This is a genomic window from Paenibacillus sp. 2RAB27 (genome assembly GCF_052115445.1).
Taxonomy (GTDB): domain Bacteria; phylum Bacillota; class Bacilli; order Paenibacillales; family NBRC-103111; genus Paenibacillus_E.
This window is the reverse complement of sequence record NZ_JBFRGR010000032.1, coordinates 1-57,671: the sequence shown is the minus strand read 5'-3', so window position 1 is coordinate 57,671 and position 57,671 is coordinate 1. Positions and strand designations below refer to the sequence as shown.

Below are 57,671 nucleotides of genomic sequence, written 5' to 3'. Positions count from 1 at the left end.
CGTAGAGCTCGCTGAGGTCTGTGGTTGTTGTGCATGGCATGTGCACAGCGATATACAGGCTCTTCTCCGTGTGATCCAACGTCCACACCTGATCATACATGGCAAAGCAGTAATCAGGGATCGGCAGATCATCTTGTGCTTGTTCTGGCAGTTTCTCAATGGTGCGAATCACATCGTAGCTCCAATAGCCTACGCAGCCACCGACAAATTTGGGCGCACCTTGGACTTTCGGACTACGATAAGATGACATCCACTGCTTGACGATGTCGAGCGGCTTCCCCTTCAGATGTGATACCGTTGAGGCCGTGTGACCTTTGATTTCTGCTTCCAAGCCTGTACCCCGCACAGTCGAAAAGGGATGCAGCCCAAAGTGCGTATAACGTCCGCCTTTTCCACTTTCAAGCACGAAGGAATCGGGCGAAGCTTCTTTCCATGCGTCTTCCCACGAGGCAATCCGATCATCGGCTAAGCCTAATTTGATTACATACGGCAGCATGTTGTAGCTAGAAGACCACTCCTGCCATTGTTCCACTGTAGTTAAAATCATACTTGTGCTCCTTAAAATCCGTTAATTCGTTGTCCATTAGTATACTCCAACCCTATAAAGAAAAAAAGCCCCAGCTGTAATAGCTGAAGGCTCGATCTCTTTGCATGTGTTTGGACCTTATTGCTCTTCGAATTGGTACAAAGGCGTGGAAAGGTAACGCTCACCGTTACTTGGAACGACAGCAACGACACGTTTGCCAGCGCCTAACTCTTTAGCAACCTTCAATGCTGCGAAAATCGCTGCACCGGAGGAGATTCCGCCAAGAATACCTTCTTCTTTGGCAACACGGCGTGAAGTTTCGAACGCATCTTCGTTCTCAACAGCAATAATTTCATCGTACACATTCGTGTTCAAAATATCTGGAACAAAACCTGCGCCGATACCTTGAATTTTATGAGGACCTGGCTTACCGCCGGAAAGAACTGGGGATGCCGCAGGTTCAATTGCGTAAATTTTGATGTTCGGGAAGTTTTCTTTCAAAACGCCACCTGCACCTGTGATTGTACCACCTGTACCGATACCGGAAATGAAAGCATCCAGTTTCCCATCATGTGCGTTGATCGCTTCCACGATTTCAGGTCCTGTCGTTTCACGGTGAACCTTCACATTCGCTTGGTTCTTAAATTGTTGTGGAATGAAGTAGGTAGGATTCTCTGCTTGAAGTTCTTCCGCACGTTTAATTGCACCCTTCATGCCTTCTGCTCCAGGAGTTAGAACGAGCTGTGCACCGTAAGCGCGAAGCAGGTTACGTCGCTCCAATGACATTGTTTCTGGCATAACTAGGATAGCTTTATATCCTTTAGCTGCTGCCACCATGGCAATCCCGATTCCAGTGTTACCACTCGTTGGTTCTACAATTGTGTCACCTGGTTTCAATTTGCCTTCTTGCTCGGCAACTTCGATCATGGAGATGGCAATACGGTCTTTTACACTAGCACCTGGATTTTGGTACTCTAGTTTCACATAAACCTCTGCACTGCCTTCTGGAACAACACGGTTCAAACGAACTAGTGGTGTATCTCCAATCAAATCCGTAATGCTCTGTACTAATCTTGCCATAATATTTCCCCTCCAGATTAAGTTTGCATGATTTCCGAGTTAATTAGTCKGTATTAATTATATTAATCTTAACAATGCACTTACAGGTTGTCAACCCATTTCTCACAATCCCTTATCGGAGTGTTGGATCCAACACACTTACCTGCCATTTACCCCGTAGCTGCGCGACAAACTCTTTCAATGGAGGTGCTTGTTGCAACGCAAGCTCCCTGCGTACACTCTCCCGAATGAACACCAGATCCGGATTCTTTTTGTCCCGCCTACTCTTAAGTAATACGACGGCAAATCCTTGTAAAACAGGGATGGGCTTACTAACTTCGCCAACCTTCAACAGTTTCGCTGCCTCTAGGATCGGAGCCTCCACAAAAGGATCATCCCCTTCAATCCAACCCAAATCACCACCCGTGTTATTGGTGGCATCATCAATGGATCGATCTCTGGCAAGAATCCCAAAGTTCCCGCCTTTGGCTAGTTCCGCAATGACTTTCGTCGCTTGTTCCTTCGTGGATACAATGATCTGCCCAATGTTGTATTCTGTTTCTTGTTTAAACTCATCTGCATGGGTCTTTATGTATGTATCAACCTGAGTATCAGTGATGTGAATGGATGCCGTTGCTAGCTTCTCAAGTAACAACTTATTCGATACATCCTCTTGGATTTCCTGCTCAGACATCCCCAATTGACTTTGCATGGAGTCATAAAATTGCTGTTCACTTTCGTACCCTTGCTGCATCCTTTTCAGCTCACGATTGATTTCCGCACTCTCTACCTGAATCCCCGACTCATTTCCCTCTAAGCGAATTACTTCACGATCCAGCATTTGACTTAGCTGCTCTGGGCCATAATGGCGTGTTAGCGCTAATTCGAGCTCATCCATGGTAATTTCACGATTTCCAATTTTGGCGATAACTCGTGTATGCTTCTTCTCACCCTGCTGTTCTGGCTCCGGTGATTGTCTTGGCTCTGATTGGTTGATGGCATGACTGATCAGCAAGGAGGCGAGCACGAGAATACATATCGCCATCGCGATGATGACTCCCCACAATCGCTTTACATTGCGCATCCTATTTCCCTCTTTTACTTCCATATTGCTGCTTGCATCTGTATTCACTAGCTAAATCAAGCAGATTACCATGATTGCCTATCAATCATCCGTTGTAAATCTTCCCCTTCATACCGGTAAGCTTCATTACAGAAATGACAAACGACTTCGGCAACTCCCTCTTCTTCCAGCATTTCTTGAAGTTCTTTTTTGCCCAGCGAAATCAGTGTAGACTCCACTTTCTCCCGACTGCATTTGCAGCGGAACATGACGTCCATCTCGTCAAGTTTACGGAAAGAGGGGAGTACGGTTTGTAAAATTTCTTCTAAATTCAATCCTCCGCCTAACATGTTCGTGAATGTCGGGATTTGGCCCAACATGGCTTCAATCTCATCAATTTCACTATTCGTTAAACCAGGAAGCAACTGAATCACAAATCCCCCAGAAGCAAGGATCGTATGGTCCGTATTCACCAAAACGCCAAGTGCAACTGCCGAAGGTGTTTGTTCCGACTTAGCAAAATAATACGTGAAATCCTCTGCCAATTCGCCTGAAATTAAAGGAACGCTTCCTTTATAAGGCTCTTTCATGCCTAGATCTTTCGTTATGTATAAAAAACCGTCTGTGCCCACGGCAGCAGCAACATCTAATTTGCCGTTCTCTTTGAGCGGCGGGTCTACCAAAGGATTATCTACGTATCCACGCACTTCACCCTTCGCATTCGCATCAACCACGATTTGCCCGATCGGTCCATCGCCTTTGACTTGCACAATGAGATGTTCCTCTCCCTTGAGCATTGCAGCTATAAGAAGCGCCGCCGCGGCTGTTCTTCCTAAGGCAGCTGTCGCTGTTGGTGTCGTTTGATGCCTTCGACTTAGCTCTTCCGTTAGAAGAGTCGTCTGAACAGCGAACGCACGCACTCGTCCATCTAACGCTGTTCCTCGAATTAAATAATCAGTCATGTCTGTGTCCTTCCTTAAACAACTTAAACATTTTTCTCATAAATCATTTGCAAACCTTGTAAAGTAAGCAATGGGTTGACGACTTGAATCGTCCGAGACTCACTGGAAATAAGCTCTGCCAAACCACCCGTCGCGATAACTGTTGGATTTACATTAAACTCTTGAATGACACGTCCGACGATCCCATCAACCTGGCCAACATACCCATAAATAATTCCCGCCTGCATCGCAGCAACGGTATTCCGACCCACAACACTTTTGGGCTTAACCAGCTCAATGCGGGGCAACTTCGCCGCTTTCTGATACAACGCTTCAGTGGAGATTCCAATGCCTGGCGCAATGGCGCATCCCACTAATTGCCCTGAGGAATCAATGTAATCGTACGTTGTAGCTGTCCCGAAATCGACGATAATACACGGAGCCCCATATAGCTCCAACGCCGCTACCGCATTCACGATGCGATCTGCGCCAACTTCCTTCGGATTGTCTACACGTACATTCAATCCTGTTTTGATCCCTGGTCCTACGATAAACGGCGCCCTTTTCAAGTAGTGTAAGCAGAGGTTTTCCATCGCATTCATCAACGGGGGCACGACAGATGAAATAATGACACCCTCTACTTGCGCAAAGGAAATACCCGAGTGTTGGAACAAACTGTGCAGCTGCATGCCGTACTCATCAACAGTAGCCGACCGATTCGTGCTTACCCGCCAATGATGCAAGAGCGTACGTTCTTGGTAGAGGCCGAGCACAATGTTGGTATTCCCGACATCGATAACGAGAATCATAGTGCCGTCTCCTTCCGCTCATTCAGATCTAATGAAATATCGAGCGCCGCTACCGAGTACGTCAGTCGTCCAACAGAAATCACGTCTACACCCGTTTCTGCCATTGCTTTAATTGTTTGCGGGGTGACCGAACCTGACCCTTCTACTACAATATGCGGCGCTTTGCTTTTAATTATCGAAACTGCTTCTTTCATTTGAACTGGAGCCATATTGTCCAACATGATGATATCCGCATGGGCTTGAAGCGCTTCATGAAGCTGCTCGAAATTCTCAACTTCCACCTCGATCTTCATCGTGTGGGGAATGTTCTGACGAGCTGCTTGAATAGCTTGGGTAATACCACCAGAGCCTTTGATATGATTATCTTTGATCATAACCGCATCATAGAGTCCGAAACGATGATTATAACCACCACCAACGCGTACTGCATATTTCTCAAGCAATCTGTGTCCAGGCGTTGTTTTGCGTGTGTCAACCAGTCTGGTAGGCAAGCCTTCTAAAGCAACCACAAATTCATGCGTCTTCGTGGCGATCCCCGACAATCGTTGCATCAAATTCAGACTTAACCGCTCGCCCAATAAGATACTTCGTGTATTGCCTTCCACTTCAGCTAGTATGGTCCCTTTATTAACAGACGATCCTTCGACCACTTTTGTTTCAAAATGAAGTGAAGCATCGATCACAGCAAAAACCTCCTGTGCGATGCGAAGCCCACAAACGATTCCATCTTCTTTGACGTGGATAATCCCTTTGGATACTTGTTCCAAAGGGATTGTTGTCAGAGTCGTGACATCGCCAGTGCCAATATCTTCTTCAAGCCAAAGGCGAATTTGCTTCCGAACTAATTCCATATTTATTTCTAACATATTAGATCCACTCCTCAATCCTATCTTCCCCGCGTTGGAAAACGATATGCTTCCTCCATACCAAGTCATCCCGATCCGGGAAATCTTCTCGATAGTGACCGCCGCGACTTTCCTCACGGGTTAATGCTGCTGTTGTTGTTAAAAGAGCTACGTTAAGCAAATTAGCAAACTCATACTCTTCGCGTTTGGTCATCAACGAATCAAAGATCGACAATTGTCTCGCCAATTCCTCATAACCCTTCTGCAAGCCTTTGGCAGACCGTTTGAGACCTGCGTAGCGGAGCATGACTTTCTGAAGCTTCAACTTTTTCTCTACAACGGCTTGATTCGCGATCTCCGTCCGAGGGGCTTCGGAAGCCGAACGAATCTGGATATCCCCTTGTAAGGCAGGCAACTCTTGGATACGTTCAATAATTCGACGTCCGAATACAATGGCTTCCGATAACGAGTTGCTCGCTAAACGGTTTGCACCATGTACGCCTGTAGATGAAACTTCACCACATGCGAATAGGCGACGAACTTTGGTTTCTCCGTATAGATCCGTTTTTACGCCACCCATCATATAATGCGCTGCCGGGGCAACCGGGATCCAATCGGTACTCATATCAAGTCCATAATTCAGGCAATATTCATATATCGTCGGAAAACGATGTTTAATCAATTCTTCGGATTCGTGTGTAATGTCAATGTAGACAAAAGTTGATTTACAGTTCTCCATCTCATCAACAATGGCACGTGCAACAACATCCCTTGGCGCTAGCTCCAATTGTGGATGGTAGCGCTCCATGAAGCGCTCTCCTTTGATGTTGCGCAAATAGGCGCCTTCTCCCCGCACCGCTTCGGAGATCAGAAACCGCGGTGCCCCTGGGTAGCATAGCGCTGTTGGGTGGAATTGAATAAATTCCACATCCTGAATTTGTGCGCCCGCGCGGTGGGCAATCGCAATCCCATCACCTGTAGCGATGTCCGGATTGGTTGTGTAACGGAACAGCTGTCCCGCGCCACCGGAGCAAAGGATCGTGGCATTGCCACGCACAAACACACGCTGTCCGTTTGGTTTCTGTACGAGCGCTCCGTAACATTCGCCGTCTTGGGTAATCAGGTCGATCACAAAGTGGTCGTCCCAGATTTCAATATTCGGATCTTGCTTCGTACGCTCCGAAAGAGCTCTGACAATTTCCGCGCCAGTCGCATCGCCATTGGAGTGCAATATTCGACGCTGACTATGCGCTCCTTCCTTCGTCAAAGCAAATTCCCCGTTCTCTAGATCGAACTGGGTTCCCATTCGAATCAAATCTTGAACGCCTTCTGGCCCTTCATGCACAAGAACATCAACAGCTTCTGTCGAACAGAGTCCTGCACCTGCAATCACAGTATCTTGACGGTGATATTCCGGTGAATCTTCATCTGAGATTACAGCAGCAATCCCGCCTTGCGCATAGCGTGTGTTGCTATCCAAGAGAGATTTCTTCGTTATCATGAGCACTTTCTTAGTCTCGCTGGCACGGAGCGCCGCGAATAAACCTGCTATGCCTGCGCCAATAACAATTACATCCGTATGTATATGAGGAATAGTATCTAAATCAACATCTACGAGATATCTAGGAATCATGACGTTTCACCTGTTCTCCACCATTAATACCTCGAAAAGCAACGTCAGTTCGTCCACAATTCGCCTATCGGATCGATACTAGCCTTGCTTTACGAGGGGACCTATTCACCGTACAAGAGAGTAGCGCATGCTACTTAACTTGTAACATGCGCTCTAAGGACAATCTCGCTTTATCTGCTACGTCTTCCGGTACATAAATCTCTGGTTGCATCGTCTCAAGACACTTCACGATTTTCTTCAAGTTGTTCACTTTCATATTAGGGCAAACTAAGTACTTCGTAGCAAAATGAAATTTCTTATTCGGGCTATCTAGACGCAACTGATAACCGGTTCCATCTTCCGTCCCTACGATAAACTCTTGGCAGTCGGACTCTTTGCAGTATTTAATTATCGCCGTCGTGCTGCCTACGAAGTCCCCAAGCTTCACTACTTCTGGACGACACTCAGGATGAACAACGAATTGTGCATTCGGATATTGCGCTCTCATTTCTTCTACATCTTTAACAGTCAGCATATCATGCGTGTTGCAATAGCCTTCCCAGATGATCACTTTTTTGCTTGTGAATTTTGATACATAGTCACCCAAATTTTTATCCGGTACCCAGATAATCTCATCTGAATCGACGGAATTGATGACATTGATCGCATTCGCAGAAGTACAACAAATATCGGTTTCGGACTTCACATCAGCCGAAGTATTAATATAAGCAACGACTTTGGCATTCGGATGCTGGCGTTTAAGGGCACGTAGACCTTCAACATTCACCATATCTGCCATCGGGCAACCAGCCCGTTCGTCTGGAATAATTACGGTTTTATTGGGTGCAAGAATCTTCGCGCTTTCCCCCATGAAATGAACACCACAGAATACGATGACATCCGCATCGGTTTGTGCCGCCTTCTGAGCAAGCAAAAAGGAATCTCCTCGAAAATCCGCTACCTCTTGAACTTCGTCACGCTGATAATAATGTGCAAGAATAATGGCATTCCGTTCTTTCTTCAATTGCAACAGTCGTTCTTTGAGCTCGCGGTTTTGTTCCGCTTTGCGCTCTAATGCTAAGGCTTCCATGGTGCTTCCTCCCCTATCTGGGACGTAAGAATCGTCTCAATCGTCTATCTAAAAGTAGTATGATCTAAAAGCAACAAAATTAGAGATTTACAACTAATTTACACATTCTCACATCGCCTGTCAATGCGCAAATACATTGAAAAAACTCGGAATTCCGTGCACACTGAACGTGTACAACGGATTTCCGAGTTCGCATTGCAACTTACTCTTCTGTTTGATCCGGCTTAATCTCTTTAACTTCTTTGTCTTTGTCAAATTCCAGCTTATTGCTTTCGCTAGCTTGACTTTGACCTTGAATTGTAACCTTAACATCTTCCTCATCCGTGCTAGCGTTAAGCTTGCCTTTTTCCAAGAGTTCGATGATTTCGTCTTTATCCAATGTTTCTTTCTCTAGCAATGTTTTGGCAACAAGGTGGATCTGATCCGCATGCTCCGTAAGAATTGTGCGTGCACGTTCGTAGCACGTACGAATAAAGCTTTGCATTTCTTGATCGATCTCGTAAGCAATCGCATCACTATAATTCTGCTCGTGTCCGATATCGCGGCCCAAGAATACTTGACCTTGGGAGCTGCCGAACTGCATCGGTCCAAGCTTATCGCTCATCCCGTATTCCATAATCATGCGACGAACGATTCCCGTTGCTTTCTGGAAGTCGCTGTATGCCCCTGTGCCAATTTCTCCGATGAACAATTCTTCGGAAACACGACCACCCAAGAGTCCAGTTACTTTATCCAGCAGCTCGTTCTTCGTTTGCATCATGCGATCTTCGCCTTCTTTAGGCAGCATCATCACATATCCGCCAGCGCGTCCGCGAGGTACGATCGTAACCTTGTGAACCATGTCCGCATTCTCCGCATGATAACCGATAATCGCATGACCCGCTTCGTGGTACGCTACGATACGTTTCTCAGCATCAGAGATGATACGGCTTTTCTTCTGTGTACCTACGATAATACGATCAAAGGCTTCTTCAACTTCCGCCATCGAAATATCTTTACGGTTACGACGAGCTGCAATCAAAGCTGCTTCATTCAACAAGTTCTCAAGATCAGCACCCGTAAACCCAGTTGTATAACGTGAAAGTGAATCTAGCTTCACATCTTTAGCAAGCGGTTTGTTACGCGCATGAACTTTCAATACAGCTTCACGGCCTTTGATATCCGGACGATCTACCGTGATTTKACGGTCGAAACGGCCTGGACGCAATAAGGCAGGGTCTAGAATATCAGGGCGGTTCGTTGCTGCTACGATGATAATACCTTCGTTCGCGCCAAATCCGTCCATTTCAACAAGCAATTGGTTGAGTGTTTGCTCACGCTCATCATGTCCGCCGCCTAAACCAGCGCCACGTTGGCGACCAACCGCATCGATTTCATCGATAAAGATAATACAAGGTGAATTCTTCTTCGCATTCTCGAACAAGTCACGAACACGGGATGCGCCGACACCGACGAACATCTCAACAAAGTCAGAACCGGAGATACTGAAGAAAGGAACGCCTGCTTCACCGGCAACAGCACGAGCAAGTAGCGTTTTACCTGTTCCTGGAGGACCATTCAATAGAACACCCTTAGGAATTCTAGCGCCAACTGCTGCGAATTTACGAGGATCCTTAAGGAATTCAACAACCTCGATTAATTCTTGCTTCTCTTCATCCGCACCTGCCACATCTTCAAATGTGACACGTTTCTTCTCCTCATTATACAGGCGCGCACGGCTCTTGCCGAAGTTCATTACTTTACCGCCGCCGCCTTGCGCTTGATTCAATAAGAAGAAGAACAAAATGAAGATAATGACGAATGGAATAATGGACGTAAGAAAGCTAATCCAAACGCTATCGCGTTCCATCGGCCCGTACTCTTCCGAAGGTACGCCGTTCGCTTCAATCATTTGTACAACTAACGGCTCATAAGGAGCATGTGTTTCAAAGCTCTTCTTATCCGCGCCATTAGGCGGGTTAATATACTTACCCTTAATCGAATAGGTATACCCATCGAACTTTAACACTACGGACTCTACATTTTTGTTTACAACTGCTTGTCGGAATTTATCGTAAGTGATTAACTCCTTCTGTTCATTCTGGGTACTGATGAAATGAACGATCCCCACGGTAACCAAAAATATAAGCAAATAAAAGCCGGTATTCCGGATAATTCGATTCATAACGAGCCTCCTCTCAAACGGCACACAATTATTATTTTACCACACTCCGGTAAAGCGCTACAACTTTAGTGCCTTAGTGCGCCTACGGAACATGACACTAGCTCGAGTAGATCTCTGGTTTCAATATGCCGATAAATGGAAGGTTACGATACTTCTCTGCATAATCCAGACCATATCCGACAACGAACTCATCGGGTAGCACATAACCCGCATAATCAGGTTCAAGCTCTACCGTTCTGCGTGCCGGTTTATTAAACAGCGCAACAACCGAGATTGTCTTAGCATTGCGACGTTCTAGCACATCTATCAGATAACTTAGCGTTAACCCACTATCGATAATATCTTCCACGATCAGGATATGACGCCCTTCCACGGGTACATCAAGATCTTTGATAATTTTAACGACTCCCGAGGATTTCGTGGATTGACCGTAGCTGGATACCGCCATAAAATCAAGTTCCAAAGGTACTCTAATTTGCTTTACAAGATCCGCCATAAAAATAAAAGCGCCCTTCAGTACACAAATAACCAATGGATTCTTACCTTCGTAATCAGCGGAAAGCAATTCCCCTAATTCTTTGATCTTGCCTTGAATTTGTTCTTCACTGTAAAGTACTTCTTGAATGTCGCTGTACAAGGATGAACCCCCTAGATTATATTATGAATCCTTATAAATTTACATTCTAGAAGAACGAAATTTACGTATGTTCCTGCAGCACTAGCTTCATATGAAGCACACRTTCTGTGTCTGGTCCGACCAAAGCGTGTTTGGACCTACGAAATCCAGCAATCCAGAGAATTCGTCCGGATGCGTCGACCAGTAGTGGGATGACCTCACGCCGAGTTAGTGGCATTTTGGCATCAATGAACATATCCTTTACCTTTTTGGACCCGTTTAAACCAAGAGGTTCCAATCGGTCTCCCGATCTGCGGCTTCTCAAACAAAGCGGCAATTCTACCTGGTCTACATCCAAAAATACGTCGCCATTATGGTCTGGTGATGAAGCAGCTGTCTCATACGCGCTTAAAGGCATCCATGAGTAGATCAATTTGGCGTTCATGTCCGGCAGGTCCAGCTCATTCGATGCTAACCGGATCTCATAAGCATAAGGCTTAGGATCTGGTGCAAGGGTCTGAAATTGAATAGATCCATATTCTCTCACAATATAAATCTGTTCATCCACTTGGAGGACTTGATTCGTCATCTGATCTTTAATCATTAACTCACGCACGCGCTCAATTCGTGTAAATACCAGCCGTTCCCTTTCCAAACAAAGACAGTTTAATATTAATTTAATCAAACGCCTTTGTAAAGCAACGTGAAGCTCGGCGAAATCACTCCGATTCAAGCGGCAGATGTTCGACTGAAATGTCACGATTCGGCGAAAAACCTTATCCGTTTCTGCATCCAAATAATCATTCTCAGCTTGCATCACATCCGTCAATCGATTGAGTGACTCTGGAAGTTGTTCATTATACTGTTTCAGCATTGGCATAAGATCTAGCCGAATCCGATTGCGGAAATACTTCCGCAGCTCATTGCTGCTGTCCTTACAATAGGTAATTTCGTGCTGAGCGCAATAATTCACAATATCTGATTTGTATATACGTAAAAAAGGACGAATCAGTTCCACTTTTTTTTCGCGCCTTCGTTCCGGCATGCCAACTAGCCCCGATGGACCTGTCCCACGCAAGATTCGCATCAACATCGTTTCAGCTTGGTCATCGGCATGATGGGCCAAAGCGATCCGTTGTGCACCGTACCGCTCAGCGACTCMATGGAGAAATTCATATCTTTTCTCGCGCGCTGCCGCTTGCCCATTTAAGGAAGCCTCCTCTATATAAGCAGGAACATCGATAACACCAATTTCACAAGGAAGGGCCAGCCCTGCCGCAAGCTCCGCAACGAAATCTGCTTCCGCATCCGATTCCACGCCCCTGAATTGATGATTCACATGGGCAACCACGATCGTCCACTGGTGGGTATTTGCAAGACGAAAAAGGACATGCAACAGCGCCACTGAATCAGGTCCCCCTGAAACCGCGACGACGATCACATCCCCTGCATCTGCAAGCTTTTCTTCCTCAATTCGTCGTTCCACTTTGGTAACAAGATCCGTATCCATCTCGCATTCCTTTCGGCCTTTTCTTCCCCTGCGCTACCAATACATATATATCGTTGCTCCACAAATAAAAATAGATGCAGCAAAACATATTTTAAGCCATGGCATTTTCAGCGTCGACTGTGCGACCTTCTTACCTGCAATCAGCTTTTTCCATTCCACAATCGCTTCTTCCGACGTATTAAACTCGCCGCGCAAAGCTTTATTCAGAAAAGGTGCCAACTGAGCAGCAACTGGATTTTCCCGCATTATTGACGTTAATTGATCTAACTCTCGGTTTTGAGGGAGAGTTTTGATAAAGCCAGCGAAGCGTTTGCGGTGATCTAGTGTTTTTAATAGTAAAATAGCAAATGAAAATAGATCGTAACTTTCCTCCGCAACCCGCTCCCCCATATTCCAAAACCCACGATCGTAGACTTCTGTTAATTGTTTAATCGCTCGTCCCTTGGGTGATACGCCCCCGAAATCAATGAGGTCCACATCGCCATAGTTAGAAACAATCATATTCTCGACCTTCAAGTCTCCAAATACATACCCACTCCTGTGGATTTCAGTGAGCTTCCGCAATAGGTTCGTGCCGATCACATATATCCAGTCTTGACTCCGCTTATGTATAAATTCAGAAAGAGTCACTCCCTCAATATATCGCATGACATAGAAGGAGATTCCTTTCCCTTGAACCATCATATCATCTGAATCAATCAAAAAGTTCTTAAAAGAATTCTCTTTCATTGAAATAGCAAGTAAGGAATTGATCTCTGACTGATGGTCAACCGTTTCATATCCAGCTTTAAGCGCAAATCTAGCGTTTCCCCTTCGAACAAGAGCAACAATGCCATTGGAGCCTGCACCTAATAAGCGTTCGACCACATACACGTGGCCATTCCACTTCCCCTTAATTACAGCCCCTGGGCGAAAGGCCTCATCATACCACGTAGTCACTCAGCATCCCTTCCTCAGTCGTCTTTGGTGAGAAAGGCTTCTCTGTCACGAACTGCAACGTTTGCAGCAATGCTGGACCGGTTGGTGTCGTACCCTTCATGTTTATTTTATAGAACATCTTGTCGACATTTGCAAGCTGATTCGTCCAACCATGATCCATTTCTAGTTCCTGATCACTCGATTTGGCAGATGGAAAATGGAATACAGCAAGCTCGCTCACGCCACTTCGGGCTCTTAAACTAAGCAAAAGGTCATGAATCGCTTCACGTACCGCGGCAAGCTTCGGCTTCATACTAGCACTTGCATCTATTAAAAGAGCAACACGTAGCGACGTGGTTTCACTCATATTATCAATAACTTGTACGACTTCAGCTCGCTTCTCTGGTGGCAATTGCTCTAATTGTGAAATCCCCAATATACTTTGCAGTTCMTTGCCCACAGCATGCTGGATGGTTGCATTAACGGTTTTCCGAGTCATCATTTGCACGGTATGCGATAGTTGTTCGGAATTAACAATCCGACTCATGCCACCGCCTGCTGCTGCAATCTCTCGAATCTCTTCTGAGCCAAGCACGCCTAACTCCCCATGATCAATCACACCAATGACATTCACAGCAACACCCTCTGCTTGTGCTTGTGCCGCTGCTATCACGGGACTTACGCCAACATTGGAACAACCATCTGTAATTAATAAAATTTGTTTCATCATAATCTTCTGCCTCCCTGACCGATAAGATTCGCTCTCTAGTAGTTTCATATCCTAGTTTTTCCATTTGTGAGAGTGTCTAATCATCTTGCAGGTAGGGATTACGAAAGGTATTTACTCGATTTTATCCTATAAAGCATATGTTAAGAACCAAATAAGCAGGGGGCATCCCCCTGCTTATTTGTAGCGTTAGTCAATCGCGATTAAGTTAGCGTCTCCTCCGAACTTTCCTTCCTAACATCATACCAAACAGCACGAAAGTTAAGCCAGCAAGCTTGACATAGAGATGGCTAGACTCACCCGTTACCGGCAATGTTGCAGGCTCCATAGTGGGAAGAGCCACCACACCAGGAGCGGAAGGTTTAGGTGACGGCACCGTCGCAGCCGGTGGTGAAGGCTTAGATGACGGCGTAATAGAAGGACTTGGTGTTATACTTGGTGTCGGTGTCGGTGTTGATGATGGTGTCGATGTTGGCGGTGGTGTCGGTGTCGATGTTGGCGGCGATGTTGGTGTTGGTGTCGATGCTGGCGTTTTGCTATTCGTATACGTCACCTTTTTATTCTCTGCCGGTTGTAGTGTAAATGGATGCTCACTTCCATCTAGAGTATACCCACTTGGTGCTGTGGTTTCCTTAATCACATAGTCTCCTGCAAGCAAGCCTCGGAAAAAGGCAATACCTGCTTCATTCGTCGTTTGCGTTTGAATTAAATTCTTCGTTTCACCAGACTTCCGGTAAAGCTCATAGATTGCTCCACTTAGAGGTAACTCTTTGTTAGAAGAATCTACCTTTTTCACTTCTAAGGACCCGCGGACACCATTTCCTGTGCCTGAACCCGAGGATACGCCTACCACAATGTCTGTGACGGTTTCTTTTGTAATCGTTTGTACATTATTTCCGCTGAAACTGACAGCATTGGTGATAGATTCCTGATCGCGGGCCGCTATGACAGATTGATATTCCAACACAAAAGCTGTCGAGATCAGACTCTTGAATTTTAAACGGAACGTCTGATTCCCTGTTGCATCTGTTTGAATATCAACGGTGTAGCCAACTCCCTTTACTAATTCAATGTCCTTGGTTAAATCACCATTGGCAGCTGCCTTCATACTGAACAAATGAAATGAATCCGACAGTAACACTTGATTGCTAGATGGCGTATCGAATATTTCCGCATCGGTTAGCTTCGATTGCCCCTGATTAACGGTAATCTGCCAGTTGATCTTATCACCGTTCTGTGAACCGTTCTTGCTCACGTATTCCCCACCATGAGGGATATTAACAGCTGCTGTAAGATCTTTAGACACTTGGGTTGAGCCATCAAATAGCTTCGCTGTATTCAACACCCGATTGGTTATCAACTGGTTCTCTAAGCTTGTAATAAAATCGATCGTATAAGCCTCTGAAATGGGGTCAAGAAAAGTAATGATAAGTTTTTTCTGAGGCGTAACCTCATAGTGGTACTTTGCAGGATCCACCAAATCACCTAGCGAATGGCCTCCGCTTGGAGCGATGAGCATTTTATGAATAACTAACGAGTTTTCAAGCAGGGTCTGACCAGACTCCAACATATCTTCAATTTTGGCTTCGGAAATGCTTTTGCCATTGTAATTAATCCCTACACTCCAAGTGATTTGTTTATTCACTGCGTTATAAGTACCGCTTTTAAATCCATTTTTCTTCACTTCGTTGTAGGGATTGAACTCCGCTGTCACTGTCTTCGTATGCGCTTGCTCTTGTCTAATCCAGTCGATTGTCGCCTGATTGGTGAATACATTTGCACTGCCCAATGGAAGTGCTAACTCAAGGTTGAACGCAGTATCATAAGTAATTTGTATAGGCTGAGAAATCGGATCGGTAAATGTCAGGGTGAATCCAACATCTGCGCCAATACTGCTATCAAGGGTGTAGTCTGCTGGACTAGTAAGGATAACATTCCCTTTCTTTACGACTAAGGAGTCTGGTATCAACCGTAGTCCCTTACTAGGAAATGTATCTGTTACAACGACGTGATCCATTTCCTGACTGTCACCATTAATGACGATTTGCCATCCCACTATCTTCGATTGATAGTTAACATCACCTCTCGTCTTTACAATACCAACTTGCGTATATGGCTTGGTAGCCGTAGTGCTGCTATTTTCTCCTGTGCTTACCTTATTAGTAAGAATTCCATCCTCATATATGGGACCTGTTGCTTTCGTTTTATAGATGATTTTATACGCAGAAGAGATGTCTTCTAGAAATTGCAATTTAAAGCCTGTTTTCCCCTCTCCCGTAAGTAAGGAAACCGTATATTTATCCGTTGGCACTTCGCCGGCGAGTGTTGGTACACCACTGCTGTTCAATGTCACCTTATATACATGAATTGTTCCTCCCACCAACTGATGAATATTATCAAATAAATCAGTTAGTACGGCCTCAGATTGAGAGATCCCCTCTTCTCCAGCGTTATATAAGATAGCCCATTCCATGGTCTGAGTTATTGGATCATACTTCGTCGCTTCCTTCATCAGCATGTTCCCACGTGATACACTAACTGTTGAAGAAGCTTGAACAGGTTCCTTGTTAGATCCAGAGAAACTGGCTGTATTCGTGAAGGAAGTCTTGAACATATCTGTAATTGGTGTTGAAAATTGAATACGATATGCAGACGTTATTGGACTCTCCGTAAACTGAACACGAAGAACCCCACCCTCGGTACTCACCGCATAGCTGCTACTGTCCAATTTCACCCCTTGTATGACCGTCCCATCGAGTTGCACATTTAATTGATAAACGGCAACCGTCACAGGAACAGCTAATCCCTGGATAATCGGATCCGTAACAACGGCATCCTGAACAGTATCCAACGTCTTGTTCACATCCACTGTCCAATCAATCGACTTCGCATTATAACTTAGAGGAGCACCAGATTTACTAATCGTTGAATCTACGTTAGGCTTGAACTTTATGGTAAATATTTGATCGCCGCTACGTATTGGAATCACAATCGTTTGTTCCGTAGTCCCTGTAATTTGACTCTTATTGAATTGCGTAAGGAAGCTCAACGTTCCCTTCAAATCATCATGACTCTCAATAAACTCGTTAAATGTAATCACCACATGATGACTATCTTTATCGGCATGGAAATTCCCTACTGTTGAACTGTTATCTATGACAAGGGCACCGCTTACATTGTTGAATAACACAAACTCCTGCGGCAGCGTAAAAGTAAATGTATCTCCGTTATGATAGCCATGACCATTTGGCAAAGACCAGGTGTAATCCAGCTTCGCTTGTGCATTCTGGTCATACACATTACCCGTTACAACTTGACCGTTACTATCGTATACCGCTAATGTAACACTATCTAGGATGCTGCCCGATATCTCAGTTGCATTCACCTGGCTTGAAAGGGTAATCCCATAAAGGCATTGCATAAACATCAAGAGCGCAATTAGCATAGCCTTCGTTTGTTTCTTCACCATCTTTGTTTAGACCTCCATTTCAGGTATGTACCTTGTCATAGGCAAGAAAAGTACTCTCAAAAAGGTTATGATACAAATTGTATCATATTGAACAACGAAAAATATAGCATGTATTGAAAATATGTCATTTCCATCCTTTCTATACGTGAACTTCTAACTATTCAACTAATTTCCCTTTCACAATAAGGCGATGCGTCGGGTCCACCATGGGATCACACGTAATTAATGTAATTTCCCGATTGCTATCTTTGCTTTGCAAGACCCACACATCCGTAGGTAGAACATATAACTTTTCCTCTACACGGTAAACGAATTTGCTACTCCCTGTATCTACTTCTATTACATCACCAGGGACAACTTCATCTAAGCGATTAAAATTCTTACCGTACGTCAAATTCCGATGCCCAGCAATCGCATAATTACCTATTGCGCCAGCTTTTCCTGTATTCGCAATACTAGCAACTGCGATTTTCATATTATCCATGGTCGCACCAGATAGAATGGGGAGTTTCAAATCAATTTTATCAATAGTTAGAACCCCTTCCATGTTCTTTAGTTTCGCAGGGGGAGGCTTTGCTGTCGCCGCAACCTTCACAACCGTGTCGCTCACGCTTGTGGGCTTTGCGGATTCAGACACCAATGGCTCGTTGGGCAATACACTTGCATCTGCTGAGGAAGTCACGTCACCCCCAACGGGTGAATTCGAAACTCCTGCGGCAAGTACCTCCTCATTTTCCTCTCCAATTAACTGATCCATTCCTTGCATATTGTCTTGCCATTGCTTCAAAATCTGATGTTGTTGATAACTTTCATATCGATCATTTATCGTGGGATACAGAAACAGACATACACCCAGAAGTATGAGCAATATGGCAAACATCCTCCTGATCATTCAGCTAACCGCCCTTCTCGACTGAAAAACCGCGCCGGCAAATGAGCCGGCACGGCTTATTAGAACCTTTAACTAACTGTTTTCGGACGCTCCATACGTGTAATACCCGGCCAACGGAACGTTGCCCACTCCGGCTGCCGCTTCTCAATACGTGCTACAACAACCGTCATATCATCCTGAATTTCCCCATGATGATGACGGAAAATACGCTCCAATAAGCAATCCGCGAAATCCTGCGGTAACGTCGTATCAATTTCCTGAATCATCCGCTTCATCCATATCTCCTTGTTCACAGCATGGCCCGGGGCATCAAAGATACCATCGGTCATCATGACTAGGATATCTCCTGATTGCAACGGAATGGAGACCAGATCAACATCAATCTCGCTCAAGATGCCTACCGGCAAATTGTTTGCCGAGATCGGGATAACCTCCGTGCCGCGCTTAATAAAGCTTGGTGTAGAGCCGATCTTCATGAATGTCGTATTAGCATTGTACATATCGATCAAGGCCATATCCACCGTGGCGTACATCTCATCCGATGAACGCAGCATCAACACCGAGTTCAGCGACTTGATCGCCAACTTCTCGTCCATGCCCGACTGCAGCAGCTGCTGCAGGATGCTAAGCGCCGTCTCGCTCTCCGCGCGGGCTCGCTCGCCATTCCCCATGCCGTCGCTCAGCGCAACGGCATACTTGCCATTGCCCAGCTCCACCGTGGAGTAGCTGTCGCCCGAGAAGAGATCGCCTCCCTTGGCAGCGCCGGCGACTCCGGTTTCCACCTCGTATTCCTTGGCGGAGCCGAATACGACCGTGCTGTAGCCCTCGCCGCGCGTGTGCATTTCCTCACGCATCACGGCGACATTCTCGCCGATGATTTCGCTCAGAAGCGGCGCGATGATCTTACGACATTCATCGAATCCCTTCGTATATTGATGGATGATTTCGATTTCGATGTTGCCTTCGTCTAAGGAAATCACATCGATGGTATGAATAGATAAGCCCAGCTCCTCTAGGGCATTACGAATTTGCTCTTCTTGGAGGAACAACTCCTGTCCTTCCCTTTTAATTTCCTTCGCTAAGTCTTCCATGACCTGCGAAACTCCTGATAGTTGGTCGGCAACAAGGTGCCGGCTATCGATGATCTGCTTTTTCCAATGCCTGTCATTCTTATATAGACTATATTGCTGCTTCATTACATCTAGCACTTGTTCCGTACGAATGCACACCTTCTTCCACTCAGGCGGAATCTGTTTCTTCGTCATACTCTCCTTCGTCTCGATTTGGCTCATCATATCCGTCATATACGTATAAGTCTGATAGAATTTCTGATCCCAGCACTGGCTCTTCTTCCAACAAGACTCACACGCCTTCTGGGTGACAGCATTCATGAAATGTCCGACATCTTCCTCCTTACGACTCACTTCATCTTCCGTCGTTAGCTGTTTAAAGCTGCGCGCCAACTGGCGGAACACCTCAGAGAACTGCTCTACGCGTCCAGCCGTCACATCCCGCACACGCTTCGCGTAATCCTGCTGCGATTTCAGATTCTCTTGGGTACCAGGCACATACTTAGCAAGCATGAGAATCACGCTGCGCGGCGTAAGCAGGAACAGGGCAACAGCCGCAAGAGATTCCCACGCCGAATTGATCATATCCACACTAGAACCCATATAGAAAGATAGAATAGATGATCCAATCAGCATCCCAAACGCAACCATCAAGCGATTCCCCTCTTTAAGGAGACCTGCAAGCATACCAGAGAAAGCAAGCAAACTCATCTGATAAATCGCATTGCTATTCGCAAGACTCAGGATAAGCCCCGTAACAACACCGACGGATGCCCCGAACGGTGCTCCTCCTACCAACGCAAACAGGAGTATCAAATAACGAGATAGCACATGCTCTATCGTGACAGGACCCACAAGCCAACCAACCGTACCCGTCATGACCGAAGCCAGTAAAATAATTAAACAAATAATCTCCTCATGTTTCAGATGATAGTTCTTGCGGGTAAGTGTAAATACAGGGATCGCTTGAATGAAAATGAGCGTCAGCACCAAACTTAGCAACGCTTCAACGGCAATCATCATCAAGGAGTACCACGTCAAGTTAGAAACAACCAACTCCGCAAAGAGCTGTACGAGGAACGTTGAGCTGAATACGAGGATCGGAGCTAACGAAACGTCAGATCGTTCATATTTCTCAAGTGCCTTCTGGATCCCTAGGAAGATAATAATTTCTGTCACCAGATAACCGGTGTTTCCATTCACTGCGAGCAAGCTACCTGCAAATGCAGCAATACCCACCCAATGCAAGATATCCTTTCTTGTAAAATAGATGACTGCGACAAACGCCAAAGCAAATGGTGATAACTGTTCCAGAATCATCGCCCGACCGAGCAAGAAGCCCATAACGATGAGCAGTAACGACCACTTCTTAGCAACAAAAGCTTGTACCCATCGATTCTCCACAGCTGCACTGTGAACGCCTACTTTTGTTTTCTGCCAAATTCCCGACCATCCGCTACCCATCACCGCGCCTAAGCTTCGTCTTTGCATATTCTCGAACACCATCCATTTCTTCCCTTATTTGTTACTCTAGTATAGAGACAATCTAGCAGAAAGTTTGTCAGAATGAGTTGATAGATTCAAAAAAATTTCCGACATGTCCCGATGTCTTTGTCAACAGGTCCCAGCCCTTGCCTGCTCTGGGTTCCTTATACTGAAAACGTTTCCAGAAGTCTGAATACCTCGAAACTTCGACCTGCATATGAGGGAGATACCCGTAACTCCATGTCGATTGATTCGCATTGTTTTTGCCGGACTTGTCGCACATGAGTCATGTATGACAAAGAAAAAACCACATTCGCCGGAGCGAATGTGGTTCATCATCTGCATCTATTAGTCTCTTCTTCCGCCTCGGCCACCGCGTTTGGACTCGGTGTTCTTCTTCAAGGACGAAATCCGCTCTTCACTATCTTTTAGGAAACGAGATACTTTATCTTCGAACGAAAACGGTCTAGCTCCGCCCTGCTGCTTGTTAAAGCCGCCGCGACCACCACCGCCGCCGCCACGATTGAAGCCACCGCCGCCACCTGGACGACCGCCACTACCACCTTGACCACCGCTTGGAGGACCACTACGGTCTCCACCGCTGCTTGGACGACCACCTTGGTAACCGCCGCTTGGACGATCTCCACTAGGACGACCTTGATAGCTGCTGCCACCTGTACGTTCAGGACGAGCTGGTCTTTCCTCAACTGGCTTGTCAATCGTTTGCTTGATCGACAGTCCGATCTTGCCATCCTTGTCCACGTTAATTACTTTGACCGTTACCTTGTCTTCCAACTTCAAGTGGTCATTAACGTCCTTCACATAATTGTCCGCGATCTCCGAAATGTGAACAAGACCGGTAACTCCTTCAGCAAGCTCGACGAATGCTCCAAAGTGAGTAATCCCCGTCACTCTTCCCTCTAACTTGGTGCCAACTTCAATTGCCATAAAGTAAAATGTTCCTCCCTTAAAATGTTGAAAACACTGGCTACGCCGATTATAACCGATGCAGAAACCACGGTCAACACGGCATTAGCCACTTCTTCATAACGTTTCTTTATTGCGACTTCGAGACACTTAATGGCGTCTCTCCCGTTTTACTGTAATGAAAGTCTCGGCGAATGATCTGATCCAAATATTCGTCGTTATGCAGCCGTGCGATTTCCTTCGTCGTGAGGGCATTTATCTTATGTGCTTCGACGAGTTGTTGTTCCATATTCGCTACGACACTTTTCTTCTCGTGCAGCTTGGCGAACTGCCCCCAGATGTTAACAGCAGCCCAGCTCAGAAAACATAAGACAATGATCAAAAGGATACGCAGTCTTCGCTTCGAGCCTTCCCGACTGATGCGCTTGGTTGAAACGGTTGCTTGAGCATGCATGAATAGGAAATCCTCCTACTTCGAGAATATCCTGCGATAAAGCGCAATGATGCGTCCCTTCAGTTTCTTCAACCAGTCAGGGATCACCAAGTACTTATGCACAGGCTTAGTCATCCAGAGGAATAATCTCCACATAGGATAGAGCAATTGTAGCACAATTCTGTAAAGGAATATAGCTACCGCTAGCAAAAAGCCTAAAATTATCACCGTTAGACGATATATGCCAATTATCGGTTTAATGATGATAATTTCGACAGTCCTCATAAGGAAGCGGTAAATCGCCACAATAATTCGTATGAGAATGAGCGTTATTCGAATGACTAGCGAACTAAGAAGAGCGAAATAGAAGCAAATTCCGATCYCCATTCCAAGGAAAATAAAAATACGAACTTGTCCTTCATTACTGTAAATAAGCATCTTGAACACCAGGATTATCGCCACAATCCAATAGATACTATCTACAATTGGGATGGTCCATCGTGGCAACCGCAGCTTGCCCGAGAGCACATGAAAAATATCGAACAGAGCCCCTATGCAAATTCCACTCAGGAACATCATGAAAATCGTCTGAAATTGAACGTGAAGCGTCACTTAAATAGCTTACCAAGAAACCCTTTGGATTTCTCCTGGGTATTCCCGTCCACATAGGCTAATTCATGAATAATACCTTCAATGGCGACTAATCCTTGCTCCAAGCTCAAGTTCTTGATGTGCAAATTTTGCCCCTTAATCATCAAGTAGCCCATTTCCGTTTCTAGGAGGAATTCTTCGCTATCAAAACTTTCTACGTTCAAAACTCCTGATATTTCCAAGAGCTTGCGATTCAGCATCTTAATTTCTTGCCTTTTATTGCTGTTTTTCACAGGTTCAATCATGGCCTGTACCCCTCCTTCACCTAATCTTACGATATGGGAGGATGTCCTTTTTTAGAACCAAGCCTTGCATCTTATGCCTACAAAAAAAGCAGCCTGAAATCCCCTCTGCAGGAATCCCAGGCTACTTCATCGTTATGCGTTATTCGGATTGGAGGGGCTCTTCCTTCAGCAGCGTGTACATCTGCGCAGCGTCTTCCTTACGGGTCGACTCTGTCAAAAGTTCAACGCGAATCGTCACTTTCTTTTGACCGAACTGAATGGATAACTCATCTCCAACTTTCACATGCGTACTCGCTTTAGCGTCCCTACCGTTAATCCACACGCGTCCTTGGTCGGACACATCCTTTGCAACTGTACGGCGTTTGATCAGACGAGATACTTTGAGAAATTTATCGATACGCATTATTTTACAGCGTCTTTAAGCTTGTTGCCCGCTTTGAAAGCAGGAACATTGGATTCTGCGATTTCGATTGGGTTACCCGTTTGCGGGTTGCGACCTGTACGGCCAGAACGCTTACGAGTTTCAAATGTACCGAAACCGATCAATTGTACTTTATCTCCGGATGAAAGAGCGTCTGTCACTTCACCAAGGAATCCGTTAAGGACAACTTCTACGTCTTTCTTAGTAAGTCCGCTTTTTTCAGCGATGTTGTTGATCAAGTCTGTTTTGTTCATGTGTTTTCTTTACCTCCCAAAATGTTTGAAGATCAGGTCTTCTATGTACCAACTGTGGTTACATTTCATGATTATACCTTGCAACAAGTCTAGTATTCTGCTTTTTTCGGCAAAATCCTTCTATCGTTGATCAAGTTTTATAACTTTTTTTGCTTCTTGCCAGTAAACTTCCATCTCTGATAACCCAGTTTGTTCAAAAGATAAGCCCTTTAAACGTAGTTGTTCCTCTATATATGAAAATCTTTGCATAAATTTCCGATTCGTTTGTGCTAGGGCCTCTTCAGGGTCTACTTTGAGGAATCTAGCAACATTGACGATAGAGAAGAGGACATCCCCCAACTCGTCACGACGCTGCTGAGCCCCGTCTTTCGCCCCTAACGCAATCGCCTCTCGCAGCTCAACGAGCTCTTCTTCCACCTTAGCAAGCACATCATCAAGCTCTGTCCAGTCAAAACCAACCGTCGCCGCTTTCTTCTGCAGCTTCATTGCCTTCATCAAGCCCGGCAGTTCTCGCGGAATACCATCCAGCACAGACTGCTGCGTAACATCGATGCCTTTCTTTCGCTTCTCTTCGACCTTAATTGCATTCCAATTGACTAACGCTTCATCAGCATCATCTGCTTTCGACTCCCCGAACACATGCGGATGACGGCGGATTAACTTCTCATTCAACGTAGCGATCACATCATACACGGAGAACGTGCCGATCTCCTCTTCCATTTGCGCATGCAGCATGACTTGTAAAAGCAAATCGCCAAGCTCCTCACACATGTGATCCGGATCATCTTCATCAATGGTTTCCAGCACTTCGTACGCTTCCTCAATCAGATTCTTGCGCAGACTCTCATGAGTCTGTTCACGATCCCACGGACAACCTTCTGGGCTTCGCAGGATCTGAACGATCTCATGCAGCTTACCAAATGTCCGATTGTACGGCCCCTCCTGCTCACTGCGTGGCACCCATACTAGCGACAGATTGCCATAACCTTTGACATGATCTAGCTCGTGGAGCGGTACTTCGATGATCTGCTCCTGTCCCACCACCCCCAAGGAGTGGCCAACAACGACCTTATACTCGTCTGGATAGGCATCCATCAGGCTGATTTTCAAATCAGAGGCTGTGTACGTATCGTATACTTGCCCAATCACCGTATGCAGCTGTGGATTTAATGCATAGCGACTGATGCTCGTCGCATCCAGCAACTGGAAGCCGTCGATCGGATCGAAGCCAAATCGTAAGAAGGCTTGGTCTAAGAAGCTTTCTCCACCTGTGATTTGCAGTTCGATACCCTCAGATGGGCAGCGTTGTTTCAGAAGTTGCACCGTATACTCCGCTACCATGGGATGACCAGGGACAGCGTAAAGCACTTCAGTCGCATGGCTTTTCGCTGCCGTGATTAATTCTTCCGCAATGGACTCATACACTCCCTCGAACGTCTCATTCGACATGTAATTCGTATCGAACGTTTCGTAAGGAATCTCGCCCACATCCAACAGTTGTACCATCGGATGATCTTTCGTCCGCAGGAATAGCCTCGCTTGTGATTTTGCAGCTAGTTGAAGCTTCTTCCATACGCCTAAGGTTAATTGATCTTCGTCTCCTGTCCCGAGTCCAAGGACGGTAATGCGCGGGTTGCTTGTTGACATGGGATGACACCTCCTGATTAATGGTTATTTAAAATTTGCCGAGTAGGGTAAATTTGTGGAAGTTAGTTGGCCGGTGTAAAACAGCCGCTACTTGGGACGGCGGCGCGAAGACCTCCGCGGCCGCAGCTTCGCGAGGAGCGGCGCCAGCTTCCGCTCCAGCTCCGGCATCAGCCGCAGCTCATCGCGGCTGATGCTGCCGCTGCGCAGCAGCGCAAGCGCGTAGACGGCCGCGCCGCCGGCTACGCCTATGAGAGCGATGGCGCTAGCGCCCCATCGCTCAGGCACGTGCCATGCCGCCGTAGCGAGCATGGCTAGCCCTTGCAGCGCTGCGAGGCCTCCGCCCATCAGCCCCACGGCAAGCGTGGGACTGACGGCGTACGGCCGCAGCGCGAAGCGCACCCCGGTGCTGCGGCGCAGCTGCACCAGGTTCAGCCCCGCCGCAGCGGCGTAGGCGATCACCGCGCTGAGCGCGGCGCCGTCGATGCCCCAGCGGGGCACCAACACGATGTTGCCGAGTGCTTTCAGCACGATGGCAACGAGCAGGGCATTCGCCGGTGTGCGGATCGCGCCGGCGCCCTGGAGAACGCTGGCACTGACAGCGTTCAGCGTACTAAATAAGGCCGTGAAGGCCAACACGGCCATCGTCCAGCTCGCCTCGGTGCTCGTATAGAGCATCAGGTTGATCGGAACGGCCAAGAAGGCGAGGCCAAACGACGCGCCAAGCCCGATCAACCATGCGAGCCTGACGGACATCTCCGCGCGAAAGCGGATGAGATCCACTCGCCCGCTTAGCTTAGCTTCCGCAATAGCCGGCACCAAGACAGCCGACATCGAGGAGGCCACCATCACGACCAACTGGACAAGTGGAAACCCACGGTTATAAAGACCAAACTGACGCATGGCCTCCAGCTCGCTGCCGAACGAAGCTTCAAGCAACCGTGGCATGGTGAACGTATCCACGAGCGTGAGCAGCGGCACGACGATAGCACCTAGACAGACTGGGATCGCATATACCGTAATTCGTTTGGCCCATTGCCAAGATGAGATCGCTTGCTCCATTTCTGAGCCGGCTGCTGTCGCTTTCCTAGCATCCTGACGTCGCTCTCGCCGCCAAAACACAGCCATCACCACTAGACCCGCTCCAGCGCCTGTCACAGAGCCAAATGTGGCCCCTGCCGCGATCCAGGCCTCATCATAGGCAAGCGCCACCAGATACAACAATAGCGCGACCATTGTAATTACACGAATGAGCTGTTCGATGACTTGCGAGACCGCGGTAGGCACCATGTTTTGATACCCTTGGAAATACCCTCGCAGGACAGCAAGAACGGGAGATAAGAGCAGGGCAAAAGATACACTGCGGATCGCTGTCGCGGTCTGCGTAATGCCAATCCAGCCAGCGATCGTCTCCGCACCAAGATACAGCAGGAGAAATAAGAGAAGCCCTGCACTCATTAATAGCGCAGATGAGACGACCACAATCCGTTTCGCGCCTGGATGATCTCCTTCCATGACGCGTTCGGCTACAAATTTAGACACCGCGACTGGAAATCCAGCCGTGGCTGCAAATAAGATCAGAATATAGAGCGGATAAACCGCATTATAAATACCAAAAGCTACATCTCCAGCTACGTTTTGCAAAGGAATCTTCTGCAGCGTCCCTAGTAGCTTAGAGAGCACAGCCGCACCCCCAAGCAGCGCAGCGCCCTTTAACAGCTTGTTCTGTTTACCATCACCATGCCTCTGGAGCCCTTGTTTCTGCTGATCTTGCTCCTTGCCGGTGACCCTCATTCCGATTTACTCCTTTACACCAACATGTTTCCTATGTACGTATTATAGCGAAATCTGCCAGTTCAGACAAAAAAAGCTTCGCTTACAGATGCATCATCTCCGTAAGGAAGCCTTCGTTTGGAATTATGTGTTCATTGCTCCATCTGCTTCGCTAGGAATCCCGCAGCAGTCTCAACCATTTTAACTTCCATATTACCCATTTTCACATTCTCGTCCTTCGAAATCAGGATTACCGAACCAATGGGATCTCCTCCTGCTACAATTGGCGCAGCTACGAAGGAAGTGAATGTTTCATTGTTATCCTTAATAATCTCGAATTGACCTGAACTGCTTTCAATAACAGCCTTACGATTTTCCATGCAAGACTCTATGATCGCCCCAACTGATTTCTCTAAGTAATCCTTCTTAGATCCGCCAGCCATAGCAATAATATTATCTCGATCCGAAATCAAGGCAACATGATTGGTGCTTTCAAACAGGGACTCCGCATATTCCTTCGCAAAATCACCAAGCTCACCAATCGGTGAATACTTCTTCAGAATAACTTCTCCATCACGATCCACGAAAATTTCCAAAGGGTCACCTTCACGAATGCGTAGGGTGCGCCGTATTTCCTTGGGGATTACAACTCTCCMTAAATCATCTATCCGACGGACAATTCCAGTTGCTTTCATACCTCTAGATGCCTCACTTTCCGCTTTCGAATTAGATACGACACGAGCATGAAACCTTGTATGCTAGATCGGGATTTGGTGGGAACTTGAAATCTATCCATAGTATTCTTCACTTCCCATTCTTCTATGCAGACGCCTCGACTAAGCAATTTACTTTATTTAGCTCTGCACCCTGCTGCGCTTATCATGTCCAAAAATGTGAAATAAAAACAGGATGTCCCTTATCGGACATCCTGGTAAGTTCTTACTTTGCCGCCGGGCTTGCTGCAGGACTAGCTGCAGGGCTAGCTGCTGGCGCTGGCGCCGCTTCCACTTTAGGAAGGTTATTCGTTTCGATCAATTTCGGATACTCCGTTTCAGCAAATTCAGACAAGGATTTCTCTGCAAGCTGAGATTTGATTTGTGTTTTAAGTGTATCATCCAGTTGCTTCGTGCTTCTGGATTCTACTTTCATCACGTGATAACCGAAAGTGGATTCTACAGGATCACTGATTTTGTTCAATGGAAGCGTGCTTGCTGCATCTTTGAACTCTGTTACCCATTCATTGATGTTCGCATCTTTGTACGTACCGCCTACATCCTTGGAACCTGGATCATCAGAGAATTCTTTCGCAAGTGCTGCGAAATCGCCGCCTGCATCCAACTTCGCCTTTACTTCTTTCGCTATCTTGAGCGCCTCTTCTTTCGTACGAAGATCTTTTTGTGTTGCAGAATCCTTCAACGCGATCAGGATGTGACTAACGGTTGCAACGTCAAACGCATGTGCAGCTGCCTGTTCTTTGTAAGCATCTTGAACCGCTTGGTCCGTAATTTTGCTTTCCATGCTGCCCATTGTGTAGAAGCTTAATTTCATCAAGGACTCGATATCTTTCAATTCGATCCCGTTGTCTTTCAACTGCTTGTCCATTCCGCCTTCTTGCTTACCGAAGTAATCGGTGATGGCTTTCATTTGCTCTGTTACTTGTTTGTCAGCATCCGCTTTCACTTTGTCGTCCGCTTTAGCGGAAAGAACACGGAAAGTAACCATTTGCTTCAACATATCTTGTTGAAAAGCTGGATCTGCCAAGTATTGAGCTAATTGCGGGGAAAACATTTTATTTACGTTGATGAAAGAATTGAATTCACCCCGTGTAATTTTCCCGCCTTCTTTGTACGTAGCAATAATATCGCTTGGATTACCTGTAGCAGCCGCTGATGCGGAAGGCGAAGCTGTTGCAGCGCCTTCCTTTTTGTCTCCACACGCGCTGAGGACAGAGAATGCAAGGACTACTGTCACCAAACTTAATATCCATTTTTTCGAAGTACGTCGTTGTCTGCTAGTTTCATTTGGCAACATCCTGTAATTCCCCTTTCGTTTTCAGAACATCCTTATATTGTACCAAGAATTTCTCCAACAATTCGATGGAGGCTTCCGGCTTCATGCCTTTAAATCGGATAACAATAAGTAGCTGCGGATCTGCGTTCAATTTGATACGACCATCAAAGCCTTTGGACAAGGCGAGCAGCTTCTGGCCATCCAGCCTGCCATTCTGGTCGATATGCACCTTGATTAGGTAATCCTCCCCTTTTTGGCTAATCGTTTCAATCCGGTAATCCGAACCGTATGCTTTCAAACGAGCCACTGTCAGTAGGTTGAACACGGCCTGCGGCAGATCGCCGAAGCGATCAACGAGCTCATCATGCAGATCCGCGGCTTCTTCCAGCGTACGAATGGCGGCCACTTTTTTGTAAATTTCGATTTTTTGCATGCTGTCATAGATGTAATCAGATGGCAGATACGCATCCAATTGAATGTCGATTGACGTATGCCATTCCGGTTCTGGAATGACCGCTTCTCCATCTATCGCAAGCTTCAGCTTTGCAATTTCTTCGGCTAACATTTGCGAGTACAAATCAAAGCCGACAGATGCAATAAAGCCGTGCTGTTCAGCACCCAATAAGTTTCCTGCGCCACGAATGGATAAGTCCCTCATCGCAATTTTAAAGCCTGAACCAAGTTCTGTAAACTCTTTAATCGCTTGAAGTCGTTTCTCGGCTACTTCTGTCAGCACTTTATCACGCTGATACGTGAAATACGCATAAGCGACGCGATTCGACCTGCCTACACGTCCGCGCAGCTGATAGAGCTGAGAAAGGCCCATTTTATCCGCATCATGGACAATAAGTGTATTCACATTCGGGATGTCTACGCCGGTTTCGATAATGCTCGTGCTGACGAGAACATCGTACTCCCCGTCCAAGAAATCGAGAATCGTTTTCTCGAGCTCCTGCTCACCCATTTGACCATGCGCTACGGTTACACGTGCATCCGGAATCATCATCGAGATTTGATCAGCGATTTGTGTAATGCCTTGCACGCGATTGTAAAGATAATAGACTTGCCCCTCACGCGCTAGCTCACGTTCGATAGCTTCTCTAACCAGCGTCGGCCCGTATTCCACCACATAGGTCTGAACCGGGAAGCGGTTCTCTGGCGGGGTTTCAATAACTGACAAGTCACGAACGCCCAGCATGGACATATGCAACGTTCTTGGAATTGGCGTCGCCGTTAGCGTCAGCACGTCCACGTTCGTCTTCAAACGCTTGAGCTTCTCTTTGTGGGACACACCGAAGCGCTGCTCCTCATCGACGATGAGCAAACCTAGATCCTTAAACTGAATGTCTTGCGACAAGAGGCGATGAGTTCCAATCACGACGTCAACGACGCCTTTCTTGACCCCTTTCATGACCTCCGTCTGTTCTTTCTTCGAACGGAAACGACTTAACACTTTTACATTGAACGGATAACCGGAGAAGCGTTCACGGAACGTTTCATAATGCTGCTGCGCCAAAATCGTCGTTGGTACGAGAACAGCAACCTGTTTCCCGTCAATCGCTGCCTTGAAGGCTGCACGAACGGCAACTTCGGTTTTGCCGTAGCCAACGTCTCCGCATAACAATCGATCCATAGGACGCGCTTTTTCCATATCCGTTTTAATTTCTTCAATCGCACGAAGTTGATCCCGTGTTTCATCGTAAGGAAACATCGCTTCGAACTCGTTCTGATAGGAGCTATCCTTGCTAAATCCGTAACCCGTCGCAGCTTGACGCTCGGCATACAGCTTAATCAGCTCATCAGCAATATCTTTGACGGATGCGCGTGCTTTGCTTTTCACCCGTGCCCAATCAGCGCCGCCAAGTTTATATACCTTCGGTTCTTTCTCTTCGGAACCGACATACTTCTGAATCAAATCAATTTGATCAATCGGAACAGACAGCTTATCGCCGCCGGCGTACATAATATGCAAATAATCCTTATGAATCCCGCCAACCTCTAACGTGCCGATGCCAACGTATTTCCCGATCCCGTGATTGACGTGAACAACGTAATCGCCGACCTTCAGCTCTTGATAGCTTTTGATCCGTTCTGCGTTCTCCAGCTTCTTCTCCACTTTACGTGCTTTACGCTGCTTCTGAGTGAATATCTCACCCTCTGTAATCACGACGAGATGAATGGAAGGCATTTCAAAGCCTGTTTGCAGATTGCCATCTACAATCTCAGGAACTTCAATCTGGTAGTCGCCAAGAACACGACGTACACGTTCTGCACGGTCATCGCCATTCGCTAGAAGAATGACCTTACTGCCATTCTTCTTCCACCGCTCCATCTCCGCCTTGAGAAGATTCATCTGCCCATGGAAGTTTTGCATGACACGGCATACGAAGTTCACGATATTCTGCGGCTGAATACCCGCTACCTGACGAAGGAAAAGGGACACATACAACGTCGGGAACGGTCTGCGGTGCAGCAGGGTCTCGTAAGATTTGGACAGCACAAAAGCCGGCAAGCTCTTCCCCTCAGTCAACGCATGCATCATCCACTCGGCTTCATCACGCTCGAGCTGCTTCGCTGTTTCCAGGAGGCGGGCAGGCTCGTCGATAATGAGAATCGAGTCTGTGGGCATGTAGTCCATGAGTGTCTGTCTTTCCGTGTATAGGAGAGAAATATATTTATAAATGCCTGGGAACGTCTGCCCTTCTCGCATAAGCTCGATATCGCGGCCTACGACCTCCAACAGCTTGTCTTTGGCTGAGCGTTCGCTCATCTTCGCCAACTGCGCTTGCAGCAGCTCATATGCGTGCTGTGCGGCTGACTGTAACCGCTTTCTATCCGCTTGAATCTCGCGGCATGGGGGGATCGTCACCGTTGTTAGTTTATCAATTGACCGTTGGTCACTTACATCGAAAGTCCGAATAGAGTCGACTTCGATATCAAACAGCTCAATCCGAATCGCATTCTCCGACGTTAGCGGAAATAAATCGAGAATACCGCCTCGCACACTCATTTCGCCTTTGGTTTCTACGCGTTCAACCCGTTCATAGCCTAGACTGGATAAAGAAGCCAGCAGCTCGTCTAATTGAACCGTGTCACCGACATTAATCGTTACTCGGGATTCCTCGAACACCTGTTTGAGTGGCAGCAATCTTCGCACACCAGCAAAAGGTGCAATAACTACACCGCGGAATCCGCCAGCAAGTTTAGTGAGAACGTCAATACGCTGCGCTAGCATCTCTGGGCTTGAAGCCGCTTCTTCTGTCGTCAGAAGCTCTTGAGATGGATAGAGCAGCACTTCATCAGGGGACAGACACTCCAAGAGGTCTTCCGCTATTTTTTGCGCAGCGAACATATTGTGCGTAACAACGAAAAGCGGACGCTCCAGCTCACGCGCAAGTGAGGCAAACATCACTTGTCTGGAGGAGCCAGTTAAACCGGCGATGAGCTGCTCTTTCATTTCGGACTTGAGGCCTGTCACGATCGTTTGAAAGTCGGAATCCGCAGAAAAAGCTTGAATTAAAGCTTGCAAACAAGTACACTCCCCTCACAAAAAGAAGCCTCGGCACACTTGCCTCGGCTATTAACTCTTTATCTTCATCATAAATTATTGCAACGGACTGGCTAGCAGGGATAATTCTGGGTTCGCTTCTAATGCCTCATGACAGTAGTCGCAAACGACCCTAACCGTAACATCTCCGTTCGTATTATACGATATTATATCTCTACGCTCATCAGGGGTCAAGAAATGGAAGCCTAACTGCTGCTCGGTAATCGCACGCTGATTAATTTCCCCAACAAAGGTATGACAATGCCTGCAAATATACTTGATCATATGTATGCCTCCTTCGACAATTCGATTACATCCTAGTATGACCATTCTTCGGAATACTTAGCCGAATCTGCCATTGTCATTTTCGAATATGGAGCTTACATATCATCTTATATACAGCAGGTTTACATGTGGTGATTATTTATTAAACTTAGCCATCGTTTTCTCGAAGGACTCGCCCAAACTAAACTCCATGGCATCGCAGGTTAAATCCAGTACGTCGTTAATGGATTTCATCTCATCTTTGGAAAAGTTAGACAGTACATAATCCGCAATATTATAGCCCGGTGCCGGGCGATTCACACCAATTCGAATCCGATTAAAGATCTGTGTGCCCCCATGCTGAATAATGGACTTAATACCGTTATGTCCGCCTGGACTCCCTTGATAACGAAGACGAATCTGACCGAAGGATGTGTCCATATCATCATAAACAATCACGACATCTTCCAATTTCGCTTTATAGAAATCAAGGAAGGCGCGCATGGATTCACCTGAAAGGTTCATGTACGTCATTGGTTTCAATAAATATACCTTCGTCCCGTTCACATTACCTTCTGCGAGCAGCCCTTTTCCTTTATTCTGAAAAGAGGTAATCCCCCACTTGGCGGCAAAGCGATCAATTGCCATGAATCCAACATTGTGCCGATTTAGCTCATACTGCTTTCCCGGATTTCCTAGTCCGATAAAACATTTCATAATTTTCAAAATCCCCCCATAGATAAACGGATACGCCGTCCTTCGAGGGACGAGCGTGTTTGTCCAGGTTGACTAGAAAGTAAAAATGAATACTTTCTTTTTCAACTATCGATAAACTAAAAAACCTTTGCGGAACCCGCTTCTAAAGGTTATTGTTTACAATATACCTGTTACCTAATGTTATCCATCCCATAAAAGCTGTAGGTGATAAAAGAACGATGTATCTTCATGGACAACAGCTTACAGAAGATGATCATTTTCAAGATCATATCGATGCGGACGTACCCGTCCAAGTATACTATCAAAATCTGCACAAGGATATAGGCTTCGTTGAAATGTACAACCGTCATTTCGTTAAGATTAATCGTATCTTTTATAGCAGAAAGAAGCATACTTTTGTTTCGCGGCCTGGATATTAAGCGCTTTCATTGAAGGGACACACCCTAATTTGGATGCTGATCCATGGACTAGCTTACGAAAAAGAACCTCTATCGGTCTCGCTCAGCCTGGACGCTTCCACGTAAACCAAGCTGAGTGGGCAGCACTTCATTGCTAGCGTACCCCGCCTTAAGAGGTTCCATTCCTATTGCTCAATCACTCCGTCGTATATGGCAACGCACGGTCCATCAACGACCCTTATTTTCTTTCTTCGCCTTCATCCGCGCTTTAATTTTATCAGCATAACCCGCTTTATTCTCTTGGCGTACACGAGCGATAGACAGATCACCTTCGTTCACATTATGTGTGATCGTGGTGCCAGCGACCACATAAGCCCCATCGCCGATTTTCACAGGCGCAATCAAATTGACATTACTGCCAATAAACGCATCATTTCCGATTTCCGTTAGGTTTTTATTAAACCCATCATAATTCACCGTTATAGCACCGCAGCCGATGTTCACATTCGTGCCAACCACTGCGTCACCAACGTAGCTCAAATGAGAAACCTTCGTTCCTTCACCCAGCGTCGCATTTTTGATCTCAACGAAATCGCCAACCTTCACTTGTTTGCCAAGCTTAGCGCCAGGTCGTAAATACGCGAATGGCCCAATCGATGTTTCACTATCCACATAAGCCTCTTGAAGAACAGATTGCTTAATTGTTACTTCGTCCCGAATAATGGAATCGATGATTTCAGTTTGCGGTCCAATCGTACACAGTTCACCAATCTGGGTGTTTCCGCGCAATATCGTCCCTGGTAGCAGAACCGTATCTGCGCCAATCGTTACATCCTTCTCGATATACGTATTGATTGGATCGATAATCGTAACCCCATTCAACATATGCTCGTGGTTAATCCGCGCTTTGAACAGTTGCTCCGCTTCGGACAATGCCACACGATCGTTCACACCAATCGATTCAGCTGGATCTGCCATGCAATACCCTTGAACAACTTCGCCAGCACTTGTCATAATCCCGATAACATCAGTCAAATAGTACTCATTCTGTACATTCTTGTTCGTAACTGACGCTAGCGCTTTGAACATTTTGCGATTATTAAAAATGTACGTACCCGTGTTAATCTCCTGAACAGCGGCTTCCTCTGGGGAGCAATCCTTCTGCTCAACGATACGTGCTACGCGCCCATCTTCTCCGCGAATAATACGTCCGTAACCTGTCGGCTCACCCAACTTCGCTGTGAGAATCGTCGCTGCTGCGCCCGATTGTTGATGTAGTTCAATCGTCTCTTTCAGTGTAGCTGCCGTAATTAGAGGCGTATCGCCGCAAATGACAACCGTCATCCCCTCTTCCTCACCAAGTAGATCCTTGGCCTGAAGCACGGCATGACCCGTTCCTAACTGTTGCTCTTGCAGCGCATACTGGGCACGATCACCTAAGTAGCCTTTTACAGCTTCTGCACCAAATCCAACCACCACCACGGTTTGCGTTACTTCTATATGTTCCAGCGTATCTACAACGTGACCCACCATCGGTTTACCAACAACCGGGTGAAGCACCTTGTATAGCTTTGATTTCATTCGTTTCCCTTGTCCTGCAGCCAACACAATTGCCATGAGCTTCAACGAATATCCAACTCCTTTATTATGAATTCATGATTTCTCTTTATATCTCTCTAAAGCTTATCTCTAAAACGATGAGTTCTTCCCCCAATATAGCATCATTACCTGTCAAAAGAAAAGAGAGCCCCAAGGGCTCTCTCAATAATCTGAATTATGCGCCTTCTTCAATAACTTCCTCTTCTACAGCCGCGCGATCATATTCAGCAAGTACTGCTGCTTGAATTTTCTCACGAGTTGTGGACGAAATCGGATGAGCGATGTCGCGGAATTCACCGTCTGGTGTTCGCTTGCTCGGCATAGCAACGAACATTCCGTTATTGCCATCGATGACACGAATGTCGTGTACGACGAACTCGTTATCAATGGTAATAGAAGCAATCGCCTTCATCCTCCCCTCGGAGTTTACCCGGCGGAGTCTTACATCTGTAATTTGCACTTGTGTTCACCACCTTTTTCCATCTCTGAGACTTGGGTGATATATTCAACATCTCCATGCAAATTCCTTCTTATTATTTTGAAATTTTTGATAATTTAATGTGTTCTTAATGTTTCTGTTAAATTTCGACAGGAATCACAGCAATTAGTTCAATTTCGACAAAAACATCACGAGGTAATCTTGCAACTTCAACGGTAGATCTAGCAGGTTTGTGGTCACCGAAGTAGCTTGCATAGATCTCATTAAGCTCGCCAAATTGGTTCATGTCCTTCAGAAATACAGTCGCCTTCACAACTTGGCCGAATGATGAACCTGCTGCCTCAAGCACGCCTTGCAAGTTTGCAAAAACTTGATGCGCCTGTTCCTTGATGCCGCCTTCTACGATTTGACCATCTAAGCCTAGCGGGATTTGTCCGGAAGTAAACAACAGGTTACCCAGTTTAACCGCTTGTGAGTAAGGTCCGATAGCAGCAGGTGCTGCTGATGTTGAAATGAATTCCATATTTGTACGAATCTCCTTTTATTTAGCGTCAAAATAGTTGCCAGGCTCTACCGTAATTTGTTTCGTCTTGGAGTCTACGCCATATAGCCGAGCTAGTGACACGTAGTTATCCACCAACTGCTCCTCGGCCTCGCAGGATTCCATGAATACGCCAACACCTTGTACAGTTGCTTTAAACTCGGCTAGCAGGTCCATCATGCCATGAATCGTTCCGCCAACATGCATGAAGTCATCGATGATCAGCACCTTGGATTCTTCCTTCAATGCGCGCCTTGCAAGTGACATGGTCTGGATTCGCTTGTTGGAGCCCGACACATAGTTAATGCTAACAGCAGAACCTTCCGTCACTCGGCTGTCTCTACGTACAATTACAACTGGCAAATTCATATAAGTGGCCGTCGCATACGCGAGCGGTATTCCTTTGGTTTCAACGGTCATAATCACGTCCACGTCGCGACCTGCGAAAGCGGATGCAAAGGTTTTGCCAATTTCGTTCAAATACTGGGGTTGTCCCATGATATCTGACATATACAAATAGCCGCCCGGAAGAATCCGTTCTGGTTGTTGAAGTTGTAAACATAGGTTCTGGATAAACTTCAGTGATATTTCTTTGGGTACCTTCGGTGAAAACTTCACGCCCCCAGCCGCTCCGGCCAGCGTATTCAGTTCGCCCAATCCTTCTTCTTCAAAAACTTCCTTGATGATGGCAAGATCTTCGCTTATGGAAGATTTCGCGGAGTTGTAACGCTCGGCAAAAGTCGTTAAAGGGATTAACGAGTGGGGGCGAAATAACAAATATTGTGTCATTTCTACCAGCCTAGCGCTCCTTTTCAACTTTTTCATCGCACTACCCCCCAAAATCCGAATATTATAATGAAAATATACCACTTTTATACGTATTTGTTCAAGCGAACCATGAAAAATATGTTAACACAAACTTAACATACATCTAACATCGCCTAGGATTCGTCACCTTCTCTTTCCAATATGCCCCTTAAGATGAAAAAAGAGCCCCGTCACGGGGCTCAACTAAGCTACTTTAGGTCAGCATGCGCACAGCGTAAACATCCTTACAAAAGCCTCGCAGCCCGTTATAGATGCGCGGCACTTTCGCCTCCTTGGAAACAAGACCGAAGACGGTTGGCCCGCTGCCCGACATCAATACACCGTCTGCCCCTAAGCGTTGCATACACTCCTTCAGATGCCTGACCTCTGGGTACAGATCCAGCGTTACTTCCTCCAGGACATTGCCTAGATTATCGCACAAACGATCGAACTGCTTGTCCCGTATCGCACTTAATACACCCGACGTAGAAGGATGATGCTTGATCTCTCTCGCGTTCAGCTTTCCGTAGATCTCTGAGGTCGACACATTAATAGGCGGCTTCGCTAGGACAACCCAGCACTGAGGTGGCGCTGAGATATGCTCCAGCTTCTCGCCACGCCCCGTAGCAAGAGCAGTTCCTCCTGTCACACAGAAAGGCACATCCGAGCCAAGCTCTGCGCCTAGCACCTGAAGCTCCTCATTTGGGATATTCAGATTCCAGAGACGGTTGAGCCCTCGCAAGGTTGCTGCTGCGTCACTGCTCCCGCCGGCCAAACCAGCAGCCACTGGTATCCGCTTGTCTAAGTGAATATAGACGCCCTGTTTGACGTCGTAGCGGTCTTTAATGAGACGCGCAGCCTGAAAGGCTAGATTCTTCTCATCGAGCGGAATATACCCCGCCTGACTCGATATAATAATCGTGTCGCGCGCCATCTCCTGCATTTCGATCCGATCAGCCAAGTCCACCATCGTCATTACCATCTCAACTTCATGGTAACCGTCTGGCCTTTTATGTAAAACATCAAGAGACAAATTAATTTTAGCCGGTGCTTTCTCAAAAATCTTCATCCGATCACCTTCTTTTGCTCGTTAGCCACCCCGATATTATAACAAAAGCATAAAAAAAAAGCTAAAGCATTTGCTTTAGCTGTAATTCGGACGTTGCATTCCTTGTCCGGACTGCTGGTAGGACTGCTGGTAGCCAGCCGGCGGATTATTCGTAGCCCCCGTTTGTTGCTGATGATGACTGTTATATGACGGTGAATAGTTTGTATAGCCCTGTCCATTAAATGCCGGCTGACTTGCGGTTGGCTGATGATAGTTAGACGAGGAGTTATAAGCATTCGTCGGAGCTGAAACATATTGCTTGGCCAGATGCTCCTGTGCTATTTGAATCGCCCGCTTCACCATATTCCCTGCATCCTTAGTTCGAATCCCTGACCAGCCTTCTCGCTGCACGACATCGTAAAAACCAAGATCCTTCGCTAACTCATATTTAAAATTCTCAGACATTACACTTCTTCTTCGACTCATACCAAATCCTCCTTATCATTTGCACAATGATCGCTGCAACCATCATAAGCATGGATTGATGACGATTATAGTATTATGCCCTGATAGTTCGGATAGATACAAAATGAACGGCTACGCCGTCCTTGAAAACTTATAAACTCTTATCAATCAAAGCAAAAACAGGCCACAAGGGCCTGTTCAATATCGGAACGCTATTAAGCTAATGCTGTATGTAAGTGATGCGAACCTGACCATCATCGTTGCATACGGTAACTTCAACGGACTCGGTTAGGATATCGGCGTAGCTGTATGACACTCGTTTGAAGGCATGGGATTCTTGATCTAATTTCACAATAAACACAGAAGGGTAGGTTTCTTCTAAAACACCGGAACGCTCGACAGTCTTACGACGGCCACCATTCGCTCTCAACATGATCTTCTGCCCAACATGGGGCTCCAAACTGCGTTTGATTTCCAATAGCGCATTTTTTGCCATTGTCAACTACCACCTCTTTCCTTGTCAATTATAACCCATTCACCCCATCATGTCAAATGAGGGCAAATATTATATCAGCACCCCAATCCCGTTGTCAACGGCATTTTTGTAGGTTTTCCGATTTCTCCTCCCTTCAGGTTGTCACCAATGTTCGCAAATTATTCACACTTTTCCAGTTAAGGAGAAACTTCTTCCCCTAGACTCACGAAGATGAGCAAACACCAAGGCTTAACGGCCTGCCGTGGATAAAAAAAAGAACACTTTCTGTCACCCTCCATACGGAGTTCATAACAGAAAGTGTTGCTTTGAATCGCACAATTTGGCTAGAGTTTCACTCGCATCAAGTAACTACAAGCCACTTGTCGTCCTCTAAGGGCGCCTAATTCAGCTATACTGACTCTTCTGTGTGCTGAATACCAGGAACACCCATCCGATAACTGCCCCGCGTCTCCACCCCGCCTAGCCCCTCTAGGCCTGTCACCGTCAAATCCATAATATCCAACATCGAAATCGTTTCTCTAGTTGGGGTATAGGACAGCTTAGCAGCGATGCACAAAGGGTCTAAGGCGTGGATGAGTATGCGCGCAGGAGAACTTGCGAAGTTAGCCCCCGCCCGCAATAACGCTTCGAAATGCGACTGACAAGCGCCCGCCACAATAATTAAGGAATCCCGATTCCTCTCAAATTGTCTGGCTACTCGCACCGCATTCACAAAGTTTTGGGAATTCTTATAGCTCGACAGATTGCTCGGGCTCACGCTTTGCCGATTTTTCAAAATACCATCATGCCCCGTAATGACGACAATGTCCGGTTTATATTGAGGAAGCAATCTTTGCAGTGCTTCCGCCATTTGCGCCTCAGGAACGAAGAAACCTTCTGCAGGTACGCGCAATTCGCCGTAGAGCTGCATACTTTTTCGCAGATAGCTCGGATCGCCATCCAAGTGAAGAACTCTTCCAGGCACTTCAAAATAACTGTTATGAGTCGGTTGTGACTTCTGTTTATGATTGACGGCTATCTGATTCTTCTCCTGCAATTGCACTTGGGACACCGCCAGGCGACGCAGTGACTCACGAAATTCAGGCGAGCTTGACCGTGGATGATCTAAGGTCTCCTTAGGATTCGTTTTCGTCAGATCCGTGAGCGGCGCATCTGCAAGTAACCGAAAATCGACACCCCTCAGAATGGCCTTGAGATGCTCAATTCGTTCAATTCTAAACACGACGTCGCCGCCATAGGAAATACGGGTAACAAAATCTCCTTGCCTCATCGCACAAATCCCCTCCTAAGGGTATCCTATGGTGAGACTAGGCATTTGGTGCGGGTTATTTGCAGCCGTGCGCACGAAGAGCCGTAGACAAGCGTGCGAACTCCTCCATGCTGAGTGTTTCACCCCGGCGTGAAGGCTCGATCTGAATGCCATGCAGCAACGCTTCCAGCTCAGGCTTGTTCTCTTTGGTAAAGAACCTCGCCGCGAGGTTATTATAGAGGGTTTTGCGACGCTGAACGAAGGACGCTTGGACGACAGCGAAGAAGAAGTCCACGTCCGCCACTTCAACTGGCGGCGCTTGACGCACGCGCAGCCGGATAACGGCGGAATCGACGTTCGGCTGCGGCACGAAGACGGTGCGAGGCACGATCGTGACGAGCTCCGGCTCGCAGTAGAACTGCACGGCAATGCTAAGGCTGCCGTAATCTTTGGTGCCCGGACGAGCCGCCATGCGGTCGGCTACTTCTTTTTGAATCATCACGACGATATTCTCCAGGGGAAGCTTCTCTTCGAGAAGCTTCATGATGATTGGCGTCGTGATGTAGTAAGGCAAGTTGGCGACAACGCTGACGCCTTCCATGCCTTCGAAATGCTGCCGGAACAGCTCCGGCAGGTTCGTCTTCAAGATATCCCCATGAACGACAGTGGCATGGGGGTAAGGAGCCAGCGTCTCGTCCAGGATGGGCAGCAGGCGCTGATCGATCTCGACGGCCAGCACGCGGCCAGCGAGCTTGGCTAGCTGCTGTGTGAGCGCGCCGATGCCAGGGCCGATCTCGAGCGCAGCCTTCGTAGGCCCGAGCTCAGCAGCCAAGACGATTTTGCTCAATATATTTTGATCAATTAAGAAGTTCTGGCCTAAGCTTTTCTTCAGCACTAGACCATTTTTCTTAATAATTTGTTTGGTTTTACTTGGTGTTGCCACATCTTCTGCTGTTACAACAACCTCTTGTCCGGTTATATTCATAGTATAGACCTCGTATCTATAGGGTTCTAGGGATTCTACTGATTCAAATGTTCGAGCGCCGCCTCAAATTCTTCACGAGAAATCTGAAACATGGCGCAGCGCTTATAAAATTGCTTGCCATTGCAATAACCAATGCCCAGCGCATTGCCTACGGCCAAGCGGCGAGCAGCCGCATCCGGATGCACGATGAGACCGGCAGCGATCAGATCCTCCATCGTCAGCTGCGAGACGACAGCGTTATACTCTGTCCGCAGGCTCTGCAGCGCCTGACGGATCGTCTCCGGCGTCGCGTTCTCGACACCGATGTCGCCCTTATACGCCGCTTGCTCCTGCGTAATGAAGGCATGCTTGCAGCCAGGTACCTTCGCTGCCACGATTTTGCGTATCCGTTCCCCTGCGTGATCCGGATCCGTGAATATAATGACGCCTCTGCGCTGCTGAGCCAACGCAATCCGCTTCAGTACGGCTTGTCCGATGGCAGAACCGCCTGTTTCAATGGTATCCGCCTGCACAGCCCGTTTGATTGCAGCTGTATCGTCCTTGCCTTCCACAACGATCATTTCTTTTATCATCACCGTTTTCCTTCCCCAGTACGCAGAAAAAGAAGAGGGGTCTCCTCTTCTTTCGCGCAGGCAGATGCCAAGCTACGTGTATTTAGTAGTGTTCCCGTCAAAACTACCGTTTACACGTTAGTTTTGGGACGGTTTTGTAGGGCCAACCACATACACAGTGTACCCTTGCTTCGTGCCAAATTTATTCGCATAGCCGTGATCTTCATAGTACACATCGATCATTTGGCCTTTCACGCCGCTTCCAATATCCTCAGCACGACGGAAACCAATCCCTTCGATGTATACCCACCAACCTAGCGGAATAACCTTCGGATCGACAGCAATTGTACGCCCTTCAGTCACCGTAGTACCTGTGTAGGTCTTACCATAACCCGAGGAGCCCTCAGTTTTGCCTGTCGAAGCAACATCCGCTGAATAAGCCGTCAGCTTCACGTTTTTGAGAATTTGTTTGTAGCCGAAGGTCACACCGTTCTTGGAAACCTCATCCACACTCGGTGAAGAGGCGGAGAGAACAACCACAGGATTTTTCGTGCCTACGGAAACTACTTTCTTAATGCTTTCTGTTTGTACTTCTTCACCCACAACTGCTTCCGCGACTAAAACACCGTCCTCGAAAGTCTTTTCTTTCTTCTTGACCAAAACGCCTTCTTTACCTTCTTGGACCACTTGCTCTTTCCCTTTAAGTAAAGATGCGTCATTCTTTTTCTCTGTCTCGAATGCGATCGGTTCAGAGACTTCCTCCGTCTCTTTTTTCACACGGACGATCTTGATTTCATCGCCAGTGGTAAGAGCGGACGTCGGTTCGGGAGAAATACGATCGTTCTCCCCAAGTGCAATATGTAAACGTTGCAATGCACTTTCTACCGTTCTTGCAGTTGTGTAAACAGTGGTGGTCTTTCCATCAGCAGTCAATTGAATCGGTGAAGCATGCTCGATAACAATTTTGTCTCCACCCTTGAGCTTGGTCGTGAGTGAAGCTGAAATTTCATCGTGCTCACCAATCGTTATGGCTTGTTCATCCAGTAGGCGTTGCAGGACCCATTGCTTCGTGTGCACAATAGTTTCTTGTCCATTAACAACCACGGATACGCTCTTGGTAGCCGTTCCGTACAACAACACCAAAAACATGAAAGTCATTGCGATTGAGATTATAGCTAGGCTTAAAATCAAACGCAAGTTTTCATGCTTCCATCGCAATGCGAAGGACATGCTGGATGATCGTTTTACATGGGTCTCGCTAATTGAGATACTGCCCACTTCTTCGGTCCTCCTTCAAAGCCTCGCCGCCAGGTTACAGCATGATTAATTTGACGCGACTAAGGTTTTTAGTTTAACTTAATGCTCGCCATCATCAGCAAGTTACTTCGCTGAATCTGGTCGTCCCCCCCTTTTACCTATTCATCATCCTATGAATTCCGGGTTATTTTATGTCTTCTGATCTGTGTAGAACCCTGTATGTGGACAAAAAGCCAGCAAGAAGAGGACTCTTCTCGCTGGCTTAGTTTGCATAATGAAATACAAATAGCACGCACGACAATCGTTACCTCTCTTACGCTTACGAGGTTAGCTGACGGATTCGGACGTGAGAGTCGCCCTACGTAAACGCAAACTGCTTGTTTGACGTCTATGATTCACCCCTGTTACTCTCTGCTTACTTAACCGCATTGGTATGCTCATTAAGCTTGCAGTGGTTCCCCCGTTTCCACATTTGGAACTCAGCGAATGGAAAATTGGCAAATTGGATATTAAGTTATTATGAAAAGTATATTACGCTGTTAATCTCAACCTGTAAAGGGATTAACACCCGTTAAAAAGGGCTAAATCGCCTAAATTTCGATTATTTTTCATATATAACCCACTTATATCTACATGTGTCTAACTTTAACGTACGTATACGCGATTTTTCAGTGTATAATGGTCAAAACTAGGCTAAAAATGCAATTTTGTTTATAATGATTCTGGAAGTATTTGAATGAATAATACCAAAAATTTGCTATTTAGGGAGGCAATTGAGATGGGTCCCATCTTGCAAGTAAACGCTTTATTCGGTGGATATTTACCCAACAAACCCGTTCTTCATAACCTTTCCTTCTCGATCCGTCAAGGTGAAATGATGGGGCTAATTGGACTTAATGGTGCAGGGAAAAGTACCACCATCAAAAATATTCTTGGGCTGCTTCAGCCACAAAAAGGGTCCATTCGCATTAACGGTTTAACGTTGGCCGAAAATCCGCTACCTTACCGAGCAACATACGCTTATGTGCCTGAAAGTCCAGAGTTATACGAAGAACTTACGATTCGCGAACACCTCGAGCTAACAGCGATGGCTTACGGTATTTCTAAAGCGGATTATGAAACCCGTTCTCGATCCTTATTAGAGCAGTTTCAAATGAAAGACAAGCTGAATAGCTTCGCAAGTCATTTATCCAAAGGGATGAAACAGAAGGTCATGATCATGAATGCCTTCCTGATCGAACCTTCTTTATATATTATCGATGAACCATTTCTCGGACTCGATCCTTTAGCCATACGTTCCTTGCTTGATCTCATGGTTCAAATGAAGAAAAAAGGTGCATCCTTTCTCATTTCCTCACACATTTTGTCTACAATTGAAAAATATTGCGATGCTTATGTCGTTCTCCACAAAGGGCACATGGTGGCTCAGGGAGATTTAGTCGAATTACGCGCCCAGACGGCGCTGCCTCAGGCGTCATTAGACGACATCTTCTACAAGCTCGTTCAAGGAGACAAGGCATGAGTCACTTAACCGATAGTACGCCTGCATTTAATACACATGCATTATGGAAGCAGCGTTTTCAACATTATTGGAAGGAATCCATGGGATATTGGCAGTATGCCGCACGCAGCAACTTTATCGGCTTTTTGTTGTTTCTTGTCATCGTTTCTTCCTATTATTATGCAAAAACATTACAGCGTCTTCCGACAGATTATCCGTACCTATGGATCGTGTTGCTCGTGCTTGTTCCACTCGTCGCTTCAAGCTCCATTCGAACGCTGACTCGCAGTGCCGATCGGATGTTTCTATTGCGGATTGAACATGAAATGGGCACCTATTTCCGAAGCAGCTTTTTGTATAGTTTATCACTTCAGGCTGTTTGGTTATTTCTCGGATGGGTCGCAGTAAAACCCCTATATAAACACTGTCTAGGTACTGATGCACAGCCATTTCTTCTCATATTCGCTCTATTACTTCTATTAAAAGTAGCGAACCTATTAGCGAGTTGGCAGGAAGGCAGATTTGCCGCTGAACGAACTCGATTCGTATCTGTTTGTTTTCGATGGGTGGCATCACTTGCCTTAATAACGATCCAGTTTCACTATAGCAGTTTATGGGCAAGTGTAGCTGCCATGCTTCTTGTATTCATTTGGCTGATTGCCTTCCGATCCGTGGGTAAATATGTGATCGGATGGGACTATCTGATTGCCAAAGAGAAGCAGCAGCAAGCAAGACTCTATGCTTTCTTCAACTGGTTCGTGGATGTACCTCAATTGCCAACGCGAATAGCCCGCCGAGGTTGGATCAGCGGGATTACCCGAACGATTCCATTTCGACAGGATTCGGCGTTTCTCTACTTATATATGAAGACCTTGTTGCGCACCGAGATGTTCGCCATTGTGCTACGTCTGACTGTGATTGGCATCTTAGCCCTGGCCGTTGCAGATTCCACGACTGCGCGCAGCGTCATCCTACTCATTGCGCTTGTCATCTCGATGGTTCAGCTTACTTCATTGGAGCGTGCACATCGCTATACGTTTTGGCTCCATATGTATCCATTGGAACCTAAAACCAGAGCAGGTTCGCTAGCCTTCATCATCTGGCTAACCCTCTTACTAGAGCTTGTGATCCTAACGATTCCATTCATGATGGGAACCCCCATCCTGTATATCGTAGTCCCCTTGCTCAGTCTTGCCTTTATTTCTTTCGCATGCGGCGTTGTCCTACGCCGGAAGTTCAAGAAAAACGCCTTACTTGAGGCCGAGTAACCGAATCGCATTGTTTGTTGTAATTTCAGCTATCTCTTCCAGCGTCATTCCTCGAATTTCCGCGGCAGTCTCGGCCACCAAGCGAACATAACCGGTTTCGTTGCGCTTACCGCGGAAAGGATGTGGCGTTAAGTACGGCGCATCCGTCTCGATCAATAAACGGTCAAGCGGAACCTGCGCCAGTACCTCTTTCGGCTGCACCGCATTTTTAAATGTAACAGGGCCTCCAAAGGAAATATGGAAATTCATATCCAGACACTGCTTCGCTGTCTCCCAACTGCCCGAGAAACAATGCATGATACCTCCGACCTCCGCTGCCTTCTCTTCTTTGAGAATCGTTAGAATGTCTTGATGTGCATCCCGATTATGAATCACAATGGGCATCCCCAACTTACGTGCAAGCCGAATTTGCTCCCGAAAAACTCGTTGCTGAACATCCTTGGGCGACTTGTCCCAGTAATAGTCTAGACCAATCTCCCCAATCGCGACCACCTTCTCATGCTGGCATAAGGACTCAATCCATTCCAAATCACCAGGCATCATATCTATCGCATCTACAGGATGCCAGCCAACCGTCGAATATATAAAATCGTATTTCTCAGCAAGCTCGATTGAGCTAGGAATCGTTTCTCGATTAAAGCCAACATTCACAATTCTTGTAACGCCGGCCTCTAACGCCCGCTGAATGACCTCATCTTGATCATCTTTGAATTGCTCCGCATTTAAATGTGTGTGTGAATCCGTTAGCATGACTGTTCTCCCTTATGTAACTAAATATGAATGATGTTCCGTCATTTTGCTTATAGCCTCTTATACCTGTTTATTCTTGCTCCCCCAACATCTTCCAAACATCCGGATAATCTTCGGCGTTCAACCGCTCAAGAAACTCTTCTGGATAGTACACATGATGCTTACCCATCTGGAAGCCACTAATCGACTGTACAATTTCGGAGCGATGCGTAATTTCAGTTAATGTCTCCTTATGATCCAGCAAGAAGATCGGCAAATTATCATCATTTTCACCAGCTCTGTACACGTCATAAGATTGATTCGAAGGGAAATCGATCTCCATATAGTACGTTGGATCGAAACCAACTTCGCTCATCACTTTTTCCATACGCTGAATAAGCTCCCCCTGATCTCCATCGAAGGTACTGTACTTGTACAATTTACGATCCAAGAAGCGCTTGCACATATCCCTCAGCATACCATCCTTCTCTTGAATCCAAAAGGTCAGCATCGTTTGCATGACAGACTCATCCAGCAGCAAATAATCTTCTAAGGAGATTTGATTCTGAATGAGATGAAGAATTGGCTCGACCATAAATCCGAACGTATAGCCTTCCTCATACAAATGTTTAGCTCGTGCAAATACTTTATGCAAAAGAATTTCTGCACTTCTCGTAACGGGATGAAAATAAACCTGCCAGTACATCTGATAGCGAGACATTAGATAATCCTCAACCGCATGCATACCGCTCTCTTTGACAACAATATGCCCCTTGTAAGGCCTAATCACCCGAAGAATTCGCTCCAAATCGAATGTCCCATAGTTAACCCCTGTAAAGTAGGCATCACGCAGCAAATAATCCATCCGGTCCGCATCCAGCTGACTGGAAACCAGGCTGACGACAATCTCTTCGCTATAGGATTTACAGATGACACCTGCCACCTTCTTCGGAAAATCAGGCGAGACGCGACTCAGCACTTCGTTCACTTCAGTATCCCCTAACACGATGCGGCAGGACCAGTCCTCGTGCTTTGTGCCAAAAGCCTTCTCAATTGAATGTGAAAACGGACCATGACCCAAATCATGCAGCAATGCGGCGCATAAACATAGCAGACGCTCTTCCTTCGGCCAATCCTCATAGTGATTGCGTTCGAATTGCGAAATAATTTTCCGCGTAATTTCATAGACACCAAGCGAGTGGGAGAAGCGGCTATGCTCCGCACCATGAAAAGTTAAATACGACGTGCCTAATTGACGAATGCGGCGCAGCCGTTGAAACTCACGGGTATTAATCAAATCCCAAATCGTATCGTCTTGCACGTAAATGTATTTGTGAACGGGATCTTTAAATACCTTTTCTTCATTCATACAGCTTGAACCCCCTTAATATAGTTTAATACTTTCGACATTTTCGACATGAAACCTTTTACAATGTCGATTATTGTCGAATTTGAAATTCCAATTTATGCAGATCTCAATCGCCTATTTTCCAGTATCTCTTATTAAATAGGCATTTGAAAAGCGCGTAATATAATCCTTACAACCCCTTGTAGATAGCGCCATCTTCGTTTTTTACCTCGTTACACAAATAATTAAGATAGGGATAAAACTACTCGATTTCAGCGAAAATATGGTTGACTATTTTGGGAATCGTTGGTATCATAAGTCATAAGCAAATGTCGAAACATGACGATATTGATAAAAAATTGATAAAATCGAAAGGGGTTTTATATATATGATGAAATCTACCGGAATTGTTAGAAAAGTGGACGAACTAGGACGCGTTGTTATTCCAATTGAGTTGCGCCGCACGTTGGGTATTGGCGAGAAAGACGCTTTGGAAATATATGTAGACGGTGAGCGCATCATGCTGAAGAAATATGAGCCAGCTTGTATCTTCTGTGGCAATGCGGAGAATGTATCGTACTTCAAAGGAAAAATTGTTTGTCATATTTGTTTAGCAGAAATGCCAACACCTGTGACAAAATAAGAAAAGTAGTATATAATAGAAGTAGCACTTATCCTATTGGTAATTCTAACCTTTTTCATATCTCCTTTCATCTCTAACTTTGTTGGCTTCGGCCACGGGTTAGAGATCTTTTTTTGTATAGACCTTAGAAGATAGAAGACTGACATAATATGAATTGATGCAATGATTTTACCACCCTTACATATATGATAGATGGAAAGGCCCCCCTAGTGGGGCCTTTTTCTATAATTCCCCTTGCTTGGCACCTTAACGCTCCAGCAACGCATTGTATACATCACGCTTCGATAATCCGCGATCGGTAGCAACCAGCTTCAGCGCATCCTTGCGATCGATCCCGCGATTCTCGTAGTGGGCGACATGCTCGCCGAGCGACTTCGCCTCCCACCAACCATCGGCCGCCTCCTGCACGGCCGCGTCGGATGCGCCTTCGGCGATCACGCAGTACTCGCCCTGCGGCGGGTACTGCTCCAAGTGCGCGAGGCACTCTGCGATTGTGCCGCGCAAGAACTCCTCGTACCGCTTCGTCAACTCGCGGGCGAGGCAAACCCTGCGCTCCGCCCCCCACACTTCCGCCATGCGCTGAAGTGTTTTCTCCACGCGGTGCGGCGATTCATAGAACAGCAGTGTGTCTTGCACATGCTGCAGCCCTTCAAGCAACTTCGTCTGGTCCTTTTTCTCCCTAGGGAGAAAACCGACGAAGGCGAATCGCTCTGTCGGCAGGCCTGATGCAATCAGCGCCGACAGGGCTGCATTGGCGCCGGGGATGGGCACCACCGGCACGCCCTCGTCTACGGCCATCCGCACCAGGTCATAACCTGGGTCGGAAATGGCCGGCAGGCCGGCATCGCTGACTAGCGCGATGCTCTGCCCTTCAAGCAGCAAGCGGACCAGCTCCGGGCCGCTTGCTTGCTTGTTGTGTTCGTGGTAGCTGACCAGTCGCGTAGCGACTTCGAAATGGGTCAGCAGCTTGCGCGTTTGCCGCGTGTCTTCCGCGGCAATCATGCTCACTTCCTTCAGCGTGCGAATCGCGCGGAAGGTCATATCTTCAAGGTTGCCGATCGGTGTGGCAACCAGGTATAGCGTGCCTACACCGCTAGATTCGTCGCGGTAGCTTTTCTGTATCGTTACACTCACAGTAAATCCCTCATCACTTTATATTAATCGTACAGTTAGCCTATCTACGAGAACTCTAGAGAGCTCCGTCCACCATAGTAGATGTCTTTCAGCTCTTGGCAGTATTCTTCCTTCTCTGTGTATACAATCAGAGGCGGCAGGGTACGAATCTCCGGCTTGCCATCCTTCATTCCTTCGATCAACACCATCATTGCTTCTTCTCCCGCACGTGAGTGTACATAACGAATTCGCTTCGGTTCAATACGATACTGCCTCATTAGATAGATGATGTCCACCAGCCGCGTAGCCCGGTGTACCATGGCGACTTTACCGCCTGCTTTGACTAGCTTAGCACTTGCCGCAATCACGTCCTCCAGCGTGCAATGAATCTCGTGACGCGCCGCCGCAAAATGCGCATTACTATTCTGCTCCCCATTAGGCACAGGCAGATAAGGCGGGTTTACGGTGACAGCATCAAATTGTCCGTGTCCCAAGGTCTTGTGAATGGTTTTCAAATCGCCTTGTACCATATGCAACCGTTCCGATAGATCGTTAATCTCCGCATTGCGCACAGCCATATCCGCCAAACGCTCTTGGATCTCAACGCCCCAGATCTCCGCACGCGTCCTTGTTGATAGCAACAGGGGCACCACACCATTACCTGTACATAAGTCTACGATTCGCCCCTTAGGCGGAACACTGCTGAACCTCCCTAGGAGTACCGCATCCATCGAGAAGCTGAACACTTCATCACTTTGGATAATTTTCAAATCATATGTCAATAAATCATCAATTCGCTCTGTCGGTTGTAACGAAACTTGCTTCATACGTCTTCCCTTTCTCTTTCTTGCTTATTATGGAAAAAAACCGTAAGGGATACACCCCTACGGCCAAGCATCTTATTTATTTAAAAAGGATAAGCAAAACAAACAATCTCCCTCGGTCCGAAGGTGTCCATAATACACATTGCAAATATGAAATCCTTCATTGTATAAGCGGGTTAAATTATCATATCCGGCGCCTGGTAGCTGTACCGGTTCGTCTTCAGTATCTCTCGTCGGCTCCTCAACCACCGTTTCCTCTTGGCGAATGAGCTTACGAAGTTGCTGATTCTCTATGCTTAATCTCTTATTTTCTTCGATGAGGGTAATAATCCGTTTCTTCAAGGCACCTAATTCAGCATACGTGGTACCCATTCGTTCTTCGATCCCATCTATTTGTCCAAAAATATCTTGTTTATCCACGCTTTCACCTCTAGTGCCATGCATGCTTACTGGCCAGCGCCTCCTTGGATCTTCGATCTTCTACTCTTGTTCAACAACATCATCGAATGGTAGATCTAGCGCTTTCCCAAGATCAAACAATTGAACCTTTGCCGTACGTTCTTTAATATTAAGCCCCAATACTTTTCCACTGCCAAAAGATGTAATCACTAATCGGCCAACCGTCGGTAACGAATCTTTGGCACTTTCATAGTTATCATGTTCATATTTCAAGCAGCACATTAATCTTCCGCATAACCCTGATATCTTGGTAGGATTCAAGGACAGATTCTGATCTTTCGCCATCTTAATGGAGACTGGCTCGAAATCACCTAAGAAGGAGGAACAACATAGAATTCGCCCACACGGACCTATGCCACCCAGCATCTTCGCTTCATCACGCACACCAATTTGACGAAGCTCAATTCTTGTCCGAAAAATACTCGCCAAATCCTTCACAAGCTCACGGAAATCGACGCGTCCTTCAGCTGTAAAATAAAATATAATTTTATTCCGGTCGAAGGTATACTCTACGTCCACTAGCTTCATCTTAAGACTGTGGTCTTTAATTTTATCATGACACGTTTGGAAAGCGTCCTTGGCTGCTTTTTTATTCTCTTCAACCAAATCAGCATCCGTTTCATCCGCAATGCGAATGACTTTTTTGAGTGGCAGAACCACATCGTTTTCTTTGACGATCTTTTTGCCCACTACGACCTTGCCGTATTCTACACCGCGTGCGGTTTCTACGATAACGGCACTTTCTTTCTCGATCGGTAAATCAATGGGGTCAAAATAATATATTTTACCCGCCTTCTTGAAGCGGACGCCAACCACTGAGTACATCTTACACCCCCTGCATCTCCACGAGCATTTTCTCTATAACCAGCTGAGAATTGGCATTGGAACGCAGTCGCTTTTGTAAATCTACGGCTTGCTCCATCATACGCACCCAGACCGAGACATCTCGACTTAACGCGAGAGAGCTCATCCAGTCTAGCTGGTCATTATATACAAGCTTATCTCTGCGCTCAAGGCGCAACTGCACCATATCTTTAAACCAGAGGATCAATAGGTCGAACAAAGCCGAAACATGATCCGCAAGTTCTGTTTTCACAATCCGCTGTTGTACGGTAATCATGGAAGTAGGGAAACGTGTGAGCGTCTCCTTCGCTAATTGTAACATTACGGTTCTCATTTCTGCAAACCAATTTGCTGCAATTAAATCTCTTGCCGCTTGCAAACCTGCTGTTACATGTGCTGCTGGTTGTACTAATGCCGCTGGAAGCCCTTCTTCCAGCAAGGTGAGCACCATCTGCTCACGTGGCATTGGTGTAAATTGGATCCACTGTGCCCGCGATTGGATCGTAGGTAACAGTGCATTTCCGTTCTCAGTGATCAGAATAGCTACCACACGAGAGTTCGGTTCCTCTAGAAATTTCAACAAACTATTCGCAGCCTGTACCGTCATTTTCTCTGCATGGTATAGAACATATATTTTCGTTCCGGACGCTGTTGCTCTGTAAGCGAACTCCTTCTGCAACTCCCGAATCTGCTCAATCTTAATTGAAGCGCCTTCAGGAGCGACCATATGAAGGTCTGGATGATTGCCATGTTCGACTTTACGGCATTCCAGGCATTCACCACATGCATCATCCGTTCCAATCTGACAATAGATCGCTTTAGCGAGTGCGATTGCCATTTCCGAACGCCCTGTCCCAACAGGGCCACTAAAAATATACGCATGCGACAGCCTGTCTTGACGTAGTCCGTTCTGCAGCAGCCGTTTGGCTGCTGCTTGTCCCGGTATAGATTGAAAGGACATTTATTTTCGCCCCATTACACACTTATATTTTTAAAATAACAAGTTGATCAACATACCTCGGATTTCTCCGATTCTATGCAAAATTTCGATCCGCCCCTGCTCATTTTCCAATAATTCATCAGCTAACAAGAGGAGCTCTTGATCGATTTCTTCCAAAAGCTTATATCGCTTCGAACGGCCGCGGCGATCCCAGCCCTTCGTATCTCTTAAGTTAACACCTCGACGAGCTGTTTCTTCGAGAAACTGACGAATGAGCAGCTTATATTGCAAAAGCGCTCTAACGGTCATGCCTCTCGACAAACGATCGCCTTGGAGTGTAATTTGTTGTACCATTTTGGTAAGCTGTTCCTGCGTATACTTCTCATCGTGCTGCTGCATGATGTCAGAGAAATTCCGCGGAGCCATCTGTGGCGGTGGAACATTCTCACCAACTTTAATATTCTTACCGATGGGCTGCAGCCCCGGGTTAATTTTCAAGACGCATCCATCCTTGTGTAGAGCTGATTATGTTTAGAAATGCTCGAATCGTTCGACTGGCAATACGAAAACGGCTGCTCCACCCACTTGCACTTCCACTGGAAATGGAATGTACGAATCCGTTGTTCCTCCCATTGGAGAAACAGGTGTCACCAACTGCTCGCGAATTTTACAATTTGCTCGAATCACCTGCATCACCTCTTGCACACGATCATCTTCCGTACCAATCATAAAGGTTGTATTCCCCGCACGCAAAAACCCACCGGTACTTGCCAACTTCGTGGCTCTGAACCCTTCCTTAATTAAAGCGTTAGAGAGACGGTTACTGTCTTTATCCTGAACAACGGCTACGACTAGTTTCATAGGTGATGCCTCCTTATATTATAAACTAAGAATTGGTTTTCCGCTTTAGACGGAAATATGTTCCTCAAGCAACTGTTTACAATCCTGCCATATATCCGCGGCTATACGTTCTACGTCTCGATTAGCATCAATCATGATGACTCGTTCTGGATGATCGGATGCAATTTGGTGGAATCCTGCTCGTACTCTGCTGTGATAATCGACATTTTTCTGCTCAATGCGATCCAGCTGCTGTGTAAACTCAGTAGCACCTGCTCGCTGATTTAATCGTTCCAAACTCACTTCAACGGGAACGTCCATCATATAAGTCCTAGTTGCCTGCAGTCCTGAGCTTGCATATTTCGAAATATTCTTCACCATCTCGATATCAACGCCAAGCCCATAAGATTGGTAGGCTACACTAGCATCAATAAATCGATCGCAAAGCACAATTCGACCAGCTTTCAGCGCTGGAAGGATAAGCTCGTGAACATGTTGCGCACGCGATGCTGCATAAAGCAATACCTCTGCTTGATCCACCATCTCCTTATTCACAGGATCGAGAATAATACTGCGGATTTTATCGCTAATTGCAGTGCCACCCGGTTCTCTTGTAACAAGTACGTCATGTCCTAACTTTTGTAACTCTTGCGCTACCATTTTGAGCTGCGTTGTTTTCCCGGAGCCATCCGGCCCTTCAAACGTAATAAAAATTCCGTTCACGTGTTCCTCCTGCTTAGCTGCCTCACGAAGCCCCTTCGTGATCTGTGTATATAGTTAATTTGTTCGTCTGCCCAAAATAGGTTCCTTGGAACCTGATGCCCTGTCTAGCCAAAAATACGAGTGCCTCAGCTACAGAAGCCGTTATGACTTCACCTGGATATAAATAAGGAATACCTGGCGGATAAGGAATGACCATCTCACCTGAACGCTTCCCAATCGCTTCCTCTATATTAACCAGTTGAGTTGTCTCTTGAAACAAGACACCATGGTCAAACCTTATTGGTGAGGAGATGGGTGCGTAGGTGGGTAATTTAATTATATTCGAGATAGGCGCCTGAAGTTCCTGCTTACGGTTCATGATGTCCAAACAAATGTTGCTTAAAACTTGGACTACACGCAGCATATCCTCCCTTGAATTAGAAGGGGTAAATACCAGTAAAACCAGATAGCCATCCGTCATCTCAATATAACACCCTTCAGCCTCTAATCGCTCTTTGAGCTCGGCTCCAGATATTCTATGGGTAGGATCATATATAGCAATTTTAAAAGGATCTGTCGTAGTTGCTACGCCCCCCGCGCCGAATGACTGCTGATGCCCTCTTGGATAGAAACGGAGACATTGCAACGCCTCTACACCTTCTCTGAATTCTTTCATGATTGTAAGTCCTTGCTCCAACCAAGATTGGCCCTCGGTATGCATTCGCTTTCTCGCTAAGTCCAATGAGGCCATAATTGGATAGGAAGGGCTTGAGCTTTGCAGCATCGCCAACAATTGTTGGAGGGCTTTACGGTTGATCCTTGAACCCTGTACGTGCAGCATCGCCCCCATAGTCATAGCGGTGAGCATCTTATGTGTAGACTGTACGACGGCGTCAGCGCCTTGAGATAAGGCTGATGGGGGTACCTCTTCGTGGAAGCCGAAATGCGCACCATGCGCTTCATCCACGAGCAGGAGCTTCCCTTTCTCATGCATCATCTCTGCAAAAGGCTTCAAATCCGTCCCGAAACCATAATAATTCGGATTCGTTATAAATAACGCCTTCGCAGTTGGGTACTGTTCTATCGCTTGTTTAACAACCTCGATATGTAAACCTGTTGCAACGCCTGTTTCTTCGTCGACCTCTGGCGCTAAGAAAACAGCTTGTGCACCCGCCAGCATGAGTCCATGAATGACTGACTTATGTACATTTCTTTGAACAAGGATGAGGTCATTCCTCTGACAAACAGCTCCGATCATGGCTAAATTACCAACCGTACTGCCCCCGACGAGAAAATACGTCTCCTCCGCGCCAAAACAATCAGCCGCGAGCTGCTCCGCCTCCCTAATAACGCCTTCCGGATGATGCAAATCATCCAGCCCCGTTATTTCTGTATAATCAATGGACATGATCGATTGTAGAAAGCCTGCTCCTTCTTCCAGCAGCCCTTGGCCTGATTTATGACCTGGCACATGCAGGCTAACGGACTTCGTAGCGTGATGGGCAACCATAGCCTCAAAAAGCGGGGCTCGAGCCTTATGTAAATGTTCGCTGCACAAACAGATCAAACTCCCCCAGCTACAATAGCTTTCAATTTTCAATTTACCCTTCTATAGTAGTGGATTACCGATAAAAAAACAAAAAAAGCTTCTATAAAAGAAGCTTCTCCTCTTAATTCATATACTGTCTCGAATTCCCCATGTAAAATGCCTTCTTCATCTGATTCACAAAAAACGGATATTTCTGGTCAGAAACGCTCGTTTTGACGATCTCCTTACTACATTCATCACATATGAACGCCGTCACAATATGAATGCCGCCAATCCGCTGTTGCTCACAAATCATACATAGTCCAAACCGATTCTCCTCCATATGATCACCCCATGACCTTTTATAACTAGTATGTCCGATTCTCGATTCTCCTAAACTAGCTAAATGCTCATATTTTGGCAGGGAGATGCCGATAATACCTTCATACACGTTACCGCAGCGCGGAGGTCTCTTTATGTCAATCAAACAAGAATCCAATTTATCCAAACAATCTACGATTTACAGTTACACGTTAATGAGGCGATTTTACCATTCTATATATAAAATAGTTCTCTATTATGCGTCCCTTATTCTAATAGTATTGTACAAATTTGACTCGTCTCATTGGCTCCCCTTACTAGTTAGCTATCCACTTGTGCTCATCTTCCATACCTTGCTCATTCGCGCTTATTTCCACTTCACCATTGGAATGGCCATGCGTGGTTGGTCCTATCGCTGGGGCATCTTCTGGTCCGGCTTCTTACCTGAAGGCAATGCATCCGTACGTCTCGTTACCAAAGTACAGCTTCACCTGTTCTGCATTGGACTTGCTTTGATACTCATCCTGTATCCTTGGATCCCTGGTACTTGGCTGATCCACCTGACGATCTTCCACTGCTGGATGCTTCTCCCGCGGTTGTGGATGCTGCTTCGTTTCCATCCGTACCGTAAAGCTGGTTTAGTGAAAATATCGAGTAAGGATACGTCCTGTTATATACAGTAAAACGAAGCTGAATTAACGCTATGACTTAAATGTCCTATCTTAACCATTCAACATAACGATTAACTGGAAAAACTCCATCTAATTTTGAGATATCTCGCCGATATATCGAGTTAGATGGATTTTATGTAATTAATTTTACACGATGAGGCTCAAATGTGTGATTCCTCTGCTAATAGATGGAGGTTTGGACCTCTGTCAAGAAAGTAGACACTCGTTAAGAGAATTCAGCAACACTCTTGTAATAGTTTTCTTCGAATCGAACTGGTGAAAGGTAACCCAAAGAACCATGGATCCTTTTACGATTGTAAAAAAGTTCAATGTATTCGAACATATCTTGTTGTGCTTGGGCTTTGGTCAAAAATCTCGTACAATAAACAAACTCTTTCTTTAGTACACTATGAAAAGATTCGAT

General features: G+C 46.3%; 57 protein-coding genes, 1 pseudogene and 1 riboswitch (1 of these 59 running past the window's edge). Of the genes and pseudogenes, 5 read left to right on the top strand and 53 right to left on the bottom strand.

Annotated features, from left to right (window positions below; translation table 11 throughout):
• The 29 genes from AB4114_RS28805 to pth form a co-directional block, all read right to left on the bottom strand.
• Positions 1-547, bottom strand: the start of a protein-coding gene (locus tag AB4114_RS28805) for an anthranilate synthase component I family protein (RefSeq protein ID WP_441991534.1). It extends 983 nt beyond the left edge of the window; only the first 547 of its 1,530 coding nucleotides appear in the window; its start codon is at positions 545-547; its stop codon lies off the left edge, out of view.
• 117 nt (positions 548-664) lie between these two features.
• The gene (gene cysK / locus AB4114_RS28800) at positions 665-1,606 is read right to left on the bottom strand and encodes a cysteine synthase A (RefSeq protein WP_171629503.1); all 942 of its coding nucleotides are present in this window, start codon (positions 1,604-1,606) and stop codon (positions 665-667) included.
• 112 nt (positions 1,607-1,718) lie between these two features.
• Positions 1,719-2,669 carry a peptidyl-prolyl cis-trans isomerase gene (locus tag AB4114_RS28795; RefSeq protein WP_441991533.1) on the bottom strand — a complete coding sequence of 317 codons (951 nt, stop codon included), beginning with the start codon at positions 2,667-2,669 and terminating at the stop codon, positions 1,719-1,721.
• 65 nt (positions 2,670-2,734) lie between these two features.
• Complete coding sequence (gene hslO, locus AB4114_RS28790) at positions 2,735-3,610, bottom strand: Hsp33 family molecular chaperone HslO (protein ID WP_441991532.1); 876 nt, start codon at positions 3,608-3,610, stop codon at positions 2,735-2,737.
• A gap of 23 nt (positions 3,611-3,633) precedes the next feature.
• Entirely contained in the window at positions 3,634-4,398 is a 765-nt protein-coding gene (locus AB4114_RS28785) for a type III pantothenate kinase (RefSeq protein ID WP_056617913.1), read from the bottom strand.
• Positions 4,395-5,264, bottom strand: coding sequence for a carboxylating nicotinate-nucleotide diphosphorylase (gene nadC / locus AB4114_RS28780; RefSeq protein WP_441991531.1), 870 nt, complete (start codon positions 5,262-5,264; stop codon positions 4,395-4,397). The genes AB4114_RS28785 and nadC overlap by 4 nt, the downstream gene beginning before the upstream one ends.
• A 1-nt stretch (position 5,265) precedes the next feature.
• Positions 5,266-6,876, bottom strand: coding sequence for an L-aspartate oxidase (nadB, locus tag AB4114_RS28775; RefSeq protein ID WP_441991530.1), 1,611 nt, complete (start codon positions 6,874-6,876; stop codon positions 5,266-5,268).
• A 130-nt stretch (positions 6,877-7,006) separates the two neighbouring features.
• Positions 7,007-7,945, bottom strand: coding sequence for a quinolinate synthase NadA (gene nadA, locus AB4114_RS28770; RefSeq protein WP_056617922.1), 939 nt, complete (start codon positions 7,943-7,945; stop codon positions 7,007-7,009).
• Between the two features lie 202 nt (positions 7,946-8,147).
• Complete coding sequence (ftsH, locus tag AB4114_RS28765; protein WP_441991529.1) at positions 8,148-10,109, bottom strand: ATP-dependent zinc metalloprotease FtsH; 1,962 nt, start codon at positions 10,107-10,109, stop codon at positions 8,148-8,150.
• 97 nt (positions 10,110-10,206) lie between these two features.
• Entirely contained in the window at positions 10,207-10,746 is a 540-nt protein-coding gene (gene hpt / locus AB4114_RS28760; protein WP_441991528.1) for a hypoxanthine phosphoribosyltransferase, read from the bottom strand.
• 61 nt (positions 10,747-10,807) lie between these two features.
• The gene (tilS, locus tag AB4114_RS28755) at positions 10,808-12,235 is read right to left on the bottom strand and encodes a tRNA lysidine(34) synthetase TilS (RefSeq protein ID WP_441991527.1); all 1,428 of its coding nucleotides are present in this window, start codon (positions 12,233-12,235) and stop codon (positions 10,808-10,810) included.
• 33 nt (positions 12,236-12,268) lie between these two features.
• The gene (locus tag AB4114_RS28750; protein WP_441991526.1) at positions 12,269-13,174 is read right to left on the bottom strand and encodes a protein kinase domain-containing protein; all 906 of its coding nucleotides are present in this window, start codon (positions 13,172-13,174) and stop codon (positions 12,269-12,271) included.
• Entirely contained in the window at positions 13,158-13,880 is a 723-nt protein-coding gene (locus AB4114_RS28745; RefSeq protein WP_441991542.1) for a hypothetical protein, read from the bottom strand. The genes AB4114_RS28750 and AB4114_RS28745 overlap by 17 nt, the downstream gene beginning before the upstream one ends.
• A 208-nt stretch (positions 13,881-14,088) precedes the next feature.
• Positions 14,089-17,349, bottom strand: a complete 3,261-nt coding sequence (locus AB4114_RS28740; protein WP_441991525.1) for a collagen binding domain-containing protein — start codon at positions 17,347-17,349, stop codon at positions 14,089-14,091.
• Positions 17,350-17,506: 157 nt separating this feature from the next.
• On the bottom strand, positions 17,507-18,217 hold the full coding sequence (locus AB4114_RS28735; protein WP_441991524.1) for a class D sortase: 711 nt from the start codon (positions 18,215-18,217) through the stop codon (positions 17,507-17,509).
• A 92-nt stretch (positions 18,218-18,309) separates the two neighbouring features.
• Complete coding sequence (gene spoIIE / locus AB4114_RS28730) at positions 18,310-20,802, bottom strand: stage II sporulation protein E (protein WP_441991523.1); 2,493 nt, start codon at positions 20,800-20,802, stop codon at positions 18,310-18,312.
• 342 nt (positions 20,803-21,144) lie between these two features.
• On the bottom strand, positions 21,145-21,744 hold the full coding sequence (locus AB4114_RS28725) for a S1 domain-containing RNA-binding protein (RefSeq protein ID WP_057313299.1): 600 nt from the start codon (positions 21,742-21,744) through the stop codon (positions 21,145-21,147).
• Positions 21,745-21,853: 109 nt separating this feature from the next.
• The gene (locus AB4114_RS28720) at positions 21,854-22,177 is read right to left on the bottom strand and encodes an FtsB family cell division protein (RefSeq protein ID WP_171629517.1); all 324 of its coding nucleotides are present in this window, start codon (positions 22,175-22,177) and stop codon (positions 21,854-21,856) included.
• Positions 22,178-22,192: 15 nt separating this feature from the next.
• Positions 22,193-22,768, bottom strand: coding sequence for a spore cortex biosynthesis protein YabQ (gene yabQ, locus AB4114_RS28715; protein WP_441991522.1), 576 nt, complete (start codon positions 22,766-22,768; stop codon positions 22,193-22,195).
• Entirely contained in the window at positions 22,765-23,052 is a 288-nt protein-coding gene (gene yabP, locus AB4114_RS28710) for a sporulation protein YabP (protein ID WP_056617955.1), read from the bottom strand. The genes yabQ and yabP overlap by 4 nt, the downstream gene beginning before the upstream one ends.
• Before the next feature lie 139 nt (positions 23,053-23,191).
• Positions 23,192-23,455, bottom strand: coding sequence for an RNA-binding S4 domain-containing protein (locus tag AB4114_RS28705; RefSeq protein ID WP_171629519.1), 264 nt, complete (start codon positions 23,453-23,455; stop codon positions 23,192-23,194).
• On the bottom strand, positions 23,455-23,727 hold the full coding sequence (locus AB4114_RS28700; protein ID WP_028557378.1) for an HU family DNA-binding protein: 273 nt from the start codon (positions 23,725-23,727) through the stop codon (positions 23,455-23,457). The genes AB4114_RS28705 and AB4114_RS28700 overlap by 1 nt, the downstream gene beginning before the upstream one ends.
• A gap of 120 nt (positions 23,728-23,847) precedes the next feature.
• Positions 23,848-25,374 (bottom strand): nucleoside triphosphate pyrophosphohydrolase, encoded by a 1,527-nt coding sequence (mazG, locus tag AB4114_RS28695; protein ID WP_441991521.1) that lies wholly within the window; start codon positions 25,372-25,374, stop codon positions 23,848-23,850.
• 87 nt (positions 25,375-25,461) lie between these two features.
• Positions 25,462-27,165: a putative polysaccharide biosynthesis protein gene (locus tag AB4114_RS28690; protein ID WP_441991520.1), complete on the bottom strand. Its 1,704-nt coding sequence runs from the start codon at positions 27,163-27,165 to the stop codon at positions 25,462-25,464.
• 131 nt (positions 27,166-27,296) lie between these two features.
• On the bottom strand, positions 27,297-27,839 hold the full coding sequence (gene spoVT, locus AB4114_RS28685) for a stage V sporulation protein T (protein ID WP_441991519.1): 543 nt from the start codon (positions 27,837-27,839) through the stop codon (positions 27,297-27,299).
• A gap of 244 nt (positions 27,840-28,083) precedes the next feature.
• Entirely contained in the window at positions 28,084-29,175 is a 1,092-nt protein-coding gene (locus tag AB4114_RS28680; RefSeq protein ID WP_441991518.1) for a foldase protein PrsA, read from the bottom strand.
• Positions 29,162-32,683 carry a transcription-repair coupling factor gene (gene mfd, locus AB4114_RS28675; RefSeq protein ID WP_441991517.1) on the bottom strand — a complete coding sequence of 1,174 codons (3,522 nt, stop codon included), beginning with the start codon at positions 32,681-32,683 and terminating at the stop codon, positions 29,162-29,164. The genes AB4114_RS28680 and mfd overlap by 14 nt, the downstream gene beginning before the upstream one ends.
• A gap of 75 nt (positions 32,684-32,758) precedes the next feature.
• A complete protein-coding gene (locus AB4114_RS28670; protein ID WP_056617980.1) occupies positions 32,759-32,986 on the bottom strand; it encodes an anti-sigma-F factor Fin family protein in 228 nt (75 codons plus the stop codon).
• A gap of 135 nt (positions 32,987-33,121) precedes the next feature.
• Positions 33,122-33,682 carry an aminoacyl-tRNA hydrolase gene (gene pth, locus AB4114_RS28665; RefSeq protein ID WP_056617983.1) on the bottom strand — a complete coding sequence of 187 codons (561 nt, stop codon included), beginning with the start codon at positions 33,680-33,682 and terminating at the stop codon, positions 33,122-33,124.
• 218 nt (positions 33,683-33,900) lie between these two features.
• Between pth and AB4114_RS28660 the strand changes: the two genes are divergently transcribed.
• Positions 33,901-34,101 carry a hypothetical protein gene (locus tag AB4114_RS28660; RefSeq protein ID WP_171629525.1) on the top strand — a complete coding sequence of 67 codons (201 nt, stop codon included), beginning with the start codon at positions 33,901-33,903 and terminating at the stop codon, positions 34,099-34,101.
• 207 nt (positions 34,102-34,308) lie between these two features.
• On the opposite strand, the gene glmU is transcribed toward AB4114_RS28660, so the two are convergent.
• The 11 genes and pseudogenes from glmU to AB4114_RS28605 form a co-directional block, all read right to left on the bottom strand.
• Complete coding sequence (gene glmU, locus AB4114_RS28655) at positions 34,309-35,706, bottom strand: bifunctional UDP-N-acetylglucosamine diphosphorylase/glucosamine-1-phosphate N-acetyltransferase GlmU (RefSeq protein ID WP_441991516.1); 1,398 nt, start codon at positions 35,704-35,706, stop codon at positions 34,309-34,311.
• Positions 35,707-35,854: 148 nt separating this feature from the next.
• Positions 35,855-36,139, bottom strand: a complete 285-nt coding sequence (gene spoVG, locus AB4114_RS28650; protein ID WP_028557369.1) for a septation regulator SpoVG — start codon at positions 36,137-36,139, stop codon at positions 35,855-35,857.
• A gap of 118 nt (positions 36,140-36,257) precedes the next feature.
• Positions 36,258-36,641, bottom strand: coding sequence for a RidA family protein (locus AB4114_RS28645; protein WP_441991515.1), 384 nt, complete (start codon positions 36,639-36,641; stop codon positions 36,258-36,260).
• An 18-nt stretch (positions 36,642-36,659) separates the two neighbouring features.
• Complete coding sequence (gene purR / locus AB4114_RS28640; protein ID WP_171629527.1) at positions 36,660-37,484, bottom strand: pur operon repressor; 825 nt, start codon at positions 37,482-37,484, stop codon at positions 36,660-36,662.
• Between the two features lie 196 nt (positions 37,485-37,680).
• Positions 37,681-38,535, bottom strand: a complete 855-nt coding sequence (ispE, locus tag AB4114_RS28635) for a 4-(cytidine 5'-diphospho)-2-C-methyl-D-erythritol kinase (RefSeq protein ID WP_056617998.1) — start codon at positions 38,533-38,535, stop codon at positions 37,681-37,683.
• A 294-nt stretch (positions 38,536-38,829) separates the two neighbouring features.
• Positions 38,830-39,000: pseudogene (locus AB4114_RS28630) on the bottom strand (small, acid-soluble spore protein, alpha/beta type); the annotation flags it as partial.
• A 199-nt stretch (positions 39,001-39,199) separates the two neighbouring features.
• Positions 39,200-39,475 (bottom strand): biofilm formation stimulator Veg, encoded by a 276-nt coding sequence (veg, locus tag AB4114_RS28625; protein WP_028557365.1) that lies wholly within the window; start codon positions 39,473-39,475, stop codon positions 39,200-39,202.
• 388 nt (positions 39,476-39,863) lie between these two features.
• Positions 39,864-40,745 carry a sporulation peptidase YabG gene (gene yabG, locus AB4114_RS28620; RefSeq protein WP_441991514.1) on the bottom strand — a complete coding sequence of 294 codons (882 nt, stop codon included), beginning with the start codon at positions 40,743-40,745 and terminating at the stop codon, positions 39,864-39,866.
• A 55-nt stretch (positions 40,746-40,800) separates the two neighbouring features.
• Positions 40,801-41,709 (bottom strand): 16S rRNA (adenine(1518)-N(6)/adenine(1519)-N(6))-dimethyltransferase RsmA, encoded by a 909-nt coding sequence (rsmA, locus tag AB4114_RS28615; protein WP_441991513.1) that lies wholly within the window; start codon positions 41,707-41,709, stop codon positions 40,801-40,803.
• A gap of 35 nt (positions 41,710-41,744) precedes the next feature.
• Positions 41,745-42,281: a ribonuclease M5 gene (rnmV, locus tag AB4114_RS28610; protein ID WP_441991541.1), complete on the bottom strand. Its 537-nt coding sequence runs from the start codon at positions 42,279-42,281 to the stop codon at positions 41,745-41,747.
• Between the two features lie 117 nt (positions 42,282-42,398).
• Positions 42,399-43,538: a ubiquitin-like domain-containing protein gene (locus AB4114_RS28605; RefSeq protein ID WP_441991512.1), complete on the bottom strand. Its 1,140-nt coding sequence runs from the start codon at positions 43,536-43,538 to the stop codon at positions 42,399-42,401.
• 280 nt (positions 43,539-43,818) lie between these two features.
• A riboswitch (cyclic di-AMP (ydaO/yuaA leader) is annotated at positions 43,819-44,012 on the bottom strand.
• A gap of 283 nt (positions 44,013-44,295) precedes the next feature.
• On the opposite strand from AB4114_RS28605, the gene AB4114_RS28600 reads away from it, so the two are divergent.
• Both AB4114_RS28600 and AB4114_RS28595 read left to right on the top strand, forming a co-directional pair.
• Positions 44,296-45,039: an ABC transporter ATP-binding protein gene (locus AB4114_RS28600; protein WP_441991511.1), complete on the top strand. Its 744-nt coding sequence runs from the start codon at positions 44,296-44,298 to the stop codon at positions 45,037-45,039.
• A complete protein-coding gene (locus AB4114_RS28595) occupies positions 45,036-46,286 on the top strand; it encodes an ABC transporter permease (RefSeq protein WP_441991510.1) in 1,251 nt (416 codons plus the stop codon). The genes AB4114_RS28600 and AB4114_RS28595 overlap by 4 nt, the downstream gene beginning before the upstream one ends.
• Here the strand turns inward: AB4114_RS28595 and AB4114_RS28590 are convergent.
• Both AB4114_RS28590 and AB4114_RS28585 read right to left on the bottom strand, forming a co-directional pair.
• A complete protein-coding gene (locus AB4114_RS28590; protein ID WP_056618017.1) occupies positions 46,269-47,036 on the bottom strand; it encodes a TatD family hydrolase in 768 nt (255 codons plus the stop codon). The genes AB4114_RS28595 and AB4114_RS28590 overlap by 18 nt on opposite strands.
• Before the next feature lie 70 nt (positions 47,037-47,106).
• Positions 47,107-48,384, bottom strand: coding sequence for an HD domain-containing protein (locus AB4114_RS28585; protein WP_441991509.1), 1,278 nt, complete (start codon positions 48,382-48,384; stop codon positions 47,107-47,109).
• Positions 48,385-48,751: 367 nt separating this feature from the next.
• Between AB4114_RS28585 and AB4114_RS28580 the strand changes: the two genes are divergently transcribed.
• Positions 48,752-49,006: an AbrB/MazE/SpoVT family DNA-binding domain-containing protein gene (locus AB4114_RS28580; protein WP_028557356.1), complete on the top strand. Its 255-nt coding sequence runs from the start codon at positions 48,752-48,754 to the stop codon at positions 49,004-49,006.
• A gap of 246 nt (positions 49,007-49,252) precedes the next feature.
• On the opposite strand, the gene rsmI is transcribed toward AB4114_RS28580, so the two are convergent.
• The 10 genes from rsmI to AB4114_RS28530 form a co-directional block, all read right to left on the bottom strand.
• Positions 49,253-50,140, bottom strand: coding sequence for a 16S rRNA (cytidine(1402)-2'-O)-methyltransferase (gene rsmI, locus AB4114_RS28575; protein WP_441991508.1), 888 nt, complete (start codon positions 50,138-50,140; stop codon positions 49,253-49,255).
• 44 nt (positions 50,141-50,184) lie between these two features.
• The gene (locus AB4114_RS28570) at positions 50,185-50,946 is read right to left on the bottom strand and encodes a tRNA1(Val) (adenine(37)-N6)-methyltransferase (protein WP_441991507.1); all 762 of its coding nucleotides are present in this window, start codon (positions 50,944-50,946) and stop codon (positions 50,185-50,187) included.
• A gap of 72 nt (positions 50,947-51,018) precedes the next feature.
• Complete coding sequence (gene yabA / locus AB4114_RS28565) at positions 51,019-51,363, bottom strand: DNA replication initiation control protein YabA (RefSeq protein WP_441991506.1); 345 nt, start codon at positions 51,361-51,363, stop codon at positions 51,019-51,021.
• Between the two features lie 60 nt (positions 51,364-51,423).
• Entirely contained in the window at positions 51,424-52,227 is an 804-nt protein-coding gene (locus tag AB4114_RS28560) for a PSP1 domain-containing protein (protein ID WP_441991505.1), read from the bottom strand.
• Between the two features lies 1 nt (position 52,228).
• Complete coding sequence (holB, locus tag AB4114_RS28555) at positions 52,229-53,206, bottom strand: DNA polymerase III subunit delta' (RefSeq protein ID WP_441991504.1); 978 nt, start codon at positions 53,204-53,206, stop codon at positions 52,229-52,231.
• 30 nt (positions 53,207-53,236) lie between these two features.
• The gene (locus AB4114_RS28550; protein ID WP_171629538.1) at positions 53,237-53,683 is read right to left on the bottom strand and encodes a YaaR family protein; all 447 of its coding nucleotides are present in this window, start codon (positions 53,681-53,683) and stop codon (positions 53,237-53,239) included.
• 33 nt (positions 53,684-53,716) lie between these two features.
• Complete coding sequence (locus tag AB4114_RS28545; RefSeq protein WP_056618038.1) at positions 53,717-54,046, bottom strand: cyclic-di-AMP receptor; 330 nt, start codon at positions 54,044-54,046, stop codon at positions 53,717-53,719.
• A gap of 45 nt (positions 54,047-54,091) precedes the next feature.
• Entirely contained in the window at positions 54,092-54,748 is a 657-nt protein-coding gene (gene tmk / locus AB4114_RS28540) for a dTMP kinase (RefSeq protein WP_441991503.1), read from the bottom strand.
• A 22-nt stretch (positions 54,749-54,770) separates the two neighbouring features.
• Complete coding sequence (locus tag AB4114_RS28535) at positions 54,771-56,285, bottom strand: aminotransferase class I/II-fold pyridoxal phosphate-dependent enzyme (RefSeq protein ID WP_441991502.1); 1,515 nt, start codon at positions 56,283-56,285, stop codon at positions 54,771-54,773.
• Between the two features lie 112 nt (positions 56,286-56,397).
• Positions 56,398-56,598 (bottom strand): sigma factor G inhibitor Gin, encoded by a 201-nt coding sequence (locus tag AB4114_RS28530; protein ID WP_057313330.1) that lies wholly within the window; start codon positions 56,596-56,598, stop codon positions 56,398-56,400.
• A 133-nt stretch (positions 56,599-56,731) separates the two neighbouring features.
• Here AB4114_RS28530 and AB4114_RS28525 point away from each other — a divergent pair, with 133 nt between their 5' ends.
• Positions 56,732-57,259 (top strand): hypothetical protein, encoded by a 528-nt coding sequence (locus AB4114_RS28525; protein ID WP_441991501.1) that lies wholly within the window; start codon positions 56,732-56,734, stop codon positions 57,257-57,259.
• 214 nt (positions 57,260-57,473) lie between these two features.
• On the opposite strand, the gene AB4114_RS28520 is transcribed toward AB4114_RS28525, so the two are convergent.
• Positions 57,474-57,671: IS3 family transposase (locus tag AB4114_RS28520; RefSeq protein WP_441991500.1), on the bottom strand; the 198-nt coding region annotated here is incomplete at its 5' end.

Coding starts and splice junctions, on each gene's coding strand:
- cysK (WP_171629503.1), bottom strand. CDS start 1,606: ATGGCAAGATTAGTACAGAGCATTACGGATTTGATTGGAGATACACCA.
- AB4114_RS28795 (WP_441991533.1), bottom strand. CDS start 2,669: ATGCGCAATGTAAAGCGATTGTGGGGAGTCATCATCGCGATGGCGATA.
- hslO (WP_441991532.1), bottom strand. CDS start 3,610: ATGACTGATTATTTAATTCGAGGAACAGCGTTAGATGGACGAGTGCGT.
- AB4114_RS28785 (WP_056617913.1), bottom strand. CDS start 4,398: ATGATTCTCGTTATCGATGTCGGGAATACCAACATTGTGCTCGGCCTC.
- nadC (WP_441991531.1), bottom strand. CDS start 5,264: ATGTTAGAAATAAATATGGAATTAGTTCGGAAGCAAATTCGCCTTTGG.
- nadB (WP_441991530.1), bottom strand. CDS start 6,876: ATGATTCCTAGATATCTCGTAGATGTTGATTTAGATACTATTCCTCAT.
- nadA (WP_056617922.1), bottom strand. CDS start 7,945: ATGGAAGCCTTAGCATTAGAGCGCAAAGCGGAACAAAACCGCGAGCTC.
- AB4114_RS28740 (WP_441991525.1), bottom strand. CDS start 17,349: ATGGTGAAGAAACAAACGAAGGCTATGCTAATTGCGCTCTTGATGTTT.
- spoIIE (WP_441991523.1), bottom strand. CDS start 20,802: ATGCAAAGACGAAGCTTAGGCGCGGTGATGGGTAGCGGATGGTCGGGA.
- AB4114_RS28725 (WP_057313299.1), bottom strand. CDS start 21,744: ATGGCAATTGAAGTTGGCACCAAGTTAGAGGGAAGAGTGACGGGGATT.
- AB4114_RS28720 (WP_171629517.1), bottom strand. CDS start 22,177: ATGCATGCTCAAGCAACCGTTTCAACCAAGCGCATCAGTCGGGAAGGC.
- yabP (WP_056617955.1), bottom strand. CDS start 23,052: ATGATTGAACCTGTGAAAAACAGCAATAAAAGGCAAGAAATTAAGATG.
- AB4114_RS28705 (WP_171629519.1), bottom strand. CDS start 23,455: ATGCGTATCGATAAATTTCTCAAAGTATCTCGTCTGATCAAACGCCGT.
- AB4114_RS28700 (WP_028557378.1), bottom strand. CDS start 23,727: ATGAACAAAACAGACTTGATCAACAACATCGCTGAAAAAAGCGGACTT.
- mazG (WP_441991521.1), bottom strand. CDS start 25,374: ATGTCAACAAGCAACCCGCGCATTACCGTCCTTGGACTCGGGACAGGA.
- AB4114_RS28690 (WP_441991520.1), bottom strand. CDS start 27,165: ATGAGGGTCACCGGCAAGGAGCAAGATCAGCAGAAACAAGGGCTCCAG.
- AB4114_RS28680 (WP_441991518.1), bottom strand. CDS start 29,175: ATGTTGCCAAATGAAACTAGCAGACAACGACGTACTTCGAAAAAATGG.
- AB4114_RS28670 (WP_056617980.1), bottom strand. CDS start 32,986: ATGATCAAGTATATTTGCAGGCATTGTCATACCTTTGTTGGGGAAATT.
- pth (WP_056617983.1), bottom strand. CDS start 33,682: ATGAAATGTTTTATCGGACTAGGAAATCCGGGAAAGCAGTATGAGCTA.
- AB4114_RS28660 (WP_171629525.1), top strand. CDS start 33,901: ATGTATCTTCATGGACAACAGCTTACAGAAGATGATCATTTTCAAGAT.
- AB4114_RS28645 (WP_441991515.1), bottom strand. CDS start 36,641: ATGGAATTCATTTCAACATCAGCAGCACCTGCTGCTATCGGACCTTAC.
- purR (WP_171629527.1), bottom strand. CDS start 37,484: ATGAAAAAGTTGAAAAGGAGCGCTAGGCTGGTAGAAATGACACAATAT.
- ispE (WP_056617998.1), bottom strand. CDS start 38,535: ATGAAGATTTTTGAGAAAGCACCGGCTAAAATTAATTTGTCTCTTGAT.
- veg (WP_028557365.1), bottom strand. CDS start 39,475: ATGGCAAAAAATGCGCTATTGGAAATCAAACGCAGTTTGGAGCCCCAT.
- yabG (WP_441991514.1), bottom strand. CDS start 40,745: ATGAGGCAAGGAGATTTTGTTACCCGTATTTCCTATGGCGGCGACGTC.
- rsmA (WP_441991513.1), bottom strand. CDS start 41,709: ATGAATATAACCGGACAAGAGGTTGTTGTAACAGCAGAAGATGTGGCA.
- rnmV (WP_441991541.1), bottom strand. CDS start 42,281: ATGATAAAAGAAATGATCGTTGTGGAAGGCAAGGACGATACAGCTGCA.
- AB4114_RS28600 (WP_441991511.1), top strand. CDS start 44,296: ATGGGTCCCATCTTGCAAGTAAACGCTTTATTCGGTGGATATTTACCC.
- AB4114_RS28595 (WP_441991510.1), top strand. CDS start 45,036: ATGAGTCACTTAACCGATAGTACGCCTGCATTTAATACACATGCATTA.
- AB4114_RS28590 (WP_056618017.1), bottom strand. CDS start 47,036: ATGCTAACGGATTCACACACACATTTAAATGCGGAGCAATTCAAAGAT.
- AB4114_RS28585 (WP_441991509.1), bottom strand. CDS start 48,384: ATGAATGAAGAAAAGGTATTTAAAGATCCCGTTCACAAATACATTTAC.
- AB4114_RS28580 (WP_028557356.1), top strand. CDS start 48,752: ATGATGAAATCTACCGGAATTGTTAGAAAAGTGGACGAACTAGGACGC.
- AB4114_RS28570 (WP_441991507.1), bottom strand. CDS start 50,946: ATGAAGCAAGTTTCGTTACAACCGACAGAGCGAATTGATGATTTATTG.
- AB4114_RS28560 (WP_441991505.1), bottom strand. CDS start 52,227: ATGTACTCAGTGGTTGGCGTCCGCTTCAAGAAGGCGGGTAAAATATAT.
- holB (WP_441991504.1), bottom strand. CDS start 53,206: ATGTCCTTTCAATCTATACCGGGACAAGCAGCAGCCAAACGGCTGCTG.
- AB4114_RS28545 (WP_056618038.1), bottom strand. CDS start 54,046: ATGAAACTAGTCGTAGCCGTTGTTCAGGATAAAGACAGTAACCGTCTC.
- AB4114_RS28530 (WP_057313330.1), bottom strand. CDS start 56,598: ATGGAGGAGAATCGGTTTGGACTATGTATGATTTGTGAGCAACAGCGG.
- AB4114_RS28525 (WP_441991501.1), top strand. CDS start 56,732: ATGTCAATCAAACAAGAATCCAATTTATCCAAACAATCTACGATTTAC.